We start from the raw sequence: 46904 nt of genomic DNA on the forward strand, positions 1-46904 counted from the left end.
GTTTTAGCGTTGGGGATCCACCTCTTCCCATTCCGAACAGAGAAGTTAAGCCCAACCACGCCGATGGTACTGCGTATAGTGGGAGAGTAGGTAGCTGCCGTTTTTTTTTAGATAGCGGGTGATGAGTTGTAAGACTTGTTACCCGCTATTCTTTTTTAGACCGCGCCCGCGCTGTTCCCGCTGTTTTATTCTCTCTCTTTCCTCTCTCTTTCCTCTCTAACCTCTTTCTCTTGCTTCTCTTCTTTCCTCAAGAGCGAAGGAAAGCAAGAGGTAGAGAAAACACAGCCTGAATGCTACTACAAACAATTGCTCTAACTATTTCCTTATCTATTCCTCCCGCTATATACCCCAACTTCTAACCCTCTCTTTCTATTACATGCTGATCTTTATTGCTCTACTCCGTTTATTGCTTTGATTCTTTGTCCTCTTGTCTCCTTTAATTTGTACTTTTGCGGAGCTGTGGATTTGTCTGCTCGGCCTTTTGTTCTGCCATTGTAGTAGATATTGTCCGGCTCAACGGCCTTTCTTGTTTGGAGAGGCATTTATATCAGTTTTGTAACGAAATAGTTCAGAGATATATGGGGATAGTGGTAAGTGGGATTCGGCCGACAGGTAATCTCCATTTAGGTAATTATTTTGGGGCTTTGCGATCTTTTTTGGAAATGCAGCAGAGCTATGATTGTAAGTTTTTCATTGCAGATTGGCATTCACTCACAACTCATCCTCGTCCGGAAAATATAGTTCGTAATGTTCGTTCCATATTAGCGGAGTATTTGGCCGTTGGTATAGATCCTGAGAAGTCTACCATTTATGTTCAGAGCGATGTGCCGGAAGTCTTGGAGCTTTATCTCTACTTGAATATGAATGCCTATTTGGGAGAGCTGGAGCGCACGACTACTTTCAAGGAAAAAGCTCGTAAGCAGCCTGAAAATGTCAATGCAGGTTTGCTGACTTATCCTACGCTTATGGCAGCGGATATTTTGATACATCGTGCGGAGAAAGTGCCAGTAGGAAAGGATCAGGAACAGAATATGGAGATGGCTCGGAAGTTTGCTCGTAGATTTAATACAATCTATGGGGTGGATTTTTTTCCTGAGCCGGCTTCTTTCAGTTTAGGGCGTGAAGCGGTCAAGGTACCGGGCTTGGATGGTAGTGGCAAAATGGGTAAGAGTGAAGGGAACGCTATTTATCTCTCTGATACAGAGAAAGAAATACACAAGAAAGTGATGAAAGCGGTGACTGATTCTGGGCCTACCGAGCCAAATAGTGCTAAACCCGAGCCAATTGCCAATCTTTTCAAACTGATGGAATTGGTTTCTTCGGAAGAAGTCTACAAGTATTTCGATGCGGCTTACAACAATTGTGAGATCCGTTATGGAGATATGAAAAAGCAGCTCTCCGCCGACATCAATACCTACTGCGCTCCTATCCGAGAGCGGATAGTGGACATAGCGGCCGATACGGCTTATCTGGATAGGGTTGTGAGGATGGGAGCTGAGAAAGCCAGAGAGAGTGCTGCTGCTACCCTTCGGGAGGTTCGGCAGATAATAGGCTTCACAGCACGATAATTAACCACTTACTTAAAAAGAAATACAGGAATTGAGATGGAAATAAAGGGAAAAGTGATAGCTGTGCTTCCTTTGATGTCCGGTAAGGGACAAGCCTCGGGAAAGGAATGGAGCAAGCAAGAGTATGTGATAGAGACTGTGGATAGCGAATATCCCAAGAAGATTTGTTTCAACCTTTGGGGCGACCGTATCAAGCAGTTCAATATACAGATGGGTGAATTGATCACAGTACAAGTAGATATAGAGAGTCGTGAGTACAATGGCCGTTGGTATACAGATGTGAGAGCTTGGCGAGTAGACCGAGGGATTTCTAATGAACAACCTTATGCTGCAGCCCCTGTTGCCGGCTATGCAGCTCCCATGCCAAGCCCTGCTACGCAGATAGCCGGTGCCGAGCAAGTACAATCACCCACTTCTCTTCCGGATTCTTCGGATATGGGGAGTGATTTGCCCTTTTAACAGCCTCTCCAAGGCTCCCTCTGACTGATATACCAAGGTTGGTGTCGATATTACAGCTTGTTGTTTTGTATTGAGACTTTGCCTTGTGTCAAAACTCTCTCATGTGAGGTCATTGTGTAATACAGCCCTCGCTGTGTTATTTCAGACATTTTAATTGGGGCGTATACTAAGGTACGCTCCCTTTACTTCTTGTCTCAAGACCTTACAGCTATTGTATTCCGAAAGATTTGGCGAGATCTGTGCAGGTGTCTTTAGGGGGAGTTCATACGATAGTCTCTTCTTGTAATTTTGGAATGCTTCGGGAAGTTCTTCGATAGCAATGCAGATTGTTCTTATAGTGGTCGGGAAAACAGACCAGGGAGAGTTGGATACCCTTATCTCCTGTTATACAAGCCGTTTACGTCATTATATCCCTTTTGAATTGCAAGTGATACCGGATGTGAAACTTGCTAAGTCCCGAGGAGTAGAGGTACAGAAGCAGCAGGAAGGAGAGGAAATCCTGAAACGGCTCCATCCTGGAGATCATGTTGTCTTGCTGGATGAGCGAGGTAAGGCCCTTTCGAGTCGAGAGTGGGCCTCCTCCCTTGAGCAACATATGCTGAACAGCACTAAGCGTATCGTTTACATCATTGGTGGACCTTATGGATTTTCTGCTGATTTGTATCGGAGGGCGGATATGCAGTTGTCATTGAGCCGACTCACCTTTTCCCACCAAATGGTACGTCTTTTTGTCGTAGAGCAACTATACAGGGCTTTTACCATTCTTCGGGGGGAGCCTTATCATCATGATTAGATATATTAGAACAATAAACGAGTAAATAAAAAATGAATTGGCAAGAGAAGTATAAGGATCGTATCGTATCCACTGACGAAGCTGTTGTTCGTAGTCTTCAACCAGGAGCACGTGTCGTATTCGGCCATGCTGCTGCTGCTCCACAGCACTTTGCAGAGGCGATGTTTCGCAATCGCGAGAGCCTGCGGGATATAACCGTTTTTCACATGCTTTATTTCGGAAAGGCTTGGCATTTGATGCCTGAAATGGAGGGACATGTGAGGGGCTTTCTCAACTTCTTGGAGGGTAACTCCCGTTCTGCCTACCGGGATCGTCGAGTGGACTTTGTTCCTTGTCATTTTCACGAAGTACCCGAGCTTTTCTCTCAGGGCTTTTATCCTGTGGATGTTGCTGTCGTACAAGTTTCGGAACCCGATGCCGAAGGTCGTTGTTCCTTTGGGGTATCTGCCGACTATACCAAGCCCGCAGCCATGGCTGCCAAAGTCGTGGTAGCAGAGATCAATCCTCAGATGCCGTATATAGGGGGGGACAACTTAATCTCCTTGGAGGAGATAGACTATATGATCCCTATCGATCAGCCTGTAGTAGAGGTAATCAATCCTCCGGTAGGGGAAATAGAGATGCAAATAGGCAAGCATTGTGCCGAGTTGATTCAGGATGGGGCAACTCTGCAGTTAGGTATTGGAGGAATTCCCGATGCAGTGTTGAGCAGTTTGGATGGGAAAAAAGATATCGGCATACATACCGAGATGTTTACCGATGGAGTGATGCATGCCATTCGTTCGGGTTTGATCAATGGCAAGGCAAAAACACTTCATCCGGGGAAGGTTGTCACTTCAATTATCATGGGAAGTGAAGAGCTGTATCGTTTTGTTGACCATAATGACATGATCGAGTGTTATCCGGTGAATTATGTCAATAACCCCTATGTGATAGCCAAGAATGATCGCCTGGTTTCTATCAATTCTTGTATAGAAATGGATTTGACAGGGCAGGCTGCATCGGAGTCAATCGGGTATGAACAGTTTAGTGGTACTGGTGGGCAGGTTGATTTCCTTCGTGGAGCCAGGTACTCAAAAGGAGGTATCTCCATTATGGCTTTCCCTTCCACGGCTAAAGCAGGAGAGCAGTCACGTATCGTCCCTATACTGAAAGAGGGTGCTACTGTCACCAGTGGGCGGATGGAGATAGATTATGTAGCTACCGAATATGGTGCTGTACGTCTGAGAGGTCGGAGTCTACGCGAGCGAGCTGAGCTTTTGATTTCTATTGCTCATCCCAAGTTTAGGCCTTGGCTGGAGGAAGAGTATCGCAAGCGTTTTTGTAAATCTGTAAATAAATAAACGAGGAAAAGGGCGGAGTGTCTTTATGGATATTCCGTCCTTTTATTTTTTTTCTATTTATCATCTTGTAAAATGAGACTGTCTTTGTTTCGTATTTGGCTTTTGCCGGTTGTCTTTGTTCTGGCCATGGGGTGCAGTAAGGATGTGCCAAGCGATTTTTTCTATGAGGATGAGAGTTATCTCCATTTGGAAATAGGGTCGAATCTTTCTCCGCTCCGTTCAGATCCAGAGGATCCTATGCAGAAAATTTTGTCTTTGAGCATTGCTTTTTTCGATGCCAATACAGGCAAGTTGGAGTTTCTTAAGGAGCTGTCCCCAGCCGAATTACCCTCTGTGACTGTAGCTATCCCGAAAGGTAGATACAAGGTGGTGGCAATAGCCAATCCGGTGCCTAAGTATGAGGCAATGCTGACTCTTGGTAGTCCTCTGAGTGCTTTGACATCAGAGCCTATGTCCGGTGTCACGGTTGATAAGTTGGCATATACGGACAAGAAAGATATTTCTCGTTTGCTGGCTATCCCTATGCTCAACGATCAGGGGCCGGTAGAGGTCTTGCCGGAGCAGTTTGTTCAGACAAGAGAAGGAACCGGTGAGCAGACTGTGAATATCAGACTTGAGCCAGTATTGGCTAGAGTTGTTGTTTATGGAAAACCTCAGATAGAAGGTGGTAGCATAAAGGAGGATGGTTCGGAATACAGATCTTGCTATATGATTTCCGGTTTGTACAAGAAAATTTATCCTATGCGTATGCCGGACAAGCTGGATGGAGGAGAAACAAAAGAGGAGGCAGGAGACCAATCCGATCCGCAGCGTCGCTATGCTCGCTGCCCCGGCTTTGATGATGGCAGCATGGAAGGAGCCCCTTTGTCCGATAGTTTTGGGTTTATCTCTACTGAATCAATGGTCAAGGGTTTGTATGCCCCGGATGTTCAGCCCGATTTGAGTAAGCGTTTCGACCTCTCTCTCTTGGCTTATAGCAGAGAAAGTACGATGAAACCGGATGCTTACTTTAGAGGAGGTACACCGTTTGCCCTCATTCGCTACCACTATCTTCCCGCTTCGTTGTCTTTTACTCCCGGAGGAGATTATAGTTGGGTAGGCTTTGGTTCCCGTTGTATGTTATTGTCAGAGTTCAAGTCTTATGTAGAGAAAGTCGAGAAGGGCAAATCCATTCCGGTTCCCGGTCTGGCAGAGGCTATCCGTAAGGTACGTGCCTCAAGAGAATTCGATTATACACGTGCATTTGAGCAGGAGGGTATCCGCTATTACCACAAGGCGGCCAACTACTACCTTGTTTATATTCGTCATTTCGGGGATGAACAGGCTCCCGGTAAGAGATCTTATGGTCGCTATGGGATTGTGCGAAACAACGAATACCGTATCAAAGTCAATAAAATATCCGGCCCGGGTATGGCTGTGGTTCCCAATTTGGCTGGCAATGCTTCGCGATTGGATGAAGGATCTTTTGTGGGAATGAAGATGACAGTCAATGCTACCAATATCAGAGAGCAGGAGGTAAGTTTCTAATTCCTTCATTCTTTATTATCCTCTCCGAAGTCAACTGTTGGGGAAGTTTTTGGGGTAGGTGTGGTGAGAGAAACTCCACACTTCTGGCTGTTTTGTGCTATTTCTTTGCCAGAAAAGACTTTGGAAAACATATCGGATGTGCTGTAATGAGGGTTTATAATTGGCAAGATCGGTCTTTTATTCTCTTTTCTTTAGATAAATCGTGCTACATTAAGAATAACTTGTAACTTTGCCTTTGCGATCGATATTTAGGTAATACGATGAAAGAGTTACACTTTGAAGATATTCGCCGTGAGTATAAGAGTCAACAGCTAACTCGCTCTCAGATGCCGGAAGATCCGTTTGAGAAAGTTATTGCGTGGTTGCAAGATGCTCTCGATGCGCGTACCTATGAGCCTACTGCTGTGATCGTTTGCACATCGACTTTGGATGGACATCCGAGTGCACGCACAGTGTTGCTCAAAGAGTTTATTAACGGAGAGTTTATTTTTTATAGCAACTATGAGAGTCGCAAGGGACGACAAATGGCGGCTAATCCTCATGTTTCTCTCACTTTTCTGTGGCACGAGCTGGAGCGGCAGATCCATGTGGAAGGCACCGTACGTCATTTAGAACCGGAATTGAGCGATGCTTACTTTAGGCAGCGCCCATACAAAAGTAGGATAGGAGCTCGAATTTCACCCCAAAGTCGCCCTATACCGGGGCGGAGTTTTATTGTAGCCCAGTTTGCCAAGGAGTCTCTTAAATATGTTGGCCGAGAGGTGCCGAGACCCGATCATTGGGGAGGTTTTGCTGTTAAGCCGGTACGCATCGAGTTTTGGCAGGGGAGAGAGAGCCGGTTGCATGATCGTTTTTTGTATGAGCTGCAGGCCGATGGGAAATGGTCTATTGGTAGAATTGCCCCTTAACTAAAGTTTAGACAAAATGAACAAGACAGAACTACTCAAATACTTGATAGACGAGATAGAAGAGTATGCCGATGTAATGGGCCTTGGAGACTGCCTCACTCCCTCTTCTTTTGCAGCTTTCCTCTCTGTGCGTACTCGTTCTATTGCAGGAGACAAGGCTCCGGAACAGCCCGATCGGTTGGACATAAACATAGCGAGAGATTTTGCCCTGATATATAGATATTCTCGCTCCTATGTGAAACGAGCCATGCAGGACAGCAAATTGCAAACTTTGGAGGAATATACTTATCTAGCCACCTTGCTCACGGGAGGGGTGATGACTAAGACGGAGCTGAATAATGCTAATGCAATGGAGAAGACATCTGGAGCAGAGGTAATACAGCGTTTAATAAAGAAAGGTCTGGTGTCTCAGCAAGCCAGCCGTACCGATCGCCGTTCTATGGATGTGAGTATTACGGAAGAAGGACGACAGGAGATATTTAAGATCTTTGCTCCACTGAAAAAGAGCGCAGCTCTCTTGACCTCTTCTCTCAAAGAGGGGCAGAAGGTTTTGCTCTCAAGAATACAGACTGTGTTGTGTGCAGATAACCATCAACTATTCCTTGAGCATCGAGAGACTCCTCTTGAAGAGTTGGCCGAGCTGAAGGGGGTAACGGTAGATAACACAACAACCAGCCATGGACGTGCTTCTCGAGGAGTGTCGGCCGGGAACAAATAATCTCGGATGCGATCCGTGACTTTGCTGTCTGCAAAAGATTTGGCCACCTGCCCTCCGATTTGTCATATTGTATTCCGAAACTCGGAAAGAGGGGTAGAGAAACCGGGTGAATTCCCGGCCGGTGTATTGAGGTATGCAGGTTTTGATTGGCAGGTCTATAGTTTGGAGAGAGGAGAGAAACAGAGTCTGGAACATATTCTTATCAGCGGTATAAAACTACTTGGTCCATCTTTGTCAGTGAAGGATGATGTCGAGGGTACCCCATTGTCTCTCGCGGATTTTCCGCAAGAGACAATGGGGCTTTTTTATTATGGAGACAAGGAGAGAAACGAGAGGTTGACCCAGCCGAAGAAAATTGTTCCGCTATTCGAACCGATGAGCACAGCCAGCCTTTTGGAGCAACAGGTTTGGTCGGCTCTCTGTCGTATCCCGATTGGTTGTTGTTGCAGTTACTCAGCCATTGCTGAGTTTATTGGACGGCCTCGGGCGGTGCGAGCTGTCGCTTCTGCCATAGGGCGAAATCCTCTTGCTCCGATTGTCCCATGCCATAGAGTTGTGCGTAGCGATGGGTCGATAGGAGGGTATTACTATGGCACAGATATTAAGCAATCTATCCTTGCTTATGAAAGATCTATTGCAAAATAAGGATTGCTACATTGTTATCTCCAACCGGAGAACATGTGGGGCAACAGTCCCAATCAGGCTTGATCAACCATTTCTATAGACTTCTATCTCCCCTTGTCTTAAGACCATGCAACAGGTTTCAATTCGGATAGAGAGTTTTGATATTGTTCGCAGTGGTTCAGTTCTTTCCTCTCTCTCCTCTCTTCTTTCGCAAATGAAGGCTTCGGAGCTTGATTTGATTTTTCCACAAAAGCAATAAAGCTTTCAGTCAAAAGAAAGGATGTTTTCGGAATGTATTCTTGTATATTCGACTTAATTCGATATCTTCACTGCGAGGGAGGTGTCGTTTTTGCACCTATCCTGCATCTTTATCCCTTGAGAGGGTAAGGGATTCCTCCTCTCGGATATTGATACTTGCGTTAAGAAAAGAGAATCCTCGACCAAATTGACAGGAAGAGAAAAGCTATGGAACTTTACAACCAATTTAAGAACCTTCGCCCTCAGCCCAAGGGCGTGCTCGGTCGTTCCACTTTGTACCTTATGTTGCTTCTGTGTCTGGGGCAGCTGCTGGGAGGTGCGTTGCTCATCCCCACTCGGGCTCATGCAGAGGACTACGCCGGTCTGGCAGGCAACGAAGAGATTCGGAGTATCTCTGATGAGTATCCCGATGATTTGCCCATGACAGAGGATAAGACAATTAAGATGACCTTCCATCGTGCTGCTGGAGAGCAGATTGTCCTTGATATTTCAGGTACCGAGGGCGAATTTGTTGTGGAAGGTGTGCTGGAAGATGCTCCGTACACGGGACGGAGAACTTATACCCTTACAGAAGACAAGGTCGTTATTCGAGGCGATATTACGGCTTTGGACTGCAAAGGCAACAATTTATCCACTCTTGAGGCCATCGGGGGCGACAAATTGATACGTATAGACTGTTCTGGCAATCAACTCAAATCATTGGTAATCGTCAATCAGTCAGCTCTTACCCATCTCTTTTGCCAACGAAATTATTTGTTGGAGCTTGAGATTGTGAACAGCCCGAACTTACAGCGTATAGACTGCTATGAGAATTGGATTAGGGGCGACTTTATGACTAACCTGATTAGGCATTTGCCTGCTCGCTCTACTCCGGGTGTGCTCTTAGCTGTAAACAGTCTGTCCCCTCTTCCGGATAAAGAAAATACTTGCTTCAAGAATGATGTTGTTCTTGCCCGGAGTTTGGGTTGGATTGTGAAAGACTATTTGGCTGGTGAAAACAATGGAGATGGAGTCCCCTATGCAGGCAATGACCCTATTTACTTCCCTGTGACGATTGCACCTACCGAGCATGGACGTGTTTGGATAGACAACCCGGATCCTTCAAGGATTCAAAAAGACGATGCGGTTGTGGTGCATACCGAAGCTGAGCAGGGGTACGAATTGTCGGAGTTGACAGCCAACGGAAAGGATATCAAGAGGTATCCTGTTTTCTATATTTCCGAGCCAACGAGAGTGGAGGCTACTTTCAAACTTGCCGGAATTTATTCTGTTTCCCTGCTTCCGATAGAAGGTAAGGGGGAGGTCTTCATAGAGGGCGCGGAGGATTTGACCAGAGTACCTGCCCAAACACAATTGAAGGTTAAGTGTAAACCTGCCTTGGGATACCGGTTATCTGCTGTGTATGCCGGAAATGAAAATATTACCCGTATCTGCTCCTTTGCTGTGAACGAAGATACAGAGGTGCGAGTTGTTTTCCAGGAAGCACAACCCTATGAAGATTACATCGAGATCGGTCGTGCATTTACCGGCCCTCTCAACCTCACGATTGGGCAGAATATGGCTACCGTTATGCCAGAAGTGCAGGGTGGAAAGATTAGGGAAGTCCATTATGACCAAATGATTATCGATGCCGAGGAGAATGTCATACGCATCAGTGCTATGATCGAAAAGTTTGCTTGCCCCTCTGTTCAGGCCAATAGCCTGAATGTTACCCATGCCAGACTTTTGATTGATTTGAATTGTGCACAGAACGACTTGGATCGTTTGGATTTGAGTGGTAATCAGTTGCTTACGAAGCTTAGTTGCGAAGGTAACAAACTTTCCCAACTGGACTTTACAAATTGTCCGAAGCTCCGTTTCGTGAATGTGTGTCGCAATCAAATTGCCGGCAATGACATGGATCGGCTTATCAGCAGCCTTCCTGTTCGGACTGCCGAGGATCAGGCTCAGTTGATTGTGGTAGACGAGTCGTTCCCGAACGAAGGCAACGAGTGTCTGTCCGAACAGGTTGCCAGAGCCAAAGCCAAAGGATGGCAGGTCTATAACTATAACGGAGGTGAGCAGGATGCGCAGCTTTATGTAGGGGGAGAGAATAAGAATACTCGCTCTGTGAATTCTTTGTCCGAAGGAAGATTGCGTTGCTATCCCAATCCGACGGGAAGTGATGTTACCATTGAGGGAGCTGCTCCGAATACGCTTATTCAGTTGATAAGCCCGACAGGAGCTGCCATTTACTCCGGACGGACAAATCTTGATGGAGAGGCTCGAGTATATCTTGTCGATTTCCCAGCTGGAGAGTACATCTTGCGTATCGGTAAGGAGGTGCGTGTTATCATCAAGAGGTGAGTCAATGTCCCCTATCGGACTATTATCCCTCCCTTCCAATTTGTTTGGAGATTTTTCTCTCGGGAGGATCTGGGGCTTTCTACACCGGATTGACATAGGCAACAACATCCTTGTTGTTCATAAGGCTGAAGCGACGGCTCAAGGGATGAGTAATTCCTTGGGCCGTTTTCCTTTTCGTCAGGGAATGAATGTTGGTAGAAAAATCAATGACTGGCCTGAAAAAACTTGTTGGGTAGGGTACGGCTGTCTCCTAAAAGAAGATGGATTTGCCGTCGATTTAGTGAACTGGACTATTGCTTAAGTTTATATGTTTTGTAAAAAATGGATTGCGGAAAAATGGAGGAAAATAAGCCACATAGACAGATGAATATTCCTTCCCTTCGTAGGAATCTTATAGGACTCTCAAAATTCCCTATTCATCGGTGTTCTGAAAGGGCAAAATTCTCTCCTATATGAAATTTTGCTAACACAGGAGAGAATAATATTTTTCTGAGGAGAGAATTTTCTTTTTCTCCCGTGTTAGCAAAAAACGACTCCGCTCAGCATCAAAAAGAGGTGAGAAAAAGCAACTAAAAAGGCCATGATTTGAGCAGAAAAACGGAATAAAACAGAAACAGATAAATGCAAAAATAAACAGGGGTAAACATGGTGGTATAACGCATAAAATCTCTATTGAGGCTGTTGTATGAAGAGCTGATTGTCACATTGTGCAAGGGGGCATAAAACGAAAAAAGCCCGTCTTGTGCAGACGGGCAAGTTGAGGTAGATAATCTATATGTCAATTAGGCTTGGCTGAAAGCTACAGCATAATATTTCATTTGCTTGAGCATAGCCAACAAACCGTTGGAACGAGTGGGGGACAAGTGTTCGCTTAATCCCATTTTCTGTATAAAGTAAAGGTCTGCTTCTGCGATTTCTTTGGCTGTCCGATTGTCCAATACTCTCAATAGGAGTGCTACCAGTCCTTTGACAATAAGTGCATCGCTATCAGCTCGGAAGTGCAAGCGACCATCACGCATCTCGGCTACGATCCATACCCGGCTTTGACAACCTTCGATAAGCATTTCGGGCTTCTTCTCCTCATCTTTGAGTCCTTCCAGGTTGGAACCCAGATCGATCAGGAGGGCATATTTGTCCATCCAATCGTCGAAGGCTCCAAATTCCTCTACTATTTTGTCTTGTACTTCGTTGATCGATTTCTTATCCATTGGTATCCTGATTATTGTTTTTCTTCATCTATTATAGCTTTCACTGTTTTACCCACAGCTTCGAGGGTTTGCCGATCTATTATGTCCATATTGTCGTTCATGGTATGCCAATAGTGACCAAACCCTTTTTCTCTACCCGGATCGTAGTTGACAATGTTGGCTATACGTATGTTGCGGTGTCTTTGCACGGGTACATGATCGTCTGTTAGATAGCCTCCACTGGCGTGGACAAAGTATTTGCCATATCCCAGGCTTGCGGCTTTATCCCAGATTTTGGATACTACCATGGGGGCATAGTCGCGAGAGAATCCCTCCCAATAGAATTTGGCCTCTTTGGCTCCTACCATGTCCAGTAAGATGCCATATTCGGCTTTGTAGTCTTTTGTATGTGGATTTTTTGCCCAGTAGTCGGATCCGAGACACCACGAATTTTCCTCATTGGAGCTACCATAGTCCTCTACATCGAAAAGAACAATGTCGATGCCTATCGCAGGGGAGACCAATCCCCATTGTCGAGCCAACTCCAGTAGTACACCTACTCCACTGGCTCCGTCATCAGCTCCCGATATGGGTTTGTTGTGGTTGGCAGTATTGGAATCCTGATCGGCAAAGGGGCGCGAATCCCAGTGAGCAGCCAACAGAATACGACGGGTCGCAGCCTCGTTGTAAACCCCTATGATATTGTGGCAGGGCAACATTTTCCCATCAAAGCTCTTTACTTGTGTTTTTTGCAGAATTACTTTTGCTCCTGATTGTTCCAATTGGGCTTGTAGCCAATCCGAACATTTTTGCCATGCTTCCGTCCCTGGGACACGTGGCCCGAACGATACTTGATGTGCAATATAGCGGTAGGCACTGTCTGCATCGAAGAGAATAGTTGAGCGGACACTGTCTTGTGGATCGATAGAGCCGGTGTCATCGACCTTTTTGCTGTTCTTGCTTTGGCAACTACCCAGCAGTAGAGCCACTGCGAATGTGCAGACATAGAGAAGAGCCAGGGGTACCTGTCGGACGTGGAGATAAAAGGAATTTGTCATTCGGATTGTGTGTAAAGCTGTTTGAGATCTGCTATAACCTCGAATTATATTCATTCCGACAAAGATACACAAACACTTCAAGCTCAGGGAAGTTCTTTTTCTCAATCTTGCTCAAGTCTAATCCTTTTGCTTTAACTTTGTGCCGATTTGCCGAGAAGCAGTCCGAGCGATGTGGCTGCGGCATGACGTAATACAGCATAGACGAAAAATGATTAACCGAACCATCATTCGCACACGGGCTCTGCAAATAGCTTATGCATACCAACACCGCGAAATGGCCCCTATCCGAGCGATAGTAGAAGCACTTGAACTAAGTCTCAAAGAGACGTACGAATTTTATCTTCACTTTCTTGGTCTACTCTCCGATTTGACAGATTTGCACTGCGAACTGCTCGAAGCACGCAAGCATAAGCATCTGGCTACAAAGGAGGATAAAAATCCAGATATGCGTCTAGCAAACAATAGTTTGGCTGTAAGGATGAGGCAGTCCCCCATACTGCAGGAGTACGCTTCTTCGGCTGTGGTGAATTGGCGTTCAAACGACTCGCTGCTGCGTCGTCTGCTGAATAAGCTATTGGCTTCTGATGCTTATCGCAATTATCTGTCTGCCGAACCTTCGATAGAGGCCGATACGACATTTTGGGCAGAGGTATATCGCGATTTGATCTTTTGTGACGAGGATGTGGCTGAGGAGCTTGAGGCTTACTCTCCTTTTTGGGATAACCCATTGCAAATCACAGAAAAATATGGCTGTGAGGAGATGCCCGATATCGAAACAATAGATGAGGCCGTTGAAGAGTTGAAAGCGCAGGGAAACTACCGATATGTTAGGGCTGATACGGTACCGGTAGAGATCGCCAAAGACTTTGTCTTGAAAACAATACGCAAAATGAAAGACAATGAAGGGCCGGATAGCGGTATTTCACCTATGTATAAAGACCCTTCCGATCGGCAGTTCGCTATTGATCTGATTTCTCTGACAATAGAAAACGGACAAGACTACCGGCAAAAATTGCAGTCTTACCTTATCAATTGGGATGGCGAGCGTGTAGCCGATATCGACATGCTTATCATGCAAATGGCAATGGTCGAAATATCCGAGATGGACGAAATACCGGCCCACATTAGTATTAACGAATATATTGAACTGGCCAAAAGTTACTCCACCCCCAAAAGCTATGCTTTTATCAACGGAGTGCTCGACAAACTAGCTCAACAAATGGCAAAGAAAAAAAGTCGATAGAGCAACCCTACATTTATGCAAAACATCAGAAACATTGCTATCATCGCCCACGTAGACCATGGCAAAACAACCTTGGTAGACAAAATGCTGCTGGCCGGTAAACTTTTCCGAGACGACAAAGCGGCCGAAGTAAGCACTTTCCTTGACAATAATGATTTGGAGCGCGAGCGAGGTATCACGATCCTATCCAAAAACGTGAGTATTCGCTATCGAGATTGCAAGATCAACATCATAGATACCCCGGGGCACTCCGACTTTGGCGGAGAAGTGGAGCGAGTACTCAATATGGCAGACGGATGTCTGTTGCTGGTGGATGCTTTTGAGGGGCCGATGCCACAAACGAGATTTGTGTTGCACAAAGCCATAGAAATGGGCTTGAAACCGATCGTTGTAATAAATAAGGTAGACAAGCCCAACTGTCGTCCGTCGGAAGTGCAGGAGATGGTGTTTGATTTGATGTTCAGCCTTGATGCCACTGAAGATCAGTTGGATTTCCCTACAATCTACGGCTCTGCCAAACAGGGTTGGATGAGTGCCGACTACAACAAGCCTACCGATAATATCGCTCCTCTGCTGGATGCTATCGTGGATCACATACCCCCTCCGTCTCAGCTGGAAGGCCCGGCGCAAATGCTGATTACCTCGCTTGATTATTCCAGCTATTTGGGACGCATCGCTATCGGGCGTATACATAGAGGTACATTACGCAGTGGGCAGGAAATAGCTCTGTGCAAGAGAGACGGAACTGTGGTTAAGCAGCGGATTAAGGAACTGGATACCTTCGAAGGATTGGGACGAGCTGAAACAGCAGAAGTCTCTTCCGGAGATATCTGTGCGGTGGTGGGTCTGGAAGGTTTTGAGATTGGCGAAACAATAGCCGATGCGGCCCAGCCGGAAGCCTTGCAAGCCATTGCAGTAGACGAGCCTACGATGAGTATGCTCTTTACCATTAACAACTCTCCTTTCTATGGTAAGGACGGTAAGTTCGTTACCAGCCGTCATATATACGAGCGACTGATGCGTGAGCTGGATAAGAACTTGGCATTGCGTGTAGAGCCTACCGATTCTGCCGATTCCTGGCTTGTTTATGGTCGAGGAGTGCTGCACCTCTCTGTCCTTATCGAGACAATGAGACGCGAGGGTTACGAATTGCAGGTTGGTCAGCCACAGGTGATCATCAAAGAAATAGATGGCGAACGCTGTGAACCGATAGAGCAGCTCACTATCAATTTGCCTGAGGACTACTCCAGTCGTATTATCGACATGGTGACCAAGCGAAAAGGCGAGATGACCATGATGGATAGCAAGCAGGGACGAGTATTTTTGGAGTTCAAGATCCCTTCGCGTGGAATTATCGGTCTGAATAATAATGTATTGACGGCTTCGGCCGGAGAGGCTGTTATGGCTCATCGTTTCCTCGGATTTGAACCTTGGAAAGGGGAGCTCGATCGTCGTGCCAATGGCTCTATCATTGCTCTGGAGAGTGGGACAGCCTATGCTTATGCCCTCAATAATCTACAAAGTCGTGGTAAATTCTTTATCAGCCCTCAAGAAGAAGTCTATGCTGGTCAAGTGGTAGGTGAGCACACCAAGGAGGGAGACTTGGTCGTTAATGTTTGCAAGAGCAAGAAACTCACCAATATGCGAGCTTCGGGAAGTGACGACAAGGTTAGCTTGGCTCCCCCCATTGTGTTCAGTTTGGAGGATGCTTTGGAATACATCAAGGCAGACGAATATGTAGAAGTGACACCGCATGCCATGCGTATGCGTAAGATCATTCTGGACGAGACCGAGCGTAAGCGAGCCAATCGCAGTTGATCGGCTTTCTATCGAAGACTCCCCTGGTTGCTTTTGCGGAGACGCAACAAAGAGGGGGCTGTGTCAAAATCCGAAAATAGATTTTCCAACTATCGAAAAGACACGAATGACATCTTAATCATACAAGAAAAAACCGCTATCAAATAGGATTTTATCCTTTTTGGTAGCGGTTTTCCTATGCAAATGATAGTATCCTTTACTCCAAACTGAATTTTGACACTCCCTCCCTATTTAGGTGCGTTAGAATGCGCAGAACGCAAGGCACTAAGACCGAGGCTGAAGGGAGCATACTTAGAAGAAGTAACCGAAGCCGAATGTTGCAAGTAACACAGCAGTTTGCATATTAATGACACACCGCCTTTTGTCGCAAAAAGGCTTATCTCAGATCAGCTGGCACCTCGCATTAGCAGTATTGCCACCATGTTGTTTATTAGGTGCAGCAGTATAGCCATACCAATACCGCGGCGTATGCGTATATAGGCCAGATAATATCCAAATAGGAATATAGGAGCAATACAGAGCAGGTAGACAGGTAGGCCAATCCATTCAAAAGTTTCTAGATTGCCTAAGTGAGCCAGCCCGAAAAGCAGACTGAACAAGACCACGATGCTTCCTTTGTATCGCCCTATCTGTGGCATACTACGCCTAAATCCCCAGTAGAAACAAAATCCTAATACAAGGATAAGGATTGCAAAAGAGAGTTGGAAAGAGAGAGGAGTCAATCTCAAGGGCCCTACAGCGCAGTATAGTAGACTACTGCTTAGGCACAGAGCCAGAGGGGTCGGTTTGAGGTTGAGACCATAGCGGAATGCAAATTCTTCCAGTGCTGGAGCTATTAGTATGGCAAACACGGACAATAGCCATTTCTCTGCAATTTTGTGGTTGTACCCTAACATCTGCTCAGCCGGATTGATTGTATTGTAGGTGGAGGCAATCCATTCTCCCCAAGACAGAGCTATAGGTCTGCAGATAGCTCCCAGAATAATGATGGACAAGAATATGGTCAGGATCTCCAACGAGAGATTGAGCATTCTTTGCCGTCTTTGTGGAGCTACTCCCTCTACAGAATAGACTGTTGAGGGGTGAGGTAGAAAGTTTATTAGTGGCTTAATCGTTCCCTTCATGACAGAGGCAAAAATAAAAAAACGGGCTGCAACATCAATTTGCAGCCCGTTTTTAATCTAACTCTGCCTCTAAATGGAGCTTTATTTGCGATAGTCGAAGAAGCCGATACCGCTTTTACGCCCCAAATGCCCTGCGCGAACTTTCTTTTTCAGCAATACATGCGGACGATACTTGGGATCTCCGTACTCGTTGAAAAGAACTTCCATGATAGCCAGGCAAACGTCTAGACCGATAAAGTCTCCCAAAGTCAATGGCCCCATTGGGTGATTGGCTCCGAGTTTCATTGCTTCGTCTATTTCTTCTGCAGAAGCAACTCCATCGGCCAAAATACCTACTGCCTCGTTGATCATGGGGATCAAGATACGGTTTACCACAAATCCAGGAGCTTCATTCACCTTTACGGCTGTTTTTTCAAGTTTTTCGCAAAGATCGAGTACAGCTTGCAAGGTCTCGGGAGCAGTCTCTTCTCCGCTGATAACTTCTACGAGCTTCATTACTGGTACTGGGTTGAAGAAGTGCATCCCGATTACTCTGCTGGGAGCTTCGGCTCCCGCCGCCAAATCCGTAATACTGAGGGAGGAGGTGTTAGTTGCAATGATAGCATCCCGGCGCAGTACACCGCAGAGAGTGCGTATAGCTTCTTTTTTTACCTCCATGTCTTCGGCAATAGCCTCTATTACGATGTCCATTTCGGACAAATCATCGTAGCTGCGAGTCGGCACAATGCGTCCCATTATGGCTTCTACCTCTTCGGCTTGCATCTTGCCTTTGGCAACCATCTTGTCTAGACCTTTGCGGATAGAGCCTATTGCATTGGCAAGCGATTCTTCCGAACGACCCTTGACTACCACTACCATGCCGTGCTGGGCAATACACTGAGCAATGCCACGCCCCATGGCACCGTTACCTACTACTGCAATTTTCATGAGTACTTATTTTTTGAGTTGATAATTATGTTGTTGCACCACGTTGTAGCACAAAGGTACTAAATATAGCCCTCAACACTCTTTGCCGGCAGGATTGTCCGATTGATACGGAGACAAGCGAGAGAGAAGGATTGTTTTTGTGCATTTTCTGCTGGTTTTGTCAAGAGTTGAGAATCGGTGCGAAAAAGCGATATTTGCAGTGTTCAATAATTCTAAGAGGTTGCAACGGCCTCATGATTCGAGTATCACGCTCATGAAAAAGATCATACTGTTATTTGCGTTTTTACTGTCGGGCATGTCTTCTTTGTTTTCTCAAGCCATTTCGATGGAGGGTTCCTGGAATGGACTTCTTGCTTTGCCCGTTGGGTCGCTTAGGATTGTTTTTCACCTGAAACAATTGCCTGGTGGGGAATGGGATTGTCGTCTCGATAGCCCTGATCAGGGAGTTAGTGATATACCGGTTTCAGAGGTTGAAGTGCAGGGAGATTCTCTCCATATAGTGGCCAAAGGACTGGCTTTGGAATACCGGGGAGTTCTTCGGGACAGAGATTGCATAGAGGGTTCTTTTGTTCAAGGAGGTTTCTCCACTCGTTTGGAGCTGAATCGGCGAGATGCGCAAGAGGAAGGCAAAGAGAAAGCCGATGTTTCTCACACAGAGGTCTCTGGAGATGAACCATATTCGTCTCAAGAGTATTTCACGACCGATCATCCTCAGGGTATTTCCTTGGCCGGTACTCTCACGATCCCGAATACAGTATTGAAAGACCGGCCAACAATTATTCTTATTACAGGAAGTGGCCCCCAAAATAGAGACGAAGAAATCTTGGGGCACAAGCCTTTTGCTGTGTTGGCAGATATATTGGCTCACCATGGGTACACCATTTTTCGCTACGACGATCGTGGCGTGGGCAAGAGTACTGGTAAGTATTACGAGGCCTCTGTGGAGGATTTGATAGTCGATGCCAAGTCGGTGCTCAACTATGTGCGCAGCTTGGATGCCGTAAATCCGGAGAATGTGATGCTCTTGGGGCATAGTGAAGGAGCTTATATTGCAGCTCGCCTTGCTGCCGAAGACAAGAGTGTGGCGGCTGTGATTAGTATAGGTGGCCCTACTGTCCCGTTTCGTCAGTGTATTGAAGAGCAAATACTGGCTTCTCTCAAGCTGTCGAATAGATCTGAGGAATATCTGGAAAAAACACAAAGGCTCAATAGGCAGATATACGATTGGGTGCAAAACCAAACGATCTCTACCGATTCTCTCCGAATTATGATAAAAAACCATGTTCAGGAATATCTTGCGGATGTGGGTTCCTTCACTTTGGAACAAAAGAGTCTTGTGGCACAGCAACTTGCCGAAGAGTCCTGTACTCCTTGGTTTAGAGAGTTCATAAGGATCGATCCTTCTGCTACTTGGCAGGCTGTCCATTGTCCCGTTTTGGGTATCTATGGTTCTAAGGATATGCAGGTGTTGCCTAATAATGCCGATCGGCTAAGAGAGCTACTCCCACAGGCAGAAGTACGATTGTTCGATGGTCTCAATCACTTGATGCAGCCGGCTATCACCGGCTCTCCTGCCGAGTATGGTCAGATTAGGACGACTATCAGCCCGGAGGTGCTTTCGTGGTTGGTCGATGAATTGGCCAGACTTCTACAGAAATAAGGCGAAGTCTCCACCGGAATATTTTTCCACTTAGCCCTTTATCACTACTTTTAGGGGAAATATCCGGAGGCTTTGTACTCTTAGCCCACTTCTGTCGTTTCTCTCTTTGAGGGATGGAGAGGGGGTGCCGTGTTGTCTTCGGGCCTTTTGAGGCGAATTGTGGCCGATGCCTGCCAATGCAAGCGGGGCTTTGTTTGGCCGCAGTATTTTTTTGAAAAAGAACAGCTTATATGCAAATGATACACCTCCGTTTTTGGCTATCCTGTCTTTTGACAATTCTTTTGGGTTGCCATGCCATGTCGGCACAGCATCTCAATCCGACATATCAGGCCTATGCCAAGCGGTATGCCGATGAAGCTATTCGCCAGATGAATAAGCATGGCGTACCGGCTAGTATTACCATAGCACAAGGAATGGTCGAGACCGGGGCTGGCACAAGCTCATTGGCTAAGGAACATAACAATCATTTCGGCATCAAGTGTCATCGTAGTTGGACGGGCAAAAAGACTCATCGCACCGATGATCGTCCCAATGAGTGTTTCCGAAGTTATAATTCTTATCAGGAGTCTTTTGAGGATCATTCTCTCTTCCTGAAACAACCTCGGTATCAGTCTCTTTTTAGGCTGGATATCCGAGACTATAAGGGATGGGCAGTTGGATTGCAACGTTGTGGCTATGCAACGAACAAGGGGTATGCCAATTTGCTGATCAAAATGGTGGAGGATTACCAACTCTACACTTTCGACCGAGGGAAAGTTCCATTTTGGTTCGATGGAAAAACCAAGTACCAAGCTGAGCGTAGTGCTGGCAAACGATCACATGGACGGAGAGAAGGGGTGGTGCGTCAGGCCTACCTCTCTTATGGGCTACTCTATGTCTTGGCCAAGAGAGGAGAGAGCCTATCCGATATAGCAGAGGAGTTTGATCTTAGTGTGAAAAAAATAGCCAAGTACAACGATATCCCTGTGGATTTTCCTCTCTCGGACAACATGGTTGTATTTCTGCAGCATAAGAATGCCAAAGCGACGGATCCGCACTTCACTCATGTGGTGAAAGTGGGAGAATCTATGCACAGCATATCCCAGATGTACGGGATGAGAATGAAAAATTTGTACAAACTCAACGACAAAGACGGAGAGTATGTGCCACAGGAGGGTGATATACTTAGACTGAGATGACAGAAATGACTCAATCGGATGAAAGATATATGTTGCGCGGAGTGTCTGCCTCTAAGGAGGATGTGCACAATGCGATCAAGAACATAGACAAGGGGATTTTTCCCAATGCTTTTTGCAAAATCATTCCGGATATACTCGGAGGAGATTCCGAGTACTGCAATATCATGCATGCAGACGGAGCTGGTACCAAAAGTTCTTTGGCCTATCTGTATTGGCGAGAGACCGGAGACCTCAGTGTCTGGAAAGGGATTGCTCAGGATGCCCTTATCATGAATATTGATGACCTGATATGTGTTGGAGCTGTAGATAATATCTTGGTTTCTTCCACTATCGGGCGAAACAAACGACTCATACCCGGGGAGGTAATTGCTGCCATTATCAACGGTACAGAAGAGCTATTGGCCCAATTGCGAGGATTGGGTATCGGTGTATATGCTACCGGAGGAGAGACAGCTGATGTGGGCGATTTGGTGCGTACGATCATTGTGGATAGTACTGTCACGTGTCGCATGAAAAGGAAGGATGTGATAGACAATGCCCATATCGCTGCTGGTGACGTAATTGTCGGATTGGCCTCTTTTGGGCACGCCACATACGAGTCTGCTTACAATGGAGGTATGGGGAGCAATGGTCTGACTTCGGCCCGACATGATGTGTTTGCGCACTATTTGGCTGAGAAATATCCGGAGAGCTATGATAATGCTCTTCCTCAAGAGCTTGTCTATAGCGGAAATATCTCCCTCACTCAAGAGATAGAGGGGCTTGGTATTGATGCCGGTCAGCTTGTTCTTTCCCCCACTCGTACCTATGCCCCGGTGGCTAAGCAGGTATTCGACGAATTGCGTCCGTATATCCATGGAATGGTGCATTGTTCGGGAGGAGCACAAACCAAAGTGCTGCACTTTGTCAGGAATAAGCGGGTGATCAAAGACAACCTCTTTGAGGTGCCACCTCTTTTCAGTCTCATACGCAAACAGAGCGGCACATCTTGGCAAGAGATGTACAAGGTCTTCAATATGGGGCATCGGCTGGAGTACTATGTGCAGCCATCGGAAGCGCAAACGATCATAGATATTGCCAATAGTTTTGGGATAGCTGCACAGATAGTTGGCCGGGTAGAAGATGCACCCTCAGGAAATGAACTGATCATTCGCTCAGCAGAGGGCGAATACAGATATTAATTCGGCCCAGCCCATGAGTGGACAGGTAACCAATGACATAACCAAGCGTCTGGACGAGCTGGCTCTACGACTTCAAGAGGTTAGTACTCTGATTGCAGACCCCGAAGTGATAGCCGATGGCAAGCGTTTTGTAGCACTTGGCAAGGAGTATAGTGAGCTGGAGCGTATAGCCTCTGTAGGGAGTCGCTACAAGCAGCTTTTGGCCGACAAAGAAGAGGCTGAAGAGACCCTCGCCACCGAGAGTGACGAAGAGTTGCGACAAATAGCCAAAATACAGCTTGATGAGGCAATAGAGGCGATCCCCTCGACAGAAGAAGAGATAAAGCTCTTGTTGATCCCAGGTGATCCTGAAGACGACAAAGATGCGATCATGGAGATACGTGGAGGGATCGGAGGAGATGAGGCTGCCCTTTTTGCCGGAGAGCTTTACCGTATGTACACCAAATATGCCGAACAGCAGGGATGGCGTGTAGAGGTGACCGACTACAGCGAAGGAACGACCGGAGGATACAAAGAAATTGTATTTACCGTGAGTGGTTCGGGAGCCTATGGTATCTTGAAATACGAATCAGGAGTACACCGCGTGCAACGTGTGCCACAGACTGAAACACAGGGACGCATCCACACCTCTGCAGCTACGGTGGCCGTATTGCCACAAGCGGATGAGTTTGATGTAGAGCTTAAGGAGTCGGATATCAGGGTCGATATATTTTGTGCCAGTGGCCCCGGTGGGCAGTCTGTCAATACGACTTATTCGGCCATCAGACTGGTGCATATCCCTACGGGAATCACAGTGCAGTGTCAAGACCAGAAGTCTCAGCTCAAAAATAAGGCTAAAGCGATGGTCGAGCTGCGCTCTCGTATTTATAATATGGAACACCAGAAGTATCTCGATGAGGTCGCAGCCAAGAGAAAAACAATGGTCTCTACCGGCGATCGCTCAGCCAAGATTCGTACTTATAATTTTCCGCAGGGACGTATCACTGATCATCGCATCAACTTCACAACACACAATTTACACGCCGTGCTCGATGGAGACTTGCAGCCGATATTAGATCAGCTGATTATGGCTGAGAATTTCGAGCGTCTCAAAGAAGTGAGCTTACAGTAGAAATAAATCATTCAAGGATATAATATATGACACGAGAAGATCTTATCAATAGTATCAGGCAGAGACGTTCATTTCTTTGTGTGGGGCTGGATACAGACTTGCAAAAGATACCGGAGCATTTGCACTCCGAAGATGATCCGATCTTTGCCTTCAATCAGGCTATCGTGGATGCCACGGCTTCTTCCTGTGTTGCTTTTAAGCCCAATCTTGCTTTCTATGAGAGTATGGGTAGCTTTGGAATACAGTCTTTGGTCAAAACAGTAGAATATGTCAAAGAGCAGTATCCCAATCATTTGATTATTGCGGATGCCAAGCGCGGCGATATAGGGAATACCAGCGATATGTATGCCAAATCCTTCTTTAGGCATATGGATGTGGATGCCGTAACTGCTTCTCCCTATATGGGAGAGGACAGTATTGTCCCTTTCTTGCAGTATACCGACAAGTGGGTTGTGCTTCTTGCCCTTACGAGCAACAAGGGGGCTCAGGATTTTCAGTTGATGCAATCGGCTGATGGTGAATATCTCTTTGAGCGAGTACTACGTATATCGCAGACCTGGGACAACGCCAAGCAACTGATGTACGTGGTGGGAGCTACTCAGGCCGATATGCTCAAGCGAGTAAGAGCAATTGTTCCCGACAGTTTCTTGTTAGTCCCCGGCATAGGGGCACAGAAGGGTAGTCTGGATGAGGTGGTAGCCAACGGGATGAATGCAGACTGTGGTTTGCTAATCAATGCTTCCCGAAGCATCATATATGCCGACAGTACAGAGCATTTTGCCTCTCGTGCCGCCGATGAAGCAGAAAAGCTGCGTCATCAGATGGAGGATGCACTCATCGCCAAGGGGATAATCTAAGTTCTTAGTCTTCTGTTGTTATGAAAGTGGAATTTACAGCCGGACAGATAGCCGGGATGCTGGGAGGTAAGGTAGAGGGTGATCCAGAGGTCAAACTCTCCGATTTCTGCAAGATAGAAGAGGGAAAGTCCGGAGGGCTTACTTTTTTGGCCAATCCTAAGTATGAACCATATCTCTACACCTGCAAGGCTTCGGCAGTGCTTGTTAATCAGGATTTCACTCCTTCTCAGCCCTTGATGAGAATAACGCTGATCCGAGTACCCGATGCCTATGCTGCTTTGGCTTCTTTAATGCAATTGGCTGATGCAGCCATGCCCAAGCCTGAGTTCGGTATCGACTCTTTGGCGTTTGTTCATCCCTCGGTAGAGCTTCCCGAAGACTGCCATGTGGGAGCTTTTGCCTATGTCGGACGGGGAAGCAAGATTGGTAAGGGTTGCCGCATATACCCTCATGCCTATGTTGGAGAGGGGGTTGAGGTCGGAGCCGGATCCATTCTTTATCCACACGTAGTCGTGTATCATGGTTGTCGTATCGGTGAGCGTTGCATCTTGCATGCCGGAGCCGTGATAGGAGCCGATGGATTTGGTTTTGCTCCACAAACTGACGGTTACCACAAGATACCTCAGTTAGGTATTGTGGAGATCGCTGATGATGTAGAAGTCGGAGCCAATACATGCATCGATAGAGCTGCTATGGGTAGCACCAAGATAGAGGCCGGAGTAAAGCTGGATAACCTGGTACAGATTGCTCACAACTGCAGTGTAGGGAGTCACACCGTGATGGCTGCACAAGTGGGTATGGCAGGATCCTCTCATGTGGGGCAATGGTGCCAGTTGGGAGGGCAGGTCGGTTTAAGCGGGCACCTCAAGGTGGGTGACAAGGTGAGTTTGGGAGGACAAACTGGAGTGTTGGGGGATATACCCGACAACTCGGTGATGCTTGGTTCCCCAGCAGTGCCGGCTCGTGAGATGTTGCGTTCGGCCGCTTTGTTGAGACGCTTGCCGGATATGTATAGCAGATTGGATAAACTGGAGAAATTATTAGCAGACAAATCAAAAGAATCATGATACACAATCAAAAGACACTTGCGGCACCATTCAGCCTCCAAGGGAAGGGGCTTCATACCGGATTGGAGATACACATCACTTTCTTTCCGGCACCCGAATATACAGGCTATGTGATACGTCGCACGGATCTCGAAGGAAAGCCGGAAATACCGGCTTTGGCCGAACTGGTGAGTAATACCAATAGAGGGACTGTCCTGAGCAAAGGGGATGTTTCGGTAAGTACGGTAGAGCATGCGATGGCAGCTCTCTATGCATCGGAGATCGACAACTGTATTATAGAGGTCGATGCTCCTGAGTTCCCAATTCTGGATGGCAGTTCCAAGTTTTATATAGAGCAAATACAGCGGGTTGGTTTGGTAGAGCAGGATGCTCGCCGTGAGTACTATGTAGTAAAGAAACGATTGGAGTTTGCTCTTCCGGACGGGAATAGCAAATTGATCTTATTGCCGGACGAAACTTTTGGTCTGGATGTGCAAATCAATTTTAATTCATCGGTACTTCCCAATCAATCGGCTCGTATCGACTCTTTGAGTGAGTTTGCCACCGAAATAGCCTCCGCCCGCACTTTTGTTTTTGTACGGGAAATAAAAGGGTTGCTGGAGGCCGGGCTGATCAAGGGAGGAGATTTGGACAATGCTTTGGTCATCTATGATGAAAAGATGCCGCAAACCGAGTTTGACAGCCTGCGCGCTCTTGTTAATGCTCCGGAAAAGGATGCCTCCGAGTTAGGCTATTTGAGCAACAAGCCTCTGATTGTTCCCAATGAGCCGGCTCGCCACAAGTTGTTGGATCTGATTGGCGATTTGGCTTTGATTGGCAGACCGATCAAGGGACATATTATAGCTGTTTGCCCGGGACATACTGTGAACAACAAGATGGCGCGGGTGATACGCAAGGAGATCAAACACAACGAATCTCAATCTCCCAGCTATAACCCCAATGCAGAACCCTTGATGGATGTCAATCGCATCAAACAGCTGTTGCCTCACCGTTACCCTTTCCTGCTTGTGGATAAGGTAATGGAGGCTGGAGTAGACTACATCGTAGGGGTCAAGAGTGTATCCGGCAATGAGCCTTTCTTTCAAGGGCATTTTCCACAAGAACCCGTCATGCCGGGTGTACTGATTGTAGAGGCCATGGCGCAGTGTGGAGGACTATTGGTATTGAATAGTATGCCACAAGAAGGCTCCTATTCCACTTATTTCATGATGATCAACAACGTGAAATTCAGGCAAAAAGTAGTGCCGGGAGATACCCTCATTTTTAAGCTCAAATTTCTCGATGCGATCAGGCGAGGTGTCGCCAATATGAGAGGTCTGGCATTTGTCGGGGACAAGCTTGTTTGCGAGGCTGAGTTCATGGCACAGATCATTACCAATCCAACAGAATAATCCTCATAAACGATATGACACAACCTGCTATTAGTCCATTGGCCTGGGTGGATCCCAAGGCTGAGATAGCCCATGATGTAACGGTACATCCCTTTGCCTATATACAAGGAAATGTACAGATAGGAGAGGGCTCGGTGGTGATGCCACACGCACAGATACTCGATGGTGCTCGTATAGGTAAGCATTGTGTAATACACGGAGGAGCTGTGATAGCTGGTATTCCTCAAGATCTCAAATTCGTGGGAGAAGAGTCTACTGCTGTCGTGGGCGACCATACTCAGGTAAGGGAATGCGTTACTATTAGTAGAGGGACAGCCTCTCGAGGAACGACCATTGTAGGTCAGCATTGTATGCTTATGGCTTATAGCCATGTGGCACATGACTGTGTACTACAAGACCATATTATCATCGGTAATGCCACCCAGTTGGCCGGAGAAGTGGAGGTTGACGACTATGCGATTATCAGCGGAGGAGCCTTGGTGCACCAGTTCACACGCATATCCAAACACGTAATGATACAGGGAGGCTCGAGAGTGGGTAAGGATATTCCTCCTTATACCCTTATCGGTCGAGATCCTATCGCGTACTGTGGTATCAATATCGTGGGACTCAGGCGTAGAGGCTTTACCAACGAGCAGATATTCTGTATCAATGATATATATCGTACTCTCTACCAGCGTGGATTGAATATTACCGAGGCGTTGGAGGTGGTGGAGGCTGAGGTGCCTGACTGCTTTGAACGTAATTTGATCACTGATTTTATCCGCTCTTCCAAGCGAGGTATTGTACGTGGGAGTATAGATTAGAAAGTCGAGCGATATGATCCCCATATTTACATCTGCGGAGATAGCCGAGCTGGATCGGCGGACGATGGAAGAGGAGGGGATTGATCATGCCCGTTTGGTGGAGCGTGCTGCCGAAGCATTTGTGGTGCATTACAGGCAGCGGTATACGCCTGCCAGACGGGTATATGTTTTTGCCGGACCGGGGAATAATGGTGCCGATGCTTTGGCCATTGCCCGACATCTGTTGGCAGAGGGTTATGCGGTACATTGCTTCCTTTTCAATCCCAGTTTACGCCTTTCCGAGGCTTGTCGTGTACATCGCGAAAAGCTTGTTGAGATGCCTCTACATCGACTTACGGAGGTGAAAGATGCTTTTGCTCCACCCGAGATCGAGCCAGATGCAGTAGTGTTGGATGGTTTGTTTGGTACCGGTCTGGATCGACCATTGACAGGGGGGTATGCCCGTTTGGTAACCTATCTCAATTCTCTTGATGCAACTCGTGTATCCATAGATATTCCTTCAGGACTGTTCGCCGAAGATAATTCGCTGCATGCCGAGCAGGCAATTGTTCGAGCCAAAGAGACGATTACTTTCGAGCAACCCAAGCTCTGCATGCTTTTGGCCGAATCGGCAGCTTATGTGGGAGAGTTTATTGTTGCTCATATTGGTTTGAGCGAAAGAGCCAAAGTCGATATGAGAAGTCGCTACCTGATGATGAGACCGGAAGATGCAGCCCGGCTCCTTGTTGAGCGGCATCGATTCGATCACAAAGGTGTATACGGTCATGGTTTGATCGTGGCCGGGAGTAGAGGCATGATGGGCGCAGCCTGTTTGGCAGCCAAAGCTGCTTTGCGATCCGGGATAGGTAAGCTTAGCTTGCATGTACCCGGGTGTGGGTATGCTATAGCCCAGACAGCCGTACCGGAGGCTATGTGCAGAGAAGATCGGGATCCGGACTATATCACTCACTGTTTGCCGGAGAGTTGGTTGACTGCCGTGGGTGTCGGCCCTGGCTTGGGAAGCTACCCCGAAGCAGAAACGATGCTTCAGAAGTTAATGGAGCAATATCGAGACCCCATGGTAATAGATGCCGATGCTATCAACCTCTTGGGGCAATACCGACATTTGCTATCATTTATCCCCCCCAATAGTATCCTTACTCCACACCCTGGAGAGCTACAACGACTCACTTGCTATTGCGAGACAGGCTATGAGCAACTCAATCAGGCGCAAGCTTTTGCCATGCGACACCAGACTTATGTCATTCTCAAGGGTGCTTTTTCTGCTTGTTGTATGCCAGATGGGCATATTGTTTTCAACTCTACTGGCAACCCCGGAATGGCTACAGCCGGTAGTGGAGATGTATTGTTTGGTGTGATTCTCGGTCTTTTGGCTTCCGGTTATACTCCGGGCACAGCAGCATTGTTGGGCAACTATTTACATGGTTTGGCCGGTGATTGTTATGTGGCTGAGCATAGTGCAGAATCCCTCATTGCTTCGGACTTGATCGCCTATATCGGGCAGGCTTATAAGCAGATCAGGAATTATAAAGAATAGAGACCTTGTGCATAGCACAACATCTGCCGTGCTGTTCTCGACATTCCAAGTATATAGTTATAGATCCGCCCCTCCGATCTGCATAGCAGTACCAGAGGGGCGGATCTGTTGTAGAAGTAGAACTTGTTGAGCAAAAACATGAATAGTTTTTGCTCAACGGCTTTTACTTGTCTTTGTAAATCTCTTCCAGCATTTCGGCAATAGGTTCGCTTTCATGTCCACGAGCCAGTATCTTACCATTAGCATCGATGAGCAATAGAGTCGGTATGCCTTCGATACCATACATATCGCCTATTGTCCCTCTTTCTTTCTCAAGCATTACCGGCCAAGTGATACCCAACTTTTCGATGGCGAGCTTGGTATCTTCCGGTTTATCCCAGATTGCTACACCGGCGATTTTCAAGCCTTTGGCTCCATATTTCTCAGACAGGGCTTTTAGCTTCACAACCTCTTGTCGGCAAGGTCCGCACCAGCTGGCCCAAAAATCTACAATCGTATACTGTCCCACTGCCAATAGATCGCTCAGCTTTGCCGTTTGATCGGGTTTATCTATATAGGCTCCCTCTACATCCACATAGGTGTGCCCCACACCAGTGGCTTCTTCACGAGAGGCTCTCTCAAGCCAGGAGCGAATTAAGGGATATTCCTTTATTTTCTCCCCGGCACGCTCAATGTAGGATTTGATCTCTTCCGACGGCAATACCCGAGAGCCTTGGTATACCAGTACAGCTCCCAGTAGGTCATTAAGATGCTTGTCTATATTTTGCCTGTATATGATTTGCAGGTCTTTTTCGAGATGTTCTGCAATTTTCTCTTTCAAGCTGATCAACTCTTCTTGCAGGATGCCTCCTTTGTTGGCTATTTCCGCAATTTCGTTCTTTGCCTGGCGAGTGCGATCGATAATTTCTTTTGCTATGCTGCCAAATTCGTTGTTCATCGAGCTTCCAGTGGCACAGACAGAGCTGTCCAGTGTGGCAGAAAGAGAAGTCGCTTCCGTGAAAAACGAGAATGAATGTTTTCCCAAGCGGCATTTCATCAGACGGAGGGAGTCGCTGTTGTAGGCATAGTTGAGCATTCGGTAGTCTTGCCCTTCTATATCAGCTGGCAGGGGTAGACTATCCACTGCTTTATCAAGAGCCACATCCATGAAGTATAGATGAGTGTGACTGCTCTCTACAATACTGTCGGGAATTTTGATCGAGATTTCTCCTTTGCCTCCACTTTGGCAAGACGGAAGAAGAACGGCCAGCAAAGTAGCTGGTAGGATGAGATGCTTTTTTAGTTTCATTGTGTTGGTTGTGTTGAGTTTTGTTTGATTTGAGATGAAGCAAAGGTAGAATTTTCCGTATTTTCGTCTCCATGTTGCTCAACTATATATTCATAGCCTTTTTTCTTTTGGCTTTTGCTTTCGGACTATTGGAAGTTGTACTCAGCGGAGAATGGAACGTTTTTTCAACCATGGTCGATGCTACTTTTGTGCAGGCAAAGAATGGTTTTGAGATTGCTCTCTACCTCACCGGAGTGCTGGCTTTGTGGCTTGGGCTTATGCGCATAGCCGAGCGAGCTGGTCTAATCGACAAGTTAGCCAAAGCTTCAGCTCCTGTATTGGGTTGCCTATTCCCCTCTGTTCCAAAAGGGCATCCGGTAATGGGGAATATCTTTATGAATATATCGGCCAATATATTAGGCTTGGACAATGCTGCCACTCCTCTGGGTATAGAGGCTATGGAGAAATTGCAGACCCTGAATAAGCGCAAGGAGGAGATCAGTGATGCCATGATCATGTTTTTGGCACTCAATGCCAGTGGCCTCACACTCATTCCTACCTCCATTATGGCTTTTAGAATGCAAGCCGGAGCTGCCAATCCAACAGATATATTCATCCCTATTCTCATAGCCACTGCAGCTTCCACGCTTACCGCCATATGGGTGATTGGGCTCAAACAACGCATCAATCTGTTTCAGCGGCCATTATTGCTGCTTTATCTTGTTATGGTCACATTGGCAGCGTTAGTCTTATTTGCGTGGAAATACTTTTCTCAGGAACAATTTGCCCAGATCAGTTCGGCTGTCTCTTCTCTGTTACTGTTCTCCATTATCACATTATTTATTTTCTCTGGTTGGAAGGCACGGATCAATGTTTACGAGGCCTTTATAGATGGAGCAAAAGAGGGGTTTCATACGGCAGTCGGGATTATTCCCTATTTGGTTGCAATTCTGGTTGCCATAGGAGTCTTCCGTGCTTCGGGAGCTATGGACTATTTAAGCGAGGGTATTCGCTGGCTTGCCGAAGTGCTTGGTTGGGATACGCGCTTTGTAGACGGTTTGCCGACCATACTGATGAAGCCTCTCAGTGGCAGCGGAGCCAGAGGTCTGATGGTCGATGCTATGCAGACATATGGAGCTGACAGTTTTGTGGGACGTTTGTGTTGTACTGTACAGGGTTGCAGTGATACGACTTTCTATGTAGTAGCCGTTTACCTTGGTGCGGTAGGAATCAAGAAGAGTCGCTATGTGCTGGGAGCTTCTCTTTTCGCCGACTTGATAGGGGCTATCGTTGCAATCTTGGTTACTTATCTATTCTTTGCCTCTGTGAACTAAATGAATTCGAATCCAAAGCATTTATGAATACAAATGATTTTTCCCCCTTGTGTAGAATAGAGTATTTCTCTGGAAACGTCAGTATGCCTACGCTTAAACGCCGGCTTCTGAAGGAATGGATTATCCGTGTGGCAGCCTCTCGTGGCCGTCGAGTTGGAGAGATTTGTTACCAATTTTGTTCGGATGAAGAGATCTTGGAGGCTAACAACCGTTTTCTCGGGCACGATTACTATACAGACATAATCACTTTTGATGACAGCATAGGAGAGACTATCAATGGACAAATGCTGATAAGTCTGGATACGGTTCGGTCCAATGCCAAGTTATTTGGATGCACTTATAGAAGGGAGTTGCATCGGGTTCTGATACACGGTATTCTGCATCTTTGCGGACAAGGGGATAAGACAGAAGACGAGGAGCGAGAAATGCACCGCTTGGAAGACGAAGCTTTGGCCCTATACGATTGCATGCTTTCGGAGGTGTAGCTATTGTCTGAGAGAAGACCTTTGCGTGATTTTCAAAAGAATTGTTTGGAATTTTCCTCAAAGAGATGCTCAGCTTGTCGCAAAAAGATATTGAGCGATCTCCCGATTGCTCGGCATCCCTTTCGGGAGGCATCTAACGAGCCTGTCAAAAGCTTAGCAGCTTTTCCAAGAAAGCTTTATTGCTTTTTGCCGAAAGCTTAGGTGCTTTTTGAAGAAAGCTTAGGTGCTTTCGATGTGCTCATTAGGAGCTTCTTTCCCCAAGGTCCCTGAGAAAACTTTTGAAGAACCCTAAGAGGGAAATTTGGCTCTTGTTGTTTGGATCCCAATCGGTTTGAAAGGAACCTCTTGTGATGGGACGAGGACAATATATTCCTCTGTCTATTCCATATTGTTTTACCTTCACGGTGTCTGATGCGGAGATCCTTAGCTGTGAGGATTTTCCTAATTAATAATATGGTATAATGTGATATAAGGATACTGTCCATGGAAAAAAGACCCCGAAGTGCCTACCAAAAAAAGATGAAACATTATGACGATGTGATCACCGGTCGCAAGTGGTGGTCCTGGCTCTACATGAATTTACTTTGGAGGACGGATGACAATAGAATAGCACGTCGGATATTAGAAATGATACCAGACGTCTTTTCCGGAGAAATACTTGATGTACCGGTGGGTACTGCTGTGTTTACCTATGCGAAGTATCTCCGTATGCAGAACGCTCGGATCATCGGGCTGGATTATTCCGAAGAGATGCTTCGATTGGCCAGTGAACGTATTCGAAAAGAAAGCCTGAGCAATCTGACTTTGTTGCAGGGCGATGTCCGTCAAATACCTTTTGGGGAGGAATGTTTCGATTGTGTTTTATCGATGAGTGGTTTTCAAGCTTTTCCCGATAAGGATCTAGCATTTGCCGAGATTTATCGGGTTTTGAAGGTCGGAGGTCTTTTTTGTGGGTGTTTCTATGTGCAAGGCGAGCGACCAGTTGCAGATTGGTTTGTTCGCAATGTCTTGGATCGAAAAGGATTATTTGTGCCACCTCATTACACTCGCAGGGAAGCCTTGGAGAAACTCCACTCTCTCTTTGGGAAGAATGTGGAGATTGAGGGGCATGGTTCTACTATGATTTTTCGTTGCATCAAACCTCCAAAAGAGGATTTGTAGGCGAGCTGATGGCAGAAAACGAATTCCCGATTTGTTACCTTTGCCTTCGGATGAAGAAGGGAGAGGGTTTCTCCCTTTTGTTTGTAACTAATTGTGAGGAAAATGAAGCTCTTTCTCTCTCTTCATAGGGCTGTGATACTTGCCTTGTTGACCCTGCTCCCTTTTTATAGCTATGCCGAAAAGGATCTATCGTCGGAAAATGTGATTGTTATGACTACTGCGAAAAAAGCAGGCGAGCAATTGGATTTCTATATCGAATCTTCTGGCCCTGTGTCTTTTGAAGGAGCCGAGGGAGAATGGGAAAATAAAAAATGGATTACCCTTACTGTGAGAGATCAGACAATAAGGATCAAAGGGGATATTCACACGATGAATTGCCGTGAAAATATGTTGCAGACGCTCGATATATCTGGTTGTCAAACATTGAAAGAGATCAGTTGTTCTTCCAATCAACTTGCAGAGATCGATCTGACAAAGAACAAAGCATTGGTTTCCTTCAACTGTTCATATAACAGAATATCTTCCTTGAATCTTTCGCAGAACAGGCTGCTCGAATTGCTTGTCTGTGATACCAATAATATCCAAGGGGAGCATATGACTTCCATGATTAAGAGTTTGCCAATTCGGGAAAGTCGCAAGGGAGATTGCTATGTCTTCAATATCCACAGCGATCAGGAAAAAAATATTTGTCTTACGAGTGATGTTGCCATTGCCCAAAGTCGAGGCTGGAGGACAAAGGCTTTTAATGGAATTGTTGTGGAGGACTACCCGGGTAGCTTCCCTGAATCTTTATCTCTTGAGCCGGAAGGTTGTCCTGTTATTTCCTATGATATGGTGACTGATGAGATTGTGATTTCAGCTGCAATATCTGGTTCCATTGTTCGTCTCTTTTCTTTCGATGGGCATATGCTTAGTTCTACTCAGATCGATGCGCGAGGATGTGCGAGGCTTGGTGTGGATGTTTTGAACCATATCTGTTTACTACAAGTCGGAGAGCAAGTATTCAAAGTCTCTCTCCCATGATTTGTCGTGGCTTCAGCTTTCTTTTTTGTGAAATTTCTGAATTAGAAGGACATTTTGCTCTTGTCCGGAGAAGGAAGACAAGGGCATCTGGGCGATACACCGAGAGGAGAGTATTGTTGTTATTGAGTGCGATCTCTTCCGAATTTTTGATTTGAGTACCTTCGTGTCATATATACGTTGGATATCATGAGTAATAATTTCAGTCCGAAATCCCAATCTGTTGTTGGTCATTCTCGTTATGCTGCGAGCCTTTCTTTTCTAAGGCTTCTTTTGAGTAAATGGCCATACTATGTATTGTCGATTTGCTTAGTGTCGATGCTTCTTTTTTTGCTGTTGCAGCATCGTCCTCCAGTAACTCGTAAGTACTATTTGAGTTTGAGGAGTAAGGCCGACGAGGGTAGTCGTCTTTCCAATGTTTCATTGTGGGGGGGGGATTATTACCCACCTCTGAGTGCTTTTTCAGCTTTATCGGGGCAGGCTCTTTTCGGTTACTTGAATGCCACCTCCTCTCTCCATGAGGCAATCAAGAGAAGTAATGCAATGGTGACTTGCTCCTATCGCAAGTTTTTCAAAAACAGAGACCTATATGGTCATATCCCATTTGATATTCAGTTTGTGGAGCCAGAGCCGGGCAACTATGTTCGTTGTTCTGCTAAGCAAAAGTCCAATGGTTTGCAGTTGAGCAATTTCCAAATCGATGATCGGAAATATCCCGGAACCTCTTTCTTACCCTTTGATTGTTTAACCGATACACCCATTGGTAAGCTTTTTTTAAGTAAGAATATGGCACGCCTTTTTGTGGATAAGCCATACGAAGACGATTTTGATGTGTTGTACACCGACCCGGAACAGGAAACTCGGATACTGAATGCCGAGCTGGAGGCCTCCAGTTACGATGGCTTGGTGGGAGTCTCCCTCAAGGGCAACAAGCCTGAGATGCAGATGATAGGCATCTTGAATGAGTTGATCGCTGTTTCTGTAGAACGAATGTTAGCCGATGCAACAACCGAATTGGAAAGAACGAAGAAACACATCGAAGGAATACTTGCCGACCCGGACAAGAAACTGACTTCTTCTATGCGTAACCGCTTGGAGGAGTTCTCGGCTGAGGCCGAGGTTAGTCTGGCAGAGTTGCGTAATTGTGAGCCAGCTGAAGTTCTCGATTATGCTACCCCGGCAGTGGTTGAATCCGATACAAGTCTATATTTTGTGTTCCTTTTCCTTGTGCTTGCCTTTGTGATACCGACTCTTTGGATTTATTACCGCATGGTGCTGCGTAATCAGCTGATTTCTTTGCCTGAAGCCCCCTCCACTCTGTCTGCTGACTATTTGGGCTGTTTGCCTCGCAAAAAACGCAAGCAAAATCCCCAAGAATGGGAGCGTATGGCTTTGATGCTCTGGAGGAAATTAGAGCCTTTACCACAGTTGCGAACAGTCTGGGTTAGTCCTCTGTCTATGGGTGTAGACGCAGCTCATGCTGGGGAGCGTTTGGCCGAGGCTCTACGTAAGTATGGTATAGAAGTCTGTTGTTTATCTTCGGAGTGGACGGATTCGCAGCAAATGCCTGATTCGGAAAACCCCGGTAAGCCCTGTTTGCGCTTGTTCTGGTTACCTTCCTGTCGCGAAAGCAATGAACTCATTGCTCGCATTCGCCCGGAAGATTATGTTGTGTGGATTTCTCGGATGTATCATGACCGCTTGGATGATATGGCTATTTACGCTCATGCTCTGGACCTGCCTGCTGGCAGATCTGCGGTGCTCGTACTTGATTGACCTGTCTTCTCTTCCCTCAATTTTACCTTAGCAACCCGATTATGGCTATTATTAAAAGTATTCTGGATACCGATCTGTACAAGTTTACGACCAGCTATGCCTACTCCAAACTTTTCCCTCGTGCTATGGGCGCATTTCGTTTTATCGATCGGGATTTGCTTGTCTATCCTCCCGGTTTTGACCAATTGCTCAGGCAAGAGATTCAGGCAATGGAGCAACTCAGGCTTACAGAAGAAGAAGCAAGCTTTTTGGAGCATGAATTACCCTATTTACCACCAACTTACATAGATTTTTTGCGAGGTTTCCGTTTCGATTCTCGAGAGGTACATATAGAGCAGACCCCCGATGGGCATCTGCATATATGGGCTGAGGGTTTGCTCTATCGAGTTACCCTGTGGGAAACTCCTATTTTGGCTATCGTGAGTGAGTTGTACTATCGGGTTACTGATTGTCAGCCCGATTTGGCTTATGCCGAGCGTGTTGCCACAGAGAAGGCCCGTACTCTCAAGGAGCATGAAGTGGTCTACTCCATGTTCGGTATGCGCAGGCGTTTCAGCTATGAGATGGAGGATCGTGTCACGGCTTTGCTCAAAGAATACTCCGGAAGCAGTCTTTTCGGAACAAGCAACGTATATCTGGCAATGAAGCATGGCTTGAAGGTCAGCGGTACGCATCCGCACGAATGGGTGCAGTTTCATGGAGCTATTTATGGCTACAAGATGGCCAATTATATGGCTATGGAGCATTGGATAGATGTTTATGACGGAGATTTGGGGACGGTTCTTACCGATACCTATACTACGGATGTTTTTTTGCGAAACTTTAGCAAGAAGCACGCAATGCTCTATACGAGTCTTCGACATGACAGTGGTGACCCGCTACTTTTCATAGACAAGGTTATTTATCGTTATCAAGAATTGAGGGTTGATCCTTTGATCAAGTATATCATTTTCTCGGATTCGCTCAATGTGGAGAAAGCTATCCGCATACAACAGGCTTGTAGAGGGCGTATTGGTGTACGGTTTGGTATTGGTACTAATTTCTCTAATGATGTGGGCAATGGCGTGAAGCCGGTTAATATCGTAATGAAACTGTGGCGATGCAAAATGACACGAAAAGAAGATTGGCATCAGTGTGTGAAATTGAGCGATGTAGCAGGCAAACACACCGGAGACCCGGCAGAGTTGGAGCTAGCCATGCGCACTCTCGATATTAGAAATATCCATGAATAGAACTGTTGCTTCTTCCGGACAGAAGCGTCTGATAGGCCTTTTCTTCGGCTCATTTAACCCCATACACATAGGACATATGGCTATTGCCAATTACGTGTTGGAGGAGGCCGGACTGGAGGAGGTTTGGCTTTTGCCCAGCCCGATGAATCCGTTGAAGACCTCAGACGAACTCTTGCCCTATGATTTGCGTTGTCGGATGATTGTCGAGACAATAGATGGAGATGCCCGCTTTCGTCTCAATACAATAGAGCAGAAACTTCCATCGCCTCACTACACGATCTTGGCATTGCAGGCCTTGTCTGTCTTGCACCAGGATTGTCAATTCTTTTTGGTGATAGGGGCGGATAACTGGTTGAATTTTGATCGTTGGTATGCGCATAGTCGTATCCTCCTTGGGTGGCCACTTATTGTCTATCCCAGACCATCTGTGGAGGTGGAGCCTTCTTCTTTATCCAATGGAAGTATTTACCTTGCTCATGCTCCCCTGTTGGAGATTTCCTCATCAATCATTCGCTCGGCTTTCCTCTTGGGAAAAGATTATAGGTATTGGCTTCCAAAACCTCAGAATTGGTCTTTGTTGGAGGCTTTGCACAGAGATAATCGCTCAAATACAGAAGTATGAAAGTTTATTCCTACTCGCAACGAATAGTATCTACTCTTTTGCCTGAGTGGAGTAACCAGGATGCTGTATTGCTTTCCTGGCCACACGAAGAAAGTGATTGGAAGTACATGCTGGAAGAGGTTCGATCTTGCTTTGAGAAACTTGCTTTGGCCATATTGAGTCGAGAGCGACTTCTGCTTGTTTGCCCCAATGTAGAAGAGCTGCCACCTTCTTTGACTCTTTATTTGGGGAAGGGATTGTGTGTGGTGGAGATGCCTACTAACGATACTTGGGCCAGAGATTTCGGGCCCCTCTCGCTCTCGGATGAAAGAGGCCGGATGTCCCTGGTCGATTTCGGTTTTAACGCATGGGGGATGAAATTCGCTGCTTGCCATGACAACATGATTTGCCGGCGGCTCGCTTCTATTCCCTTTCTCTGGGAAGACAATGTTTCTATGTCTACGAAGCTGAACTTTTTCCTGGAAGGAGGGGCTATAGAGACTGATGGACGCAGACATATCCTTACAACAGCTTCTTGCCTCTTCGAGCCGAATCGTAACCCACAGATGCGAGCAGAAGAGATAGCTGCAGAGGTGGCAAAATCTTTGGGAGCCGAAAAACTGTTTGTGCTGGAGTATGGAGCTTTGGAAGGAGATGACACAGATGGTCATATAGATACTTTGGCGAGGTTTTGCGATGAAAAGACGATTGCCTATGTCGCTCCTCCTGACGAGGCCGATAGCCATTATGCTGATTTGAGCAAGATGCAAGAAGAATTGTCTGGGTTGCTTCCCTATGGCTATCGTCTGATCCCACTGCCAATGGCAGAGCCTATTTATGATAGAGGCGGGTGCCGTCTGCCGGCCACTTATGCCAATTTCCTTATCATGAATGATGCTGTACTCTATCCGACTTACGCTTCGGAGAGAGATAGAGAAGCCGAGGCCACTCTTCGTCTTTGTTTCCCGGGTAAGGAACTGATTGGAGTTGATTGTAGGACTCTGATTCGTCAGCATGGCAGTTTGCATTGTGTCACAATGCAATTCCCAGTTGGTTTGCTCCGGCAGGATTTGCCAGCTGTGGTTAAGGCTCTTTGAGCCTTTTTTGTTTACCTTGTGCGTTGGAGCTTGATAGATTTAGGACATTTATGAAAGTAGGATTGATACAGCAGGCCAATACGGCTGACCAACAGAATAATACGGAACGTCTCATTGCTGCCATTCGAGAAGCTAAAGCTCGAGGTGCAGACTTGGTTGTGCTGCAGGAGTTGCACAATGGGTTGTACTTCTGTCAGACAGAAGATGTAGAGCTATTCGATCAGGCCGAGACAATACCTGGCCCTTCTACGGAGCTTTACGGAGCTCTGGCCAGAGAACTGGATCTTGTGCTTGTGCTCTCTCTCTTCGAGCGTAGGGCGGCTGGCCTCTACCATAATACAGCTGTGGTGATCGAACGTGATGGTCGTATAGCTGGGAAATATCGCAAAATGCACATACCGGATGATCCGGCCTACTACGAGAAATTCTATTTCACCCCCGGTGATTTGGGTTTTGAACCTATTGATACTTCTGTTGGTAGGTTGGGAGTGTTGGTGTGCTGGGATCAGTGGTACCCTGAGGCAGCACGGCTCATGGCTATGCGTGGGGCACAGCTCCTTATTTACCCCACTGCCATTGGCTACGAAAGTAGTGATACGGCAGAAGAACAGAGCCGACAGCGAGAAGCCTGGCGACTGGTGCAGCGTGGGCATGCTGTGGCCAATGGTTTGCCTGTGATTACAGTTAATAGAGTCGGATATGAAGCAGACCCATCCGGATCTACTGGAGGGATTACTTTTTGGGGTAGTAGTTTTGTGGCTGGCCCACAGGGAGAATTATTAGCCGATCTGGGACAGGAGGCCACACTGGAGGTTGTGGAGATCGATCTTGCTCGCTGTGAAGAGGTGCGCCGTTGGTGGCCTTTTTTTCGAGATAGGCGTATCGATGCTTTTGATGGACTCAGTCGCAGGTTTTTAGATAGATGAACAACTCTTACAATCGGTAGAATATGGAAATAGGAGATTTGGTACCTGACCTTTTGGGCTTAGATCAGGATGGTAAGCAAGTGCGATGTTCGGATTTTCCCGGGCGCAAGATTGCTTTGTATTTCTATCCCAAGGATGATACTTCAGGCTGCACCGCTCAGGCTTGTAGTCTCAGGGATGGTTATCCCGATTTGTTGGATGCCGGTTATCAGGTGATAGGTGTTAGCAAAGATTCTCAGAAGAGTCATCGCAACTTCCGACAGAAACATGAGTTGCCTTTCCCTCTTGTTGCCGATGAAAGTACCGAACTGAACCGCTCTTTTGGTGTATGGAAAGAGAAGAGTATGTATGGTCGCAAATATATGGGTACCGAACGTACTACTTTTGTCATCGGCACAGATAGGCGAGTGGAGCGTATTATACGAGGCAAACAGGTTGATACAAAGAATCATGCCAATCAGATAGTTGGTAAGGAGTAAGAATTTCCCGACATAACTAATTCGAGATACAAGATTATGGAGAAAGATACACAGCAATCGCCACAGCAGGAAGGGCGGGTACAGCCGGACGAGAATAAGCTTAAAGCTTTGAGGCTGGCCATGGAAAAAATAGAGAGAGCCCATGGCAAAGGAGCTATCATGAAGCTCGGAGACGAGAGTATCGAAGATGTAGGGGTGATACCTACCGGTTCGATTGGTTTGGATCTGGCCTTGGGGGTGGGTGGTTATCCCAGAGGACGAATTATAGAGATATTCGGACCAGAGTCTTCGGGTAAGACAACTTTGGCTATTCATGCCATTGCCGAAACGCAGAAGCAAGGAGGTTTGGCTGCTATCATAGATGCTGAGCATGCTTTTGATCGCAGTTACGCCGAAGCTTTGGGAGTAGATGTGGAAAATCTTTGGATTGCCCAGCCTGACAATGGAGAGCAGGCCTTGGAGATAGCAGAGCAATTAATACGCTCCTCTGCTATCGATATTGTGGTGATTGACTCGGTTGCTGCTCTTACTCCCAAGCAGGAAATAGAGGGTGATATGGGGGACAGTCGGGTCGGTTTGCATGCTCGTTTGATGTCTCAGGCTTTGCGTAAACTGACAGGAGCAATTAGTAAGTCTAATACGACTTGTATTTTCATCAATCAGTTGAGAGAGAAGATCGGCGTCATGTTCGGTAATCCGGAGACAACGACCGGAGGAAATGCCCTGAAGTTTTATGCCTCAGTCCGCCTGGATATACGCAAAAGTACGGCTATCAAAGATGGTGAGACTGTTTTGGGCTATTTGACCAAGGTAAAGGTGGTAAAGAACAAAGTTGCGCCTCCTTTCCGCAGAGCTGAGTTTGATATTATGTTTGGTGAGGGGATCAGTCGATCAGGAGAAATCATAGATCTCGGTGTCGAATACAATATCATCAAGAAAAGTGGTTCTTGGTTCAGCTATGGAGAGCGGAAATTAGGCCAGGGACGGGATGCTGCCAAACAGACTGTGCAAGACGATCCTGAATTGGCCGAACAGCTGGCTTTGGAAATAACCGAGGCTATTAGCCATTCTTCTGGTAAACATTAGTTCAAGCTTTTGTGAGGAAGCGTTATGTCCCGAACCGATTGCCATATCTCAACCAAACGTTATGAGTATGAGGCCGTTTATCGTCATGCGGCCTCATCACTTGTTGCCCCCTATTTTTCTCCGATTTGGCTTGATGCTGTTTGTGGAAAAGAAGGGTGGCAGTCATTGACAATCAGCTTTTCTTCTGGACATATCTTACTGTTCCCCTTTTATACTCCGGTTTCAGGTTGTTTGTCACAACCTCCATTCACGCAATATCTGGGGCCACTACTTATTCCCTCTCCTCGTGCCACCATGAGCTTTGCTGATAAACGCTTGGCTATAGAAGTTTTGGTTGAGCATTTCCCTCAGTTAGATTGCTGCAGTTTTCATACTCCACCGGACTTTTCCGACTGGCTCCCCTTTTATTGGAAAGGTTTTGAGCAGACAACTCGATATACTTACATATTGAAGCTGGACTCTCCTGATCCTCTTTCGTCTCTTCAGATGGAAGCAAATCAATTGCTCAGGCGCAAACTTCGTCAGAGTGAACGTGCGGGGCTGAGCTTTGTAGAGGGCGGTAGTTTTAGTGATCTCATTGCTATGGTCAGACTTTCTCTGGATCGTTCTCCTGAAACAGCAAAACTCCGTTATACTGATCGATTGGAGAGTTTGACTCAAGCCATGCGACAGCAAGATATGGGGGAAATATACTGCTGCAGCAAGGATGGTCGGATAGTAGCCTCTGTCTTTATGGTACGAGGAGGAACGCGAACTTACTACATAGCCGGAGGGCAGGATACTACTGAGTGCAAGGATGCATTGGCCTATTGCCTGTATCGGGCAATCTGTACACAGGTGAGCCGCAATGGTATCCTGTCTGTCGATTTCGAAGGATCGATGTTGCGTGGAGTGGAATTCTTTTTCCGCTCGTTTGGAGCTGTTCAGACTCCTTATTTTGCCATTCGTCGAGGACGAATGTCCCTGAGCAAACGACTTTGCCGCAAACTATTCACCCATCCTTGACTAATCCTTTTTATATCATCTGATACTTATGTCCAGTCTTATAATTTTTGCTGCCCCCTCGGGCACGGGCAAGAGTACTGTAATCAAGCGACTGATGAGGCTTGCTCCGGAGCTGAATCTGAGCTTCTCCATTTCTGCCACAAGCCGAAAACCAAGAGGAGACGAGCAGCATGGAGTGGAGTATTATTTTCTTTCGCCGGCAGATTTTCGTGCCGGTATAGAGCATGATGCCTTTCTGGAGTACGAGGAAGTGTATACCGACACTTACTATGGAACATTGAGAGAAGAGGTCGATAGACGACTCTCGCAAGGGCAGACGGTCGTCTTCGATGTAGATGTTGTCGGTGCCATGAATATAAAAGAGCAGTATGCCGATAAGGCTTTGTCTATTTTCTTGATGCCCCCTTCCATAGAGACGCTTCGTCAAAGACTCACGAGCCGTGCAACTGATAGCCCTAAAGTAATAGAGGAGCGGTTGGCAAAGGCTGAATATGAGATGTCTCGCTCCGGTGAATTTGATCTGGTCGTTGTTAATGATGACTTGGATGCTTGCACCGAAAGGGTCTTGCAGGCTGTTTGTTCTTTTGTCCAACGAAACTGAATTAAACGTCTCTCTTATGTTTGATATCAGCCCTTTGCAGAAACTTCGTTCCCAGTACACTCCTAAGATCCCTGTAGCTCTTAATGGGGCATGGAGATTGTGTACAGCCGATGTGCCGACTCCCGATGCCGAAGCGAAAGCCATTGCCATGATGTTCCCGCATACCAGTGGTATGCCAAGGGTATACCTTCGTAATTCGGAGACAGAGACTTCCCGACAAGAAAAACCTTTGAATGTAGGGATTTTGCTTTCCGGAGGTCAGGCTCCGGGGGGGCATAATGTGATAAGTGGGCTTTTTGATGGCTTGAAATCCCTGCATCCAGATAGCCGTTTATATGGCTTTCTGATGGGGCCAGATGGTTTGATCAATCATAAGTATATAGAGCTGACCGAGGCTCTTATAGCTCCTTATCGAAATGCGGGTGGGTTCGATATGATCGGCTCTGGCCGTACCAAGCTGGAAAAGAAAGAGCAGTTTGACGCAGCTTTGCTCATCCTGAAACATTTGGATATATCCGCCTTGGTGATTGTCGGAGGAGACGACTCTAACACCAATGCCGCTATTTTGGCAGAATATTATCGTTCTATCAAAGCTGGAGTGCAGATAATCGGATGTCCGAAAACGATTGATGGAGACCTAAAAGGTAGGGAAATAGAATGCAGCTTCGGCTTTGATACAGCTACCAAACTTTATGCTGAATTGATTGGAAATGTTCAGCGAGATTGTGTCTCGGCTAAGAAATATTGGCACTTTATCAAATTGATGGGACGCACGGCTTCGCATATCACACTGGAGTGTGCATTGAAGTGTCAACCCAATATTGCGATTATCAGCGAGGATGTCAAGGCTAAAGATTGGCGTATTGCAGATCTGGTTGAATACATAGCCGAAGTGATTGCCAAACGAGCTGAGCGAGGTCTAATGTATGGTATTGCATTGATCCCAGAGGGAATTTTGGAGTTTCTCCCTTCTTTCCGTCGTTTGATAGATGAGCTGAATGACTATCTCTCCAGGCCCGAATCCGATCATATCAAGCGGTTGGCTCGTTTGGAACGGACTGCTTTTGTTGCTGAGCATCTTAAGCCCGAGAATGCCTCTTTGTTACTCTCTTTGCCTCAGTATGTGGCTCTACAGCTGTTGGAAGATCGCGATCCGCACGGCAACGTACAGGTTTCCAAGATAGAGACGGAGGTCCTCCTTGTAGAATTGGTAAAAGAGCGTTTGTCTCAAATGGCAGCTGCCGGTCGTTATCAGGGTAAATTTGCTGCCCTTACACACTTTTTTGGCTATGAGGGACGCTGCTCTTTTCCTTCCAACTTCGATGCTGATTACTGCTACAGTTTGGGACGCACAGCCGTAGCCCTTATTTCCGAGGGGCTGACTGGATACATGGCTACCGTTTCTAACACGACACACCCGGCTGATCATTGTGTGGCTGGAGGGGTGCCCTTTACTCGTCTGATGCACTTGGAGCGTCGAGCCGGATTGGCTAAGCCCGTGATCCGGAAGTCTTTAGTCGATCTGCAAGGAGCTCCATTTGCTTACTTTGCTGAGCATCGCTCTCGTTGGGAGTCAGAGGATTGCTATGTTTATCCTGGCCCCTTGGCTTTCTATGGGCCAAGGGAAATTTGTGATGAACCGACACTTACCCTTAGGTTGGAAATAGACGGAACTCCCTTCTTTGAGTAGTCTCTTGACTTTCCTCCCGAAAAGACCAATAACATTTGTCTATGAATTTTACAAGAAAGAGGAGCTTACGCTTCCTTATCCCACTGATCCTTCTCGTAGGATTGGTTATTTTTCTCTCTCTTCGCTGGAAGGTATGGTTTTCCAATCTACCCGAAGTGTCCTATACTCCTTCCGATACTATAGATAGACTGACTTTGACTCCCGGGCAAGATATTTGTCACGATGTCACAGTCTCATGGAGGGCTGGTAGTGAACCTGCTAAATCCTGGGTTGTGTATACTTCAGATTCTATGCCTGAGATACATCTGCCGGCCATGGCTTCCCGTGTAGAAAGTCGTGGAGGGGTTGATGTCTTTTATTCTGCTCATTTGAAAGGGCTTGATAACCAGCGTGAATACAAGATACAGGTCTATACCGATGGTTGTAGTAATACCGATTCTCTGACAATTGCTTTCCCACATCCAGACTCAACTTTGAGGTTGATGTATTTAGGTGATTTGCAGGATATAGATCTGGCAGAGGCCAAGAAGAAGTTGGATAGTATAAGCCGTTACTATCTCTCTACGGATCTTTATCTACAAGTCGGAGATCTCATTGAGCGACCGATGAACTCGTACTGGGATCTTGTCTATAGATCAGTCGGAGAAACGCTGATGAAGAGAAGATTTGTGGCTACCCCCGGCAATCACGAAGTTATTAAGGGATTTAGGAAGAAGATAGACCCACGCTGGAAAGCTCAGTTTAATTACCCTCTTAACGGCCCGGCCGGACAAGAAGGTCTCTCGTACTATATCGATCATCCTCATTGCCGTATTGTCTCTCTCAATTCCAATCATTTGGATAGGCCTTTGGAGTTGTATCGTCAGCTGTCTTGGCTCGATGATGTCTTGGGGTCTGCCTCCCAACCTTTTCTCATTGTCATGATGCACCATTCGGTAAAGCCCGTTCGAGGGACACGCTCTCACCCCATCATGTATAGCTTGGTGCGTCCTATTTTGGAGAGACATAAGGTTGATCTGGTCTTGGCCGGGCACGACCATGCCTATGCACGTACCACTCATCCTGATAAGGATGCCTACAGAAGTACCACTCCGGTCTACTTGATCAGTTCTTTCTCAGGCAAGTGCTACGAAAATGGCTTTTCTCCCATCTTTGACAGACTGGGCTCGGGGACTGCCTTCTACTCATTGATTGAACTGACCGATCGTAGCCTTGATTTCTCGACCTATACAATAGATCAGCAGCTGACTGATCATTTCCGACTTCTTCGTCCTGATAAGGCAGAAGGACAGGGTCGTGTACCATCTCGCTTTGAGGAGCTGGGGCTTGATTTACCTGAATATCTCTTGTTTGATCAATTCGCAGGCAACGAAAAGGGACGAAAAAAGAGGGCAGCTTATCAAGAGGCTCTCAAGAAGCGTTTGTCGAACAAACATTAAGTCTCTTTTTTATGGAGAGAGCAAAAGGAACTCCCACAAGGACGAACAACCAACTCTCGCGTTGTTGTTCGTCCTTGTGGGAGTAATTGTTTACAGAGCTTCCGATGGGTAATGTGAGACTATTGTATATGCTGGGTTATCATCGACATTATCATGCCAGCTTTGCTCTGTCTAATGCATCAAGATCAATATTTTCAGATCGCGATCTTAACACTCTGGCTAGAAGAGCATACAATGTAGCTTCCTGAAGCTGCAGTACCGATTCTGAAAATAGGCCGTGCCATCAGGAGAGATCGTTTCTATTCCGATCAATTTCCCTGAAACGAGACCTTTGCACGACAATTCCCCTGTGTTTATTTGTTAATTCACTGTATAATAGGGAATTGTTTCCTATAAGTGAGTATTGAAAACAGAATAATATTCTTCCCATGGCATACCAATCCAAGAACACCAATGAGCATGTAACATTTGCAGACGCACTCCTTTCAAAGCGTTATCGCAAAGCACAAAACGACTTCCTCAATCAGATTGACAGGCTTATTGATTGGCGTCCGATTCGGACGCTGATCAACAAGAAATACACGAAGCGACAAAATGCCATCGGTGCTCCTGCTTATGATGAGATTCTCTTATTCAAGATGTTGCTCCTGGAGATATGGTATAACCTCAGTGATTGTGCTCTGGAGGAGCGTATCAATGATTCAATCACTTTTTCCCGATTCTTGGGCTTGAAAATGGAAGAGGTTTCTCCCGACCACAGCACCATCAGTCGATTTCGTTCGGCACTGACCGAACTGGGGGCCTGATGGAAAAACTTTTGGTGCAGTTTAATAAGCAACTTTCCCTCCATCACATTTCAATAAGGGAAGGGATGCTTGTCGATGCAAGCCTTGTGCAGACGCCATATAAACCCAATGGAAGCATTACGATTGAAGTCGCAGACGATAGGGAAGACAATCGGAGCGAGCAGGAAAAAGAGGCGGAGGAGGATTATCAAAAACAGCTTGTCCGTCAGC

General features: G+C 46.5%; 41 protein-coding genes, 1 rRNA gene and 1 pseudogene. 38 read left to right on the plus strand and 5 right to left on the minus strand.

The features are described 5' to 3' along the window. The 11 genes from rrf to B5D48_RS07640 form a co-directional block, all read left to right on the plus strand. Positions 1-103 (plus strand): 5S ribosomal RNA (rrf, locus tag B5D48_RS07590); the annotation flags it as partial. 475 nt (positions 104-578) lie between these two features. Continuing rightward, the gene (trpS, locus tag B5D48_RS07595; protein WP_023937276.1) at positions 579-1568 is read left to right on the plus strand and encodes a tryptophan--tRNA ligase; all 990 of its coding nucleotides are present in this window, start codon (positions 579-581) and stop codon (positions 1566-1568) included. Between the two features lie 36 nt (positions 1569-1604). Then, positions 1605-2027, plus strand: a complete 423-nt coding sequence (locus B5D48_RS07600) for a DUF3127 domain-containing protein (RefSeq protein ID WP_023937274.1) — start codon at positions 1605-1607, stop codon at positions 2025-2027. Between the two features lie 319 nt (positions 2028-2346). Beyond that, on the plus strand, positions 2347-2820 hold the full coding sequence (gene rlmH / locus B5D48_RS07605) for a 23S rRNA (pseudouridine(1915)-N(3))-methyltransferase RlmH (RefSeq protein ID WP_036888611.1): 474 nt from the start codon (positions 2347-2349) through the stop codon (positions 2818-2820). 32 nt (positions 2821-2852) lie between these two features. Beyond that, positions 2853-4163 carry an acetyl-CoA hydrolase/transferase family protein gene (locus B5D48_RS07610; protein ID WP_023937272.1) on the plus strand — a complete coding sequence of 437 codons (1311 nt, stop codon included), beginning with the start codon at positions 2853-2855 and terminating at the stop codon, positions 4161-4163. 72 nt (positions 4164-4235) lie between these two features. Then, positions 4236-5690 carry a fimbria major subunit gene (locus B5D48_RS07615; RefSeq protein ID WP_023937271.1) on the plus strand — a complete coding sequence of 485 codons (1455 nt, stop codon included), beginning with the start codon at positions 4236-4238 and terminating at the stop codon, positions 5688-5690. 260 nt (positions 5691-5950) lie between these two features. After that, positions 5951-6598, plus strand: a complete 648-nt coding sequence (pdxH, locus tag B5D48_RS07620; RefSeq protein WP_023937269.1) for a pyridoxamine 5'-phosphate oxidase — start codon at positions 5951-5953, stop codon at positions 6596-6598. Positions 6599-6614: 16 nt separating this feature from the next. Next, a complete protein-coding gene (locus tag B5D48_RS07625) occupies positions 6615-7316 on the plus strand; it encodes a MarR family winged helix-turn-helix transcriptional regulator (RefSeq protein WP_023937268.1) in 702 nt (233 codons plus the stop codon). 6 nt (positions 7317-7322) lie between these two features. Further along, on the plus strand, positions 7323-7961 hold the full coding sequence (locus B5D48_RS07630; RefSeq protein ID WP_023937267.1) for a methylated-DNA--[protein]-cysteine S-methyltransferase: 639 nt from the start codon (positions 7323-7325) through the stop codon (positions 7959-7961). Between the two features lie 444 nt (positions 7962-8405). After that, positions 8406-10544 (plus strand): T9SS type A sorting domain-containing protein, encoded by a 2139-nt coding sequence (locus B5D48_RS07635; RefSeq protein WP_042120227.1) that lies wholly within the window; start codon positions 8406-8408, stop codon positions 10542-10544. Positions 10545-10548: 4 nt separating this feature from the next. Next, positions 10549-10845: a hypothetical protein gene (locus tag B5D48_RS07640; RefSeq protein ID WP_023937264.1), complete on the plus strand. Its 297-nt coding sequence runs from the start codon at positions 10549-10551 to the stop codon at positions 10843-10845. Positions 10846-11326: 481 nt separating this feature from the next. On the opposite strand, the gene B5D48_RS07645 is transcribed toward B5D48_RS07640, so the two are convergent. Further along, on the minus strand, positions 11327-11752 hold the full coding sequence (locus tag B5D48_RS07645; RefSeq protein WP_023937260.1) for a SufE family protein: 426 nt from the start codon (positions 11750-11752) through the stop codon (positions 11327-11329). Between the two features lie 11 nt (positions 11753-11763). Continuing rightward, complete coding sequence (locus B5D48_RS07650) at positions 11764-12789, minus strand: M28 family peptidase (RefSeq protein ID WP_042120226.1); 1026 nt, start codon at positions 12787-12789, stop codon at positions 11764-11766. Positions 12790-12958: 169 nt separating this feature from the next. Between B5D48_RS07650 and nusB the strand changes: the two genes are divergently transcribed. Both nusB and typA read left to right on the plus strand, forming a co-directional pair. After that, the gene (gene nusB, locus B5D48_RS07655; protein ID WP_078801715.1) at positions 12959-14032 is read left to right on the plus strand and encodes a transcription antitermination factor NusB; all 1074 of its coding nucleotides are present in this window, start codon (positions 12959-12961) and stop codon (positions 14030-14032) included. Between the two features lie 15 nt (positions 14033-14047). Then, the gene (gene typA, locus B5D48_RS07660) at positions 14048-15850 is read left to right on the plus strand and encodes a translational GTPase TypA (RefSeq protein WP_023937254.1); all 1803 of its coding nucleotides are present in this window, start codon (positions 14048-14050) and stop codon (positions 15848-15850) included. A 386-nt stretch (positions 15851-16236) separates the two neighbouring features. Here typA and B5D48_RS07665 read toward each other — a convergent pair whose 3' ends face one another. Both B5D48_RS07665 and B5D48_RS07670 read right to left on the minus strand, forming a co-directional pair. Beyond that, positions 16237-16974: a CPBP family glutamic-type intramembrane protease gene (locus B5D48_RS07665; RefSeq protein ID WP_023937250.1), complete on the minus strand. Its 738-nt coding sequence runs from the start codon at positions 16972-16974 to the stop codon at positions 16237-16239. Positions 16975-17055: 81 nt separating this feature from the next. After that, positions 17056-17901 (minus strand): 3-hydroxyacyl-CoA dehydrogenase family protein, encoded by an 846-nt coding sequence (locus tag B5D48_RS07670; RefSeq protein WP_023937248.1) that lies wholly within the window; start codon positions 17899-17901, stop codon positions 17056-17058. Between the two features lie 253 nt (positions 17902-18154). Between B5D48_RS07670 and B5D48_RS07675 the strand changes: the two genes are divergently transcribed. The 9 genes from B5D48_RS07675 to B5D48_RS07715 all read left to right on the plus strand — a co-directional run bounded on the left by B5D48_RS07675 (position 18155) and on the right by B5D48_RS07715 (position 28689). After that, on the plus strand, positions 18155-19561 hold the full coding sequence (locus B5D48_RS07675; protein ID WP_078801716.1) for an alpha/beta hydrolase family protein: 1407 nt from the start codon (positions 18155-18157) through the stop codon (positions 19559-19561). Positions 19562-19800: 239 nt separating this feature from the next. After that, the gene (locus B5D48_RS07680) at positions 19801-20739 is read left to right on the plus strand and encodes a glucosaminidase domain-containing protein (protein WP_394341829.1); all 939 of its coding nucleotides are present in this window, start codon (positions 19801-19803) and stop codon (positions 20737-20739) included. Positions 20740-20744: 5 nt separating this feature from the next. Continuing rightward, positions 20745-21920, plus strand: coding sequence for an AIR synthase related protein (locus tag B5D48_RS07685; RefSeq protein ID WP_042120230.1), 1176 nt, complete (start codon positions 20745-20747; stop codon positions 21918-21920). 13 nt (positions 21921-21933) lie between these two features. Further along, positions 21934-23031 (plus strand): peptide chain release factor 1, encoded by a 1098-nt coding sequence (prfA, locus tag B5D48_RS07690; protein WP_023937238.1) that lies wholly within the window; start codon positions 21934-21936, stop codon positions 23029-23031. 26 nt (positions 23032-23057) lie between these two features. Beyond that, the gene (gene pyrF / locus B5D48_RS07695; RefSeq protein ID WP_023937236.1) at positions 23058-23888 is read left to right on the plus strand and encodes an orotidine-5'-phosphate decarboxylase; all 831 of its coding nucleotides are present in this window, start codon (positions 23058-23060) and stop codon (positions 23886-23888) included. A gap of 26 nt (positions 23889-23914) precedes the next feature. Beyond that, positions 23915-24955 (plus strand): UDP-3-O-(3-hydroxymyristoyl)glucosamine N-acyltransferase, encoded by a 1041-nt coding sequence (lpxD, locus tag B5D48_RS07700; RefSeq protein WP_042120229.1) that lies wholly within the window; start codon positions 23915-23917, stop codon positions 24953-24955. Next, a complete protein-coding gene (locus B5D48_RS07705; RefSeq protein ID WP_111759375.1) occupies positions 24955-26346 on the plus strand; it encodes a bifunctional UDP-3-O-[3-hydroxymyristoyl] N-acetylglucosamine deacetylase/3-hydroxyacyl-ACP dehydratase in 1392 nt (463 codons plus the stop codon). The genes lpxD and B5D48_RS07705 overlap by 1 nt, the downstream gene beginning before the upstream one ends. A gap of 14 nt (positions 26347-26360) precedes the next feature. After that, positions 26361-27152 carry an acyl-ACP--UDP-N-acetylglucosamine O-acyltransferase gene (gene lpxA / locus B5D48_RS07710; RefSeq protein ID WP_023937231.1) on the plus strand — a complete coding sequence of 264 codons (792 nt, stop codon included), beginning with the start codon at positions 26361-26363 and terminating at the stop codon, positions 27150-27152. Positions 27153-27165: 13 nt separating this feature from the next. After that, entirely contained in the window at positions 27166-28689 is a 1524-nt protein-coding gene (locus B5D48_RS07715) for a bifunctional ADP-dependent NAD(P)H-hydrate dehydratase/NAD(P)H-hydrate epimerase (RefSeq protein WP_023937230.1), read from the plus strand. 163 nt (positions 28690-28852) lie between these two features. On the opposite strand, the gene B5D48_RS07720 is transcribed toward B5D48_RS07715, so the two are convergent. Continuing rightward, positions 28853-29977, minus strand: coding sequence for a TlpA family protein disulfide reductase (locus B5D48_RS07720; protein WP_023937228.1), 1125 nt, complete (start codon positions 29975-29977; stop codon positions 28853-28855). 71 nt (positions 29978-30048) lie between these two features. On the opposite strand from B5D48_RS07720, the gene B5D48_RS07725 reads away from it, so the two are divergent. The 16 genes and pseudogenes from B5D48_RS07725 to B5D48_RS07800 form a co-directional block, all read left to right on the plus strand. After that, entirely contained in the window at positions 30049-31290 is a 1242-nt protein-coding gene (locus tag B5D48_RS07725) for a nucleoside recognition domain-containing protein (RefSeq protein WP_023937227.1), read from the plus strand. A gap of 23 nt (positions 31291-31313) precedes the next feature. Further along, positions 31314-31775 (plus strand): rRNA maturation RNase YbeY, encoded by a 462-nt coding sequence (gene ybeY, locus B5D48_RS07730; RefSeq protein ID WP_023937226.1) that lies wholly within the window; start codon positions 31314-31316, stop codon positions 31773-31775. 483 nt (positions 31776-32258) lie between these two features. Then, on the plus strand, positions 32259-32936 hold the full coding sequence (locus tag B5D48_RS07735) for a class I SAM-dependent methyltransferase (RefSeq protein WP_023937224.1): 678 nt from the start codon (positions 32259-32261) through the stop codon (positions 32934-32936). Positions 32937-33146: 210 nt separating this feature from the next. Next, entirely contained in the window at positions 33147-33959 is an 813-nt protein-coding gene (locus tag B5D48_RS07740; protein ID WP_143742828.1) for a hypothetical protein, read from the plus strand. Between the two features lie 315 nt (positions 33960-34274). Beyond that, positions 34275-35732, plus strand: a complete 1458-nt coding sequence (locus tag B5D48_RS07745; RefSeq protein WP_036888367.1) for a hypothetical protein — start codon at positions 34275-34277, stop codon at positions 35730-35732. Positions 35733-35773: 41 nt separating this feature from the next. Then, positions 35774-36964, plus strand: a complete 1191-nt coding sequence (gene pncB / locus B5D48_RS07750; protein ID WP_023937220.1) for a nicotinate phosphoribosyltransferase — start codon at positions 35774-35776, stop codon at positions 36962-36964. Continuing rightward, entirely contained in the window at positions 36957-37586 is a 630-nt protein-coding gene (gene nadD, locus B5D48_RS07755) for a nicotinate (nicotinamide) nucleotide adenylyltransferase (RefSeq protein WP_023937219.1), read from the plus strand. The genes pncB and nadD overlap by 8 nt, the downstream gene beginning before the upstream one ends. Then, complete coding sequence (locus B5D48_RS07760) at positions 37583-38662, plus strand: agmatine deiminase family protein (RefSeq protein WP_023937218.1); 1080 nt, start codon at positions 37583-37585, stop codon at positions 38660-38662. Before nadD ends, B5D48_RS07760 begins: the two co-directional genes overlap by 4 nt. A 50-nt stretch (positions 38663-38712) precedes the next feature. Next, a complete protein-coding gene (locus tag B5D48_RS07765; RefSeq protein ID WP_023937217.1) occupies positions 38713-39588 on the plus strand; it encodes a carbon-nitrogen hydrolase in 876 nt (291 codons plus the stop codon). Positions 39589-39611: 23 nt separating this feature from the next. Then, the gene (locus tag B5D48_RS07770; protein WP_023937216.1) at positions 39612-40067 is read left to right on the plus strand and encodes a peroxiredoxin; all 456 of its coding nucleotides are present in this window, start codon (positions 39612-39614) and stop codon (positions 40065-40067) included. A 36-nt stretch (positions 40068-40103) separates the two neighbouring features. After that, positions 40104-41153 (plus strand): recombinase RecA, encoded by a 1050-nt coding sequence (gene recA / locus B5D48_RS07775; protein ID WP_023937215.1) that lies wholly within the window; start codon positions 40104-40106, stop codon positions 41151-41153. A 24-nt stretch (positions 41154-41177) separates the two neighbouring features. Further along, positions 41178-42158: a GNAT family N-acetyltransferase gene (locus B5D48_RS07780; protein ID WP_023937214.1), complete on the plus strand. Its 981-nt coding sequence runs from the start codon at positions 41178-41180 to the stop codon at positions 42156-42158. Between the two features lie 28 nt (positions 42159-42186). Continuing rightward, positions 42187-42759, plus strand: a complete 573-nt coding sequence (gene gmk, locus B5D48_RS07785; protein WP_036888373.1) for a guanylate kinase — start codon at positions 42187-42189, stop codon at positions 42757-42759. Between the two features lie 16 nt (positions 42760-42775). Further along, complete coding sequence (locus B5D48_RS07790; RefSeq protein WP_023937210.1) at positions 42776-44449, plus strand: diphosphate--fructose-6-phosphate 1-phosphotransferase; 1674 nt, start codon at positions 42776-42778, stop codon at positions 44447-44449. 41 nt (positions 44450-44490) lie between these two features. Beyond that, positions 44491-45888 (plus strand): metallophosphoesterase family protein, encoded by a 1398-nt coding sequence (locus tag B5D48_RS07795; protein ID WP_023937208.1) that lies wholly within the window; start codon positions 44491-44493, stop codon positions 45886-45888. Positions 45889-46316: 428 nt separating this feature from the next. Continuing rightward, positions 46317-46904 (plus strand): annotated as a pseudogene (locus B5D48_RS07800) (transposase); the annotation flags it as partial.

It is taken from the genome of Porphyromonas crevioricanis, from assembly GCF_900167225.1.
Classification (GTDB): domain Bacteria; phylum Bacteroidota; class Bacteroidia; order Bacteroidales; family Porphyromonadaceae; genus Porphyromonas; species Porphyromonas crevioricanis.

What these genes read in the sequence shown, in the direction of transcription:
- B5D48_RS07600 (WP_023937274.1), top strand. Translation starts at nt 1,605, where the DNA reads ATGGAAATAAAGGGAAAAGTGATAGCTGTGCTTCCTTTGATGTCCGGT.
- B5D48_RS07765 (WP_023937217.1), top strand. Translation starts at nt 38,713, where the DNA reads ATGAAAGTAGGATTGATACAGCAGGCCAATACGGCTGACCAACAGAAT.
- B5D48_RS07720 (WP_023937228.1), bottom strand. Translation starts at nt 29,977, where the DNA reads ATGAAACTAAAAAAGCATCTCATCCTACCAGCTACTTTGCTGGCCGTT.
- B5D48_RS07670 (WP_023937248.1), bottom strand. Translation starts at nt 17,901, where the DNA reads ATGAAAATTGCAGTAGTAGGTAACGGTGCCATGGGGCGTGGCATTGCT.
- B5D48_RS07615 (WP_023937271.1), top strand. Translation starts at nt 4,236, where the DNA reads ATGAGACTGTCTTTGTTTCGTATTTGGCTTTTGCCGGTTGTCTTTGTT.
- typA (WP_023937254.1), top strand. Translation starts at nt 14,048, where the DNA reads ATGCAAAACATCAGAAACATTGCTATCATCGCCCACGTAGACCATGGC.
- B5D48_RS07770 (WP_023937216.1), top strand. Translation starts at nt 39,612, where the DNA reads ATGGAAATAGGAGATTTGGTACCTGACCTTTTGGGCTTAGATCAGGAT.
- B5D48_RS07665 (WP_023937250.1), bottom strand. Translation starts at nt 16,974, where the DNA reads ATGAAGGGAACGATTAAGCCACTAATAAACTTTCTACCTCACCCCTCA.
- rlmH (WP_036888611.1), top strand. Translation starts at nt 2,347, where the DNA reads ATGCAGATTGTTCTTATAGTGGTCGGGAAAACAGACCAGGGAGAGTTG.
- prfA (WP_023937238.1), top strand. Translation starts at nt 21,934, where the DNA reads ATGAGTGGACAGGTAACCAATGACATAACCAAGCGTCTGGACGAGCTG.
- B5D48_RS07795 (WP_023937208.1), top strand. Translation starts at nt 44,491, where the DNA reads ATGAATTTTACAAGAAAGAGGAGCTTACGCTTCCTTATCCCACTGATC.
- lpxA (WP_023937231.1), top strand. Translation starts at nt 26,361, where the DNA reads ATGACACAACCTGCTATTAGTCCATTGGCCTGGGTGGATCCCAAGGCT.
- B5D48_RS07625 (WP_023937268.1), top strand. Translation starts at nt 6,615, where the DNA reads ATGAACAAGACAGAACTACTCAAATACTTGATAGACGAGATAGAAGAG.
- B5D48_RS07640 (WP_023937264.1), top strand. Translation starts at nt 10,549, where the DNA reads ATGTCCCCTATCGGACTATTATCCCTCCCTTCCAATTTGTTTGGAGAT.
- nadD (WP_023937219.1), top strand. Translation starts at nt 36,957, where the DNA reads ATGAATAGAACTGTTGCTTCTTCCGGACAGAAGCGTCTGATAGGCCTT.
- B5D48_RS07790 (WP_023937210.1), top strand. Translation starts at nt 42,776, where the DNA reads ATGTTTGATATCAGCCCTTTGCAGAAACTTCGTTCCCAGTACACTCCT.
- B5D48_RS07610 (WP_023937272.1), top strand. Translation starts at nt 2,853, where the DNA reads ATGAATTGGCAAGAGAAGTATAAGGATCGTATCGTATCCACTGACGAA.
- B5D48_RS07745 (WP_036888367.1), top strand. Translation starts at nt 34,275, where the DNA reads ATGCTTCTTTTTTTGCTGTTGCAGCATCGTCCTCCAGTAACTCGTAAG.
- recA (WP_023937215.1), top strand. Translation starts at nt 40,104, where the DNA reads ATGGAGAAAGATACACAGCAATCGCCACAGCAGGAAGGGCGGGTACAG.
- B5D48_RS07725 (WP_023937227.1), top strand. Translation starts at nt 30,049, where the DNA reads ATGTTGCTCAACTATATATTCATAGCCTTTTTTCTTTTGGCTTTTGCT.
- B5D48_RS07780 (WP_023937214.1), top strand. Translation starts at nt 41,178, where the DNA reads ATGTCCCGAACCGATTGCCATATCTCAACCAAACGTTATGAGTATGAG.
- pncB (WP_023937220.1), top strand. Translation starts at nt 35,774, where the DNA reads ATGGCTATTATTAAAAGTATTCTGGATACCGATCTGTACAAGTTTACG.
- ybeY (WP_023937226.1), top strand. Translation starts at nt 31,314, where the DNA reads ATGAATACAAATGATTTTTCCCCCTTGTGTAGAATAGAGTATTTCTCT.
- B5D48_RS07735 (WP_023937224.1), top strand. Translation starts at nt 32,259, where the DNA reads ATGGAAAAAAGACCCCGAAGTGCCTACCAAAAAAAGATGAAACATTAT.
- pdxH (WP_023937269.1), top strand. Translation starts at nt 5,951, where the DNA reads ATGAAAGAGTTACACTTTGAAGATATTCGCCGTGAGTATAAGAGTCAA.
- B5D48_RS07630 (WP_023937267.1), top strand. Translation starts at nt 7,323, where the DNA reads ATGCGATCCGTGACTTTGCTGTCTGCAAAAGATTTGGCCACCTGCCCT.
- B5D48_RS07760 (WP_023937218.1), top strand. Translation starts at nt 37,583, where the DNA reads ATGAAAGTTTATTCCTACTCGCAACGAATAGTATCTACTCTTTTGCCT.
- gmk (WP_036888373.1), top strand. Translation starts at nt 42,187, where the DNA reads ATGTCCAGTCTTATAATTTTTGCTGCCCCCTCGGGCACGGGCAAGAGT.
- B5D48_RS07740 (WP_143742828.1), top strand. Translation starts at nt 33,147, where the DNA reads ATGACTACTGCGAAAAAAGCAGGCGAGCAATTGGATTTCTATATCGAA.
- trpS (WP_023937276.1), top strand. Translation starts at nt 579, where the DNA reads ATGGGGATAGTGGTAAGTGGGATTCGGCCGACAGGTAATCTCCATTTA.
- B5D48_RS07650 (WP_042120226.1), bottom strand. Translation starts at nt 12,789, where the DNA reads ATGACAAATTCCTTTTATCTCCACGTCCGACAGGTACCCCTGGCTCTT.
- B5D48_RS07675 (WP_078801716.1), top strand. Translation starts at nt 18,155, where the DNA reads ATGAAAAAGATCATACTGTTATTTGCGTTTTTACTGTCGGGCATGTCT.
- B5D48_RS07685 (WP_042120230.1), top strand. Translation starts at nt 20,745, where the DNA reads ATGACTCAATCGGATGAAAGATATATGTTGCGCGGAGTGTCTGCCTCT.
- B5D48_RS07645 (WP_023937260.1), bottom strand. Translation starts at nt 11,752, where the DNA reads ATGGATAAGAAATCGATCAACGAAGTACAAGACAAAATAGTAGAGGAA.
- pyrF (WP_023937236.1), top strand. Translation starts at nt 23,058, where the DNA reads ATGACACGAGAAGATCTTATCAATAGTATCAGGCAGAGACGTTCATTT.
- nusB (WP_078801715.1), top strand. Translation starts at nt 12,959, where the DNA reads ATGTGGCTGCGGCATGACGTAATACAGCATAGACGAAAAATGATTAAC.
- B5D48_RS07635 (WP_042120227.1), top strand. Translation starts at nt 8,406, where the DNA reads ATGGAACTTTACAACCAATTTAAGAACCTTCGCCCTCAGCCCAAGGGC.
- B5D48_RS07715 (WP_023937230.1), top strand. Translation starts at nt 27,166, where the DNA reads ATGATCCCCATATTTACATCTGCGGAGATAGCCGAGCTGGATCGGCGG.